We start from the raw sequence: 42,947 nt of genomic DNA, 5'->3' as shown, positions 1-42,947 counted from the left end.
GGCCCATTCCATTCCTCGTTTAGTGCGCGACGCCCCTCGCAATCTCACGCCACATAGCTCGCGATGACAAACCTAATTTAGACCGGGACGTAACAAGTAGGCCGTGGTGCTGACGTGCCCCGACTACGAGCAGATCTGCATGCCATTCGTTTGCAGCGTCGACCAGTGCGTTCCCCGTGTAGCCACCGTGGCGGGATAGGTCGATTACGTCCAGCTGGACGGGAAGTTTGCTGCCGGCGAAAACGCTTTTCGCGCTCTGGAGCGCGTCAGCGGCATCTCGATGGATCTCATCTCTCGCGTTCTGGAGTTCTGCGTCGGTCAGTGCACCGAGCGGCACAATGTTTCGCGGGTTCTCTGCCACGCAGACGAGGCGAACTTCCGCCCCGGATACAGCCATGAAGCGCACGTACTGCGCTGCTCGTGTCGACGACGCAGACGAGTCGATCGCGATGAGGAGGCGTTTGACAGCGCCGTGTGCAACGACATCTGTACTGGACCCGGTCATGATCTGATCTCCCGGCTGCTCAGATTTCCGGCAGCGCCGAGATTCATTCTCTCGCTTTTTTGCTTTGATGGGTTGATGTGCATCAAGCCGGCGATATCGAAGCTGCCCCTGTGCGGGGCGAGCGCCGTGACGATGAGCGGCAAAGCGGCTCCCACCGAAAAACTGCTGGCCGACGCCAGCGCGGCCTGCAATGGAGTTGCCGCGGTCGTCTCCGAAATACCCAATTCGTCGCGGGCATGTGCGCCAAGTGCGTCGTGGGGCAAGCGCCATATCGAGACCGCGCCGCACGTAAATCGCGGCCAACTCTCGATGCTCGCGCGCGCCATCCGCATCGAGCTCCGCCTGTTCTTCGGCGAGCGCTGCTGTTTCGGGATCCGCCTGCGACGAGACGGATACGTACTCGCCTGTCGCCATCGACATCGCGCCGGCTACCAATCCCGCCAGGCCGGTCAGCGCCAGGTGGCCGTGCTCGGCGTGCGCGGACGCGACGCCGATTATCAGACTTGCCGTCGAAATGATGCCGTCGTTTGCGCCAGGCACCGCGGCGCGCAGCCAGCCACCCGCCTTGTGCGATGCGGTTCTTTGTGAGCCTTGGGCATTGGCAGACCTTAGCGGTCTCGAACCTGATCGCGCGACGGCCCTGCGTGGGGCAGCATCCGCTGCAGCACGTGGTCTTTCAGAACAATGTGGTGGAACAGCGCTGCGACGACATGCAGACCAATCAATGCGATGAGCACCCATGCGAGGATGCCGTGCACGTCCCCCATCTCGTGGCCCAATGCCGAGCCCGGTTCGCTCAGTGCCGGATAAGGCACGACGCCCAGCAAGCGGACCGTCCAGCCGCGTGAGGACGCGTTGATCCAGCCGAGCAGCGGCACCAGCACCAGGGCGGCGTAGAGCAGAACATGCGTTATGCGCGAGGCGGCGCTGAGTAGCGGCGGCAGCTGGTCTGGCGTGGGCCAATGCGTCAATCGCCAGATCACCCGGATTGCCATCACGGCGACGAGCGTCGCGCCCACGCCAAGATGCCAGGCGATCAGATTAACGGGCTGCGTGTCCTTGTGGACATCCGGCATCGTCCAGCCGATCACAAACTGCATAGCGACCAACAGGACGGTCAGCCAGTGCAGCGTGCGCGCGACTGCATCGTATGCCGGACGCGTCATTCCGTAAGCGTTAGCCATTCCTGCTCCCTCAAGTTGTCGCGAGTTGATGAATTGATGAGGCGGGCATCCTGCGAATTCAGCCCGAAAAAGTACTGCAAAAATCCGGCAGATGCTAGCGACCTTACCTTAAGGAAACCTGACGCTCGGCAGGGACGATCCGGATGCTCGACTCCACTGCTGTTTCCGCATAGCCGCCAACGTTGCGTCAGCAAGACCGGGAAGCCGGGAGGCTGAGGGCTTCCGCGTGAATCACGGAGCAGTTTGCGCCTTAGCGAGCAACGTCACGGGCCGGCTTCTTGCTATTCCTCTTTTTGCATCATCAATCAACGCTCATCGTTCGGAACCCACATGCGCCTGTTAAATCGTCTGGCTGTTTCAATGGTTTTGCCGCTGGCCTCCTGCGCGATCGGACCATCAAGTTCAGGCGATGCGGGCTTCGGCGCGTCGCCCGCCATGCCGGCTCCGGCTTCGTCGTTGTTGCCGATGGTCAACATCGCGCCCGTTCAGGCGCGCCCCGATGGTTTCATGCCCACCGCTCCCGACGGCTTTTTCGTCACCGAGTTTGCCGGTGGCCTCGCGCACCCGCGCTGGCTTTACACGCTACCCAACGGTGACGTACTGGTAGCGGAAAGCGACGCGCCAAAAGAACATGATGAAGGCAGCGGCCTGTTCGGCTGGGTCAGAAAGCAGGTCATGAAGCGCGCAGGCGCCGGTGTGCCGAGCCCCGATCGCATTGTGCTGTTGCGCGACGTGGACGGCAGCGGCGTCGCGAGAACCCGGACCGTGTTTCTGCGCCGCCTGCACTCTCCGTTCGGGATGGCGCTCATTGGCAATCAACTCTACGTTGCCGATACGGACGCTCTGCTGCGTTTCGACTATGTGACGGGCGCCACCCAGGTTACAAGCCCCGGCGTCAAGGTTGCCGACTTGCCGTCCGGCCCGATCAACCATCACTGGACCAAAAATATCCTGGCCGATCGCTCCGGCAAGCATCTGTACATCACGGTGGGATCGAACAGCAACGCAGGGGAAAATGGAGTCGACGCCGAAGAAGGCCGAGCGCGAATCCTTGAGTTCGACGTGGACAATAAGAGCTTGCGGCCCTACGCGACAGGCTTGCGTAACCCCAATGGGCTCTCGTGGCAACCGGACAGCGGCGCGTTGTGGACAGCAGTCAACGAGCGGGACGATCTCGGAAACAATCTTGTCCCGGATTACATGACAGCCGTAAAAGACGGGGCGTTCTACGGTTTTCCATACAGCTATTACGGCCAGCACATCGACACCCGCGTCAAACCGCAACGCCCCGATATGGTTGCAAAGGCCATCGCGCCTGACTATGCGCTCGGCAATCACACGGCTTCGCTAGGCCTGGTGTTTTACGACCGGACGCTGTTCCCGCTTCATTATCGTGGAGGCGCATTTGTCGGCCAGCATGGTTCATGGAACCGTAAACCGCGGACCGGGTACAAAGTGGTGTTCGTGCCATTTGTCGATGGAAAACCTGCTGGCGTACCTGAGGATTTCCTGAGCGGCTTTCTGAGCGCAGACGGCTACGCCGTCGGTCGCCCGGTTGGCGTCGCACTGGACGCGCACGGAGCCTTGCTCGTGGCTGACGACGTCGGTAACGCTGTATGGCGAGTAGCGCCGCGAACAACGTCAAATCCGCTGACATCGCACCGGTAGAAAAATGACACAGCCCTGGCCGCTTTGCTCTGAAGCCGGGCGGACACAAGATTATCGTGCCGATTAGAACCGCTTCATCAGTCAAAGCAGCACGCCCGAGGCGTCGCCTCTGAAGCCGGGAGCCGCAACTCGATCACGTTGACACTCCGCCGGTAGAGCTAGCATTGCCGTGATTCGGCAGTCTGCGGAAATTGGTCGGAACATCTGCGCCGTGCTTTCGCCCGTGGTCGGCCAGAGGGCGATGCCCGCGTCTCTCATATGAATGACGGCTGAGTCCGTGAAACCGGCCCGTCGCGCCTCACGTTTGCAGTACCGCCGGAGGGCCGAGCGAACGGGCGTAGTTCGCAATGGGCGCTTTGAGCTGCTTCATGCAAAATAGCCGCATCCAAGATGTGGAGGATGACTCCGTGGGTATCAACTTCGACTTGAACGACTTGCAGGCATTTCGAGCAGTAGTGGAACTGGGAAGCTTCCGCAAGGCCGCCGAGGCGGTGAGCATTTCGCAGCCGGCCTTGAGCCGCCGGATCGACAAGCTCGAGGAAGCACTCGGCGTGCGTCTATTCGAGCGCACCACGCGCAGCGTCACGCTCACCACCGTCGGCCGGGTATTCGCGCCGAGCGCCGAGCAGCTGCTTGATGATCTCGACGTCGCGTTGCTCGGCATCCGCGATGTTTCTTCGAGCCGACTGGGACGTGTCACCATCGCCTGCGTGCCTTCGGTGGCCTACTACTTCCTGCCGAGCGCCGTCGCGAGCTATCATCGCCGCTTCCCGCGCATCAGGGTCAAGATGCTGGATATGAGCGCGAATGAGGTGCTGGGCGCCGTCATCAGCGGAGAGGCGGATTTCGGCGTGAGTTTTCTGGGCAGCCAGGAGTCAGAGGTCGAGTTCAAGGTTCTGCTGCAGGAGCGCTTCGTGGCCGCCTGCCGCCGTGATCACCCGCTCGCGCGCAAAAAACGCGTGACCTGGAACGAGCTTTACGAGCACGAGTACGTCTCGGTGGACAAAACTTCCGGCAACCGACTGCTGCTCGATCAGGCGCTGTCGGCCGTGGCGCCGCGTGCGCCGAGCGTCTGCGAGACGCGTCACGTAACGACCATGCTCGGTTTAATCGAAGCGGGGCTCGGTGTCGCCGCAGTGCCGTCGATGGCCATGCCCGGGCGCGATCACCCCATCCTCACGAGCGTGCCGCTCGTCGAACCGGTGGTGAAGCGGCGCGTGGGAATCGTGAGACGCCGTGGACGTCCACTTACACCGGCTGCGCAGGAGTTTCACAGAACGATTGTCGAGATGAAGCGCGGCGGCGTCGCATGCAGCGATGCCGTGGGCAATAACACGTCTCCAAAAGAGCGGCCAGGCAGGAAAACCGCATCATGAGGTTGGCAAGACCGCTTCGTTCGCTCTATCTGCAGGTTTTGCTGGGCATGATGCTCGGCATGACGCTCGGTCACTTCTTGCCGCAAGCGAGCCCGCTGCTCAAGCCCTTGAGCGACGGGTTCATCGGCCTCGTGAGGATGATGATTGCGCCGATCGTTTTCTGCACGATCGTCTCGGGGATCACGTCGCTTGCGAGCGGGAAGGCCATCGGGCGCACAATTTTTCAGGCGCTGGGATTCTTCTATTTTTTGACAGCCGTGGCGCTTGCGCTCGGACTCGTCACGGCCTTCGTGCTGCGGCCCGGCGCGGGCATGCACATCGACGCTAACCATCTGGACGCGAGCATCCTCGCGCAATATGCGAAGCACGCGCAGCCGGGCGGCCTTGTCGCATTCGCGCTGAGCGTCATCCCCGAGACGATGCTTGGCGCCTTCGACAAGGGCGAGGTGCTGCCAGTGCTGCTGCTCTCGCTGCTCTTCGGCTTTGCGCTAAATTCCTGTCCGGAGGCGGGCAGGCCGGTGCTCGCGCTCATCGACGGCATTGCCCAGGCCCTGTTCCGCATCCTCGCGATGATCATGCGACTCGCTCCGCTCGGGGCATTCGGCGCGATGGCTTTCACGGTGGGCCGCTTCGGCATCCGCTCGGTCGGCTCGCTCGGGATGTTGATGGTGTCCTTCTACGTGGCATGCCTGCTGTTCATTGCGCTGGTGCTCGCTCCGCTCGCGCGGCTGCACGGCTTCGCACTTTGGCGGCTCTTGCGCTACATGCGCGAGGAGTTGCTCATCGTTCTCGCGACATCGTCGACGGAGCCGGTACTGCCGCGCCTGATCGCGAAGCTTGAGGCGCTCGGCTGCGACAAGGGCGTTGTGGGGCTTGTGCTGCCCGCAGGCTACTCGTTCAATCTCGACGGCACCGCGATCTATCTGACGCTCGCCTCGATGTTCATCGCGCAGGCGTGCGACGTGCCGCTTTCCGCGCCGCAGATCGCGATGATGCTCGCCGTTATGTTGCTCACGTCCAAGGGGGCGGCGGGTGTGTCGGGCAGCGGATTGGTGGCGCTCGTCGCGACGCTGACGGTGATTCCCGATCTGCCCGTCGCCGGGGTGGCGCTACTGGTGGGCATCGACCGCTTCATGTCCGAGGCGCGCGCCCTGACGAGCGTGATCAGCAACGCCTGCGCGGTGATCTTCGTTTCGAAGTGGGAGGGTGCTTGCGATCGTACGCGTCTTGCGCGAATGCTCGGGGCGGCAGCGCCAGGCGGCGCGGACGGTGCGGGGGATCCCGCGAGAGATACCTCGACAGATACCTCGGGGATGTGACAGGAAGGCCGCCTGAGGCAAGCCTTCATTCAGGTTTGCGTCAATGAGCGGAGACGGTGTCTAGCCCTGTCGATTTGACGTCTGCCTGGACGCCAGGTGAAGCGAGGTAGTCGAGCAGGGCTTTCGCTTCCTTCGGATGCTGTGCGCTGACGGGAATGCCGGCGGCGAAACGCGTGACCGACTGCAGGGACTCAGGAATCTTTCCGACGAAGGTCGCCCCCTTGACGGGCAGCAACTCGCTCACCTGCTGGAAGCCGATTTCGTAGTCGCCGTTCGCCACCACCGAGGCTACTGGAATCCGCGGGATCATCTTCGCCTTCGGCTTGACCTGATCCTCGATGCCGAGCTTCCTGAACAACTCCCGCTCAATGTAGACACCGCTTGCGCTGTCCGAGTACGCGATCGACTTCGCATGCAGCAGGGTCTGCCGGAGGCCTTCTGCCGAACTGATATCGGGTTTCACCGCTCCTTCGCGCACGACCATGCCGATGCGCGAATCGGCTAGCTCGACCCGCGATCCGGGGATGACCTTGCCTTTCCGGATCAGTTCGTCAAGCGCATATCCGACCATGATAACGGCGTCGGCGGGCTCGCCACGCTCAAGCCTGTTGGGGATCGCTTCGGGCGATTTGCCCATCGACGGACCAAGCGCGGTGTCGAGCGTGTTGCCCGTCTCGGATGCGAACTTCGGGCCGAGCACCTTGTACGCTGCGGTAAAGCCACCCGAGCTCATGACGTGCAGGTCGGCGGCTTGCACGTTCGCCGCAACAGCCGAGGTTGCGACCAGTGCTGCGGCGCATAGTTTCAGAAACAGATTTCTCATGATCGGAGTCGTGTCAGATTGTGTGTTTAGCCGCATGCGGAGCGAGACGCGAATCAGTGCGCCGGAGTCAGTGTCGCTGCGCGGCGGCGATAGAGTGCAAACGTGGCCATCAGGGCGCACGCTGCCGCGAAGCTCATCCAGTAGCCGGGTGCGGCCTTGTCGCCAGTCATGTGAATGAGCGCCGTGGAGATCGCCGGTGTGAAACCTCCGAATACGGCGGTCGCGAGGCTATAGGCGAGCGAGAAGCCCGCGACGCGTACCTGCGCCGGCATCACTTCCGTCAGTGCGACGATCATCGCGCCGTTATAGATGCCGTACATGAACGAGAGCCAGAGGAGGGCGAGCAGCATGTTGACGAAGCTGGGCGCGTGAGCGAGCAGCGACAGGGTCGGGTGCGCGGTCGCGATGGCGAGGACCGTCATGGCGATGAGGAGCGGTCGGCGGCCGATCCTGTCGGAGAGGGCTCCGCCGATCGGCAGCCACACGAAGTTCGACACGGCCACACACAGCGTCACAAGCAAACTATCGGCGGTGCTGAGGTGCAGGACCGTCTTGCCGAAAGTCGGCGCGTAGACCGTGATGAGATAGAAGCTCGCGGTGGTCATCGCCACCAGCATCATGCCTGCGATCACGACGGTCCAGTTCTGGACCAGCGTCGTGAATACCTCCTTCATGCTCGGGCGATGCTGGCGAGCCTTGAACTCCTCGGTTTCCTGCAGATTACGACGCAGCACGAAGAGGAACGGCACGATCATGCAGCCGACGAAGAACGGCACGCGCCATCCCCACGCCGCGATGGTAGCGGCGTTCAGCGATTGGTTGAGCGCGAAGCCGAGGCCCGCGGCCACGACGATCGCCACCTGCTGGCTCGCGGACTGCCAGCTCGTGAAGAAGCCCTTGCGGCCGGGCGTGGCCATCTCGGCGAGATAAACCGACACGCCGCCCAGCTCCGCACCCGCGGAGAAGCCCTGCAACAGCCGCCCGAGCAGCACAAGCGCGGGCGCCACAAGGCCGATGGTCGCGTAGCCCGGCACGAACGCAATGAGGATGGTGCCGCTCGCCATGATGGAGAGCGTGACGATGAGCCCTTTGCGGCGGCCGACGTCGTCGATGTACGCGCCGAGCACGATGGCGCCGAGCGGGCGCATCAGAAAACCGGCACCGAAGACCGCGAACGTCATCATCAACGAGGCAAATTCGCTCCCGGCCGGAAAGAAGACGTTGGCGATCTGCGTTGCATAGAAGCCAAACAGAAAGAAGTCGAACTGCTCCAGAAAATTTCCGGCCGTCACGCGGAAAACCGCCGCGGCCTTTGAATGTCCCAGCGAAAGGGTAGAGGGTGAGGGGTGCATCAATGTGTCTCCTGAAATCCCGAGATATGCGGTGGTCCCGCTCTTTGTCGTTTCGGGAATTTTGGCCCGTGGCCAATCAAACGATAAGTGCAATCTTCTGAACGATTGATGTCCAATGGTTATCAATCGGCGCCCCCTTTTTCGCCGCCGCCGCGCGTTAGCTGTGCGCCAGCGCGTGGCGGCGACCATCAGAGGCCAGCGGTCAGGCCACGAAACGACACTGGGAAGCGGCCGTACGCGTGTCCATATTGCGTCCGCGGTTCAAATGATCGTCAATTTCCGCAGCGCAGCCCAGCATGCGCGGATAGAGGAAGATCGTGAACGCGGCCGTTTCAAGGTCCGCCTCGCTGAACTCCCCGCGCTTGAGCGGCTGCCACAGCATCTTCAACAGCAACGCGGCAATCACGGCATCGACATTGACGCAATAGACATTGCGCGAGACACCTGCGTCGAACAAAGCCTGCACCAGCACACGGTAAAACGCATGAAACGCGTTGTACTCGCCGCGGGCTTCATAAAGGTTGGCGATGAAGATTTCCCGCGGGTCGTGGTTCACCGGCTTGTCTTTGAAGACCGGATGATTAACACCCGGAAGTTTCGCAATATCGAGGCTCCCCAACTGCTTCTGGCGCGCCTTGTACTGCGCGTATCGCTCGACCGAGCGCCGGGCGAGCGCTTCGAGGTCCACGGTATGACGAGCATCGGTCGGATCTTCAAGGCCGCTGCTGCGGAACGCCTCGTTGAGGAACGCAATGCCTTCGTAGCCGTTGCCGCCGTGCGTATATCCAGTGTGCGTCAGGAACCCCGCCAGAGCCTTGTTTAGCTGCACCCGTTCGGGACTTTCCGGGCCATCGGCAGATACTGCGCCCTTTGCGCCTTGCGCCGAAATGGCGCCGGGTCCGTTCGTGAGCAGCAAACCGACAAGGGTCTTGAACGCGAAAAGATCGTCGACAGTCGGTTTCAGGTTTAGCAGCGCTGCGAAGGCGATTTCCGTCAGAGTGCGTTCGCCGAGTAATTCTTCGGTGGCGAAGCCGCAAAATCCGTCCGGGCCGTGCTGCGAGGCGTCCGCTGAGGCGCCGATCATGGTGCCGAAGAGCTTTGTCCACCACGGCAAGCTTTCTGCGGTCAGGCGGGAGATCCGCTTGCGCATGAGCGGGCCCCAGGCGAGTGTCGTCGTGATCGCCGCGAGTACAGCTTCCGGGCGCGGATGGCCCGGGCCACACGACAGCCATCGGATGATTGCGGAACTTACGCCGCGCGAGGCGAGCCCGCCCAGCATGGCTTGCGCCTCTGGATCGGGTTCATCGCAGAACAGCGCCGCAGCGTCCGCGGTGTGGACGGCATCGACATCAAAGTTCTCGTCGAACGCGTCCGTGAGTCTGGCTGTCGCGAAGCCGTCGATCATCAGTGCTGCCGCCTCGCGCGCAGCACGCTGGCGATTCGGCCCGACGATCGCCGCCGCGGCCGCGAGCACGGCATTGGGCGCATTGCCCGCCTCGCGCGAAGCCTGCGCGGCCGCCAGTTCCGGTGTCCCGTGCAGATTCACTGCAGCGCCAACAGCCACGTTGATGAGCTTTGTGTCGTTTGCCCCGCCGAACTCCCGCAACAGCGCGAGGCAGATGTTCTCCTCAAGCGAGCGCGTCGCTGCTTCGAGCATGGACACCCCGTGCAGGCTGCTCACCTGCGTTTTCGCGTCCATCTGCGAGGCGCCCGAAGCGTCCTTCAAGGGTTGGCGCGGCGGGATTGCGCCGATCTGGCTGTTCGCCCGCGTAATCTGTTCGTTGTACGGCGCGACTGCTTCCACGACCGGCAGGGCGAGGTCGTCTGGCAGTTCGATCCCCTGATCCGAGCCAAACCACGGTTTGAGCGAGAGGCTGCCTTCCGGCTCAAAGTCGGGCATCGTCGCGTTCGCGCGCATCACTGCGGTGAGCGCGGCGGGAATGTGCGCGATGTTTGCCACAACGGCGCCCTTCACCGAGCAGCATGGATCGTCCGGCGTAAAAAGACGCTCGACGCCGAACTTCTCCATGAACCAACGCTCCTTTGCAAGAGCATCGTCGGCGCCGCCCGCCATTGCGCCCGCATGCCCCACCGCGCGCGTCAGACGACTCTTCCAGCGGCCTACCACGCAGGCAATGACGGGTTTCGTAAATGTGGCGTCGGCCTCGTAGTAGCCGCCCGGCTCGCAGTACAGTACGGCAGCCTTGCTGCGCGCGTCGTTGGCGAGGGCAAAGGCGAACTCCGGCGCCGCATAGTGGATGTAGACGTCCTTGCCGCTCGATACGACGGTCGATGTACCCCAGCCGCTCATGCGCAGATATTGCGCAATGGTGGTGCTAAAACCGCCCGAGTTGGAAAAGATCGCGATCGAGCCCCGCCGCAAAGTTGCGCCGGGATCATCGCCGCCGAGCGCACCCCCGATGCGCACCCGCTGCCAGGAGTCCGCGACGCCCAGCCCGTTCGCGCCAAAAATGTCGATGCCTGCTTGCTGGCCCATCGCGCGAATTTCCCGAGCGTCGTGCACGGAGATCTTCTCCGTAATGATAAAAATCTTGCGCAGATCGGGATTGACGCGGATCAGTTCGGCCACCCCATCGCGCGCGGCCGACGGCGGCAGATAGACGACGCCGCAATTGAAACGATGCCCGGCTTCGAGGCCTTCGCGCACGTTGTTATAGACGGGGATGTCGCCGGCAGGCGTCACGAGCACCTGCCCGCGCTTGCCGGGCGCAGTGCCGAATACGATATTCCCACCGGAAAACGCGTGGCTCACCGGCGTCACGTCCGACGACTCGCCTCCCAGAATGTTGAGCACACAAACGCGGTCCTCGCGCGTGACTATTTGTGCAAGCGACTGGATGCCGACGAAATACCTGAAATCATTATTGCCTTGCTTGACCATGTCGATCTCCTTACGCCTTTGCCGTATCCGCTTGCGGTTGCGTCTGACGCGCGCCGATGCGCGCTGCGACCTGCGCGCGTCCTCCCGATTGCATCCACGCATCGGCCTTCCGTGCGTACTGGATCACTTCGCTGATGTCGGAGTCAAAGCCGAACAGGCGATAGGGAAGGCCGAGCGCATCACAGGTGTCGCGCAGTGCCGACATGCCACGAACAAGGTTTGGACCGCCGCGCCCAAGGACGACATAAAGCGGGGTGGGACCGTGCTCGCTGAAGTGCTCGCGTAGCGCATCGGCCATCGCGCGCAGTGTTTCGTAGATATCGGTGTTGTTGGACTTGCCGCCAATGATGAACAGTACGTTGGACTGCTTCAGCCAATGTCGGAAGCAGATGCGCGCCACTTCCTTCATTTTCTCGTAGGGAGGATTGCCGCCGAAATCCGAAGAGATGATGGCTGCGTCGCCCAACATCTCCGTGACGAGCGAGTTGGCCCCGCCGCCGAACGTGGGCGCGAGGATCGTTCCCTTGTCATTGATCACATAGACATCGCTTTGACCCTGGTGCGTGCGAAGCTGGTTGATCTCCTGCTCGAAGTCTGAGTAGTCGGCAGCGAACAGGTGAGCAGGCAGGCCGAGGCGCGAGAAGCGCGGGTCGTCACGGTCGAACCCGCACTTGAAGTCGCAGGCCACGGGTGTGAGCCGACCGTTCTTGTCCTCGCGCATGCGGATCGGATTCAGTTCGAGCGTCGTCATGCCGAAGTCGTGAAAGAGCTCCCAGAGCTTCGGCAATTGCTGCACGAGTGGGGAAATGATCTCGCGCGGCGCGCCGATCTCGCTCAACGCATTCGCGACGACGAACGCCTTCAGGCCGGTCAATGCATCAAAGGGCACCATTGCGACGTGCTTTGGATCGACCTCTTCGATGTCCATGCCACCCGCGTGCGACAGCGTCATGGTGGGAGCGCGAAAGCGGGTGGAATCGGTGATCGAGAAGTAGACTTCATGTTTGGCCGGTACGCCTGCTTCGAACGTGACGCCGTTCGCCTTGGCCCGCACATGACCCACGACGTGCTCGGCGAAGTACAGCCGCTCTTTCTCGGCGAGCGCCGTCTTGAGATCTGTCGCGCGCCCGAGCAACCCGGCCTTGCCCTTCTTGCCCACGCCGCCCTTGAATACCGGCTTGATAAAGACCTGCCCGTGGCGGTCGATCAGCGACTTTATCTCCTCTTCGCTGGCGCTCGGCCCCAGCACTTCGCTGGCCGGGAATCCGACGAATTGCAATAGGCGCGCGCCATGCAACATTCCGGTGATCTGCATATGAGTGTCTCCTGAAATTCAAGGCAATGACGAATGAAGCAGGTACTGAGTTCGCTTAGCTCGCTGCGGAAGGCGCGAAATGCTCATCTGCCGTGGACTCGCGTGAAAGCAGCGGCAGGATTCACAACGCGAGGTGGGTCATGCGAGATGGGCATCGGCTACCGTTGGCGGCACCCGTGACCGGGTTGCACTGGAATGCGGCGAAACGCTGTTCTGCGTTTCGCGCCTGTCTCCGATGCGTTCTCTGTCGACGCGTTTATGAACTTCTTGAGCATCGATATTTGCTCAAGACGCCCCGAACGAGAAGTGCAATTTTTTGAAGCATTGATGTTCAACGGTTATCAATACCGTCGAACGCCGTTACGTTGTGGCGACAAGTGCTGCTTTCATGGTGCGCCTCACGGCGATGTTCAGGATTGCGCAGGGAACCCGGCCGAGCTGAAGGAACAGGCCGAACCAGTCCTCCATGTGCCACGTGGTGGTCACGCGCTTGCCGTCCAGTGCGTGGAACGGCTTTCCTTCTTTGGGGCGACTTTATACGCGAGCGCCAGGAAGGCGAAATTTCGGCGAAAGCTCTAACCAGTCGACTTCGCAACTCAACTCAGTCGCACGCGGCCAGCTTTACCGTCGGCATCGTTGGGTGCAACTTTCTTGATGTCACTTCCGACCCAACGCTCTTCAGAAGATTTCAGATGCGATCGCATCGCCGCTTCTGCAGCAATAGGGTCTCCTGCTTGCAGTGCATGCAGAACATTTTCGTGCTCCTCAACCGCAGCCATCCACGTGGCCGTATTTTCGACGAGTTCGCTAATCCTCGCCCCGATCGGATCGCGCCTCGCGTCGAACAGATCGGCCACATACCGGCTCAACACCGTATTGCCGGCCGTTTCCGCGATGATCAGATGGAATTGCCGGTCCGGTTCCAGAGGAGATTTGCCGGCAGAGGCGAGGCGATGCATCGCATCCACGCTGCGCCGCAACCGGTCCAGAGAGCCGGCCGTAAGCCGCGTGCTGGCGAGCACGACGAGGCTGCCTTCGATGACGGCCCGGGCCTGCATGATTTCCGTCGGACTTTCGCCTAATACAGCCAGTGACCCTTCACGTTCGTTTGCGGTTTCGAGCACATAGACGCCCGAACCCATGCGGGTCTCGACGCTGCCGCCGATTTCCAGTGCGATCAACGCCTCGCGCAGAGACGGGCGCGAAACACCCAGTTGCTGCGACAACTCGCGCTCCGGCGGCAGTCTCGACCCCGGCGGGAAATCCCCTCCGTGGATGAGGCCGCGAATCTGGTCGGCGACCAATTGGTAAAGCCGCTTTGGCTCGGTCTGTTTCATTTTGCTGCCGGAAGGATAAATGGCCCGGGTCGTCCGTCGACCAGCGATCAAAGTCTACCACGCAAGCCTGACAAGGTTTTCAGCGCATTTCGCAGGAACAGTTCGGGTTTGCCCTTGGTAAGGCCAGAAGAAGTATCTTGCAAATTGGCTTGACCAAAATCGCCGTTTATTCTTTAATCTGCATCAGATTGGCCTGACCGACGGCAGCGCCTCTACACAAAAGAAGGAGACACGTGTGACAGATCTGAGCACTGACCTGGCCCCGCGCGTGGTGGACGGCTTCGCGTTAAAGGAATCCCCGGAGCTATTGAAACTGAGCGGACTGGGCAAGCGGTTTCCCGGTGTCGTTGCACTGGAGGACGTGCACTTCCAATTGCGCCGCGGCGAAGTGCACGCAATTTGTGGCGAAAACGGCGCTGGCAAGTCGACCCTGATGAAAATCGTCAGCGGGCAATACCAGCCGGATGCCGGCACGATCGTTTTTCGTGGCATGGAAAGGCGGTTCGCGTCCTCACTCGAGGCACAGGAAGCAGGCATTGCGATCATTCACCAGGAACTGAACCTGGTGCCGCACCTGTCGATTGCGGAAAACATCTACCTGGCACGCGAGCCCAAACGCGGGCCGTTCATCGATCGCGCACGACTGAATGGGAACGCCCGGCGCGCGCTCGCCCGCATTGGATTGTCGTTGCCGCCCACGAGGCTGGTGGGGACGCTGTCGATCGCCCAGCAACAAATGGTCGAAATCGCCAAGGCGCTCTCGCTCGACGCCCAGGTGCTGATCATGGACGAACCCACTTCGTCGCTCACGGAATCCGAAACCATGCACCTGTTCCGGATCATCAAGGAGTTGCGCGAGAGCGGGGTCGGCATTGTCTACATCTCTCATCGTCTCGATGAAATGAAGCAGATTGTCGACCGCGTGACGGTGCTGCGCGACGGGCACCACATTTCAACCGACGATTTCGCGGCGACCAGCATGGATGAAATCGTTGCGCGAATGGTCGGCCGGGCGCTGAACGATGCGTACCCGCCGCGCCGCTCGGTTCCGACTCAGGACGTGCTGCTGCGCGTCGACAATCTGTCGCGCGCACCGGCATTTGGGCCGGTTTCGTTCGAACTGAGGCGAGGCGAGATTCTCGGCTTCGCCGGTTTGATGGGCGCAGGCCGGACCGAAGTGGCACGGGCGATTTTCGGCGCTGACCAACCGGACGGCGGCGAGATTCATATCGGGAGCGAGCGCGTCTCGATCCGCTCGCCTATCGATGCGATTCGCCACGGTATCGCGTATCTGTCGGAAGACCGCAAGAGCGACGGCCTCGCGCTGAAGATGCCGGTCGCGACCAACATCACGCTGGCCAATATCGAGGCGGTGTCGGGTCGCGCCGGCTTCATTCGTTTCGCCGAAGAAACGGCCATCGCACAGCGTTACGTCAAAACGCTCGGCATCCGCACGCCGACGGTCCATCAACTCACGCGCAACCTGTCCGGCGGCAATCAGCAGAAGGTTGTCATCGGCAAATGGCTGTTTCGCGAATCGAAGATTCTGTTTTTCGACGAGCCCACGCGCGGCATCGATGTCGGCGCGAAATACGCGATCTACACGCTGATGGACCAGCTCGCCGCGCAGGGCATCGGCGTTGTGCTGATCAGTTCGGAATTGCCTGAAATTCTTGGCATGTCCGATCGCGTCGCGGTATTCCACGAAGGCCGGATCGCCACGATCCTGGAGACGCGCCACACCAATCAGGAAGAAATCATGCACTTCGCATCGGGACGAAATCATGCTTGAAATAACATCCGAACAGACCACTACTGTCGACACCAGCGCGAAGCTCCGGCGTCGCGACCTGATTCAGAAATTTGCCGCGCTCGGCAGTCTGATCATGCTGGTGGCCGTCTTTTCATTGACCAGTTCCGCTTTCTTCTCGGTCGACAATGGCATGACAGTGGCCTTGCAGGTGACGTCGATCGCCTATCTCGGCGTGGCGGCAACCTGCGTGATCATTACGGGCGGAATCGACCTGTCCGTGGGTTCCGTACTCGCGCTGTCAGGTGTGGTCGCCGCGTTGCTCGTCAAGGCTGGCGTGCCGATTCCTCTCGGCATGCTCGGCGGCGTCGTGGTGGGCGGCCTGTGCGGATTCGTGAATGGCCTGTGCGTCACGCGTATGGGTCTGCCGCCTTTTATCGCCACGCTCGGCATGATGCTGGTCGCGCGTGGTCTCGCGCTTCAGATCACTGGCGCGCGCCCGGTTTCGGGACTCGGCGACGCGTTCGGCGAACTCGGAAATGGCGCGTTGTTCCGCATCTCGCATATCGGGGCAGACGGGTTTCCCGATACGGTATTTCCGGGGATCCCGTATCCCGTGATCATCATGGTCGTGCTGGCGGTGGCCGTGTCGATCATGCTGACGCGCACCTCGCTTGGCCGCCACATCTACGCAGTCGGATCGAATGCCGAAGCCGCGCGGCTCTCCGGCGTCAATGTCCGCCGCGTCACCTTGTTTACCTATGTGCTGTCCGGCGTGCTCGCCGGTCTGACGGGTTGTGTGCTGATGTCGCGCCTCGTTACGGCGCAACCGAACGAAGGCGTCATGTACGAGCTCGATGCGATCGCCAGCGCCGTGATTGGCGGGACGTCCCTGATGGGCGGTGTCGGCACGATCTCCGGTACGGCCATCGGTGCGTTCGTCATCGGCGTGCTGCGCAATGGCCTGAACATGAACGGCGTATCGAGTTTCATCCAGCAAATCATCATCGGACTGGTCATTCTCGGCACGGTCTGGATCGACCAGGTCAGAAACCGTCGATGAAGCACATCGAATGAAGCCATTCGAGAAGTCCAACAAAGCAGTGCAATCACCAACCCAAGGAGTGAGACATGAGGAAGACGTATCTGGCATTGGCCGCCGCACTTTTGACCGCAGTGACGGCGCACGCGAATGCGGCGAGCGGAGAGATCGCCGTGATCGTCAAGACGGCCAACTCGAATTATTGGCAGAACGTGCAAAAGGGTGCAACGGAGGGCATGAAAGGGCTGAACGGCTACACGATGACGTTTCAGGGACCGGCGACCGAGTCGGCCGTGGCGGACGAGGTCAATATGGTCGAGAACGCGGTGAACCGGCATGTCGCGGCGATCGTGCTCGCGCCGTCCGATCCCGACGCACTGGTCCCGGCAATGAAGAAGGCCTGGGAGGCAAAAATTCCGGTCGTCCTGATCGATTCGCTCGTGTCCGATTCCGGCAAGCAGTATTACCAGTCGTTTCTCTCGACCGATAACGCCAAGGCCGGTGAGTTGTGCGCGAAAGCGATGATCGACCGTGTCGGACAGACGGGGAAAGTCGCTGTGATGTCGTACGTCGCCGGCGCCGGTTCCGAGATTGGCCGCGTGGGTGGGTTCCGGAAGTATCTCGCGCAGCACTCGAAGCTGCAGATTGTCGGACCGTTCTACTCGCAGTCGCAGATGGCGACCGCGCTCAATCAGACCACCGACGTGCTGTCGGCCAATCCGGATCTGAAGGGCATCTTCGGTGCAAATGAACCGACTGCTGTGGGAATGGGGCGCGCGTTGGCGCAGTCCGGGAAAGCCGGCAAGGTCGTCGCGATCGGCTTTGACGGCAACCAGGACCTCCAGGGCTTCATCAAGGACGGAACCATCCAGGCCATCGCTGTCCAGGGCTCGTATCAGATGGGCTACAAGGGTGTCAAAACGGCGGTGGATGTGATTGAACACAAGCCGGTTACGAAGCAACTGGATACCGGTGTCGTGATGGTCGAGAAGGACAACATCGATCAGCCCGCCGCGAAGAATGTCTTGTATTGAAGCGCGATGCGGACGACGCCAGACGGCGTTGTCCGCCCTTGAGCCCAGCGCTACTCAAGACGCGCTGTGAAGCGTTGAACATCCAGCAATGACTCCCTGGGAACGGAATTCCTGATGAAAGCAAGTGATCTGCGTGAGGTGTCGCGTGCCGGGGTGCAGCTGAGCGCACTGGGTATGGGATGTTCGCAACTTGGCGGCTTGTATCGCGCGATGCCGCCGGAACAGGCGCACGCGCTGATGGACGAAGCATGGTCGCTCGGTCTGCGCTATTTCGACACTGCGCCGTTCTACGGGTACACGCTTTCGGAACGCCGCGTGGGCAACGCGTTGTCAGCGCGGCCACGCGACGAGTTCGTGCTGAGTACGAAAGTCGGCAGACTTCTTCGGCCGGATCCGACCGTTCAATGCGGCGACGACGGCTGGGCTGAGCCGCTTCCTTTCCGGCCGCACTACGACTACAGCTTCGACGGCGTCATGCGGTCTTTCGAAGACAGCCAGCAGCGTCTCGGTATTGCGCAGATCGATCTGCTGTATGTGCATGACATCGGTCGAATGACACATGGGGATGCAAACGTCGAATTCTGGAAGCAGCTTACAGAAGGGGGCGGTTTCCGCGCGCTCGACACGCTGCGCAATGCGGGGGCGGTCAAAGCCATCGGCCTCGGCGTGAACGAGTGGCAGGTCGCGCATGAAGCCATGCAGGAATTACAGCTCGACGTGACGTTACTGGCGGGCCGCTATACCCTTCTCGAGCAGGATTGTCTCGCGCCGTTTCTCGACAATTGCGTACGGTATGGGAATTCGATCGTGGTCGGCGGTGTGTTCAATTCTGGCGTGCTGGCAGGTAACGGCAAGTTCAATTACGGGGACGCCCCCGCCGGTGTCGTGTCGCGCGTCAACCGGCTGGCTGAGGTTTGCCGCGAATTCGAGGTTCCGCTACCCGCCGCGGCACTGCAGTTTCCGCTTGCGCATCCTGCGGTTGTGTCGTGCGTGGTGGGCGCGCGCAGTGTCGAGCAACTCCAGCAGAACGTCGCGTGGTTTGAGCAGGCGCTGCCGGCCGGATTGTGGCAGGAACTGAAGTCGGACGGTCTGATCGCGGACACCGCACCTGTGCCCGAGGTGGTCGAGTGAGCCTGTGTATCGACGCACATCACCATTAATAGGGAGAGTGTAGTGCAACGAATGGGAATGGTCATCGGTATCGATCCGCAGCACATCGACGAATACAAACGCTTGCATGCGCAGGTGTGGCCGACGGTGCTCGATCGCCTGAAACGCTCGAATGTCACCCGCTACTCGATTTTCCTGCGGGAGCCCGAGAACCTGTTGTTTGGTTACTGGGAATACGTCGGAACTGACTATGAAAGCGATATGGCCGAGATTGCGAGCGACCCGGAAACACAACGTTGGTGGAGCCTGTGCGGCCCGTGCCAGAAACCGTTGGCGAGTCGTGCGCCGTCGGAACACTGGGCTCAGATGGAAGAGGTCTTTTACCTCGAATAGCGTTGTCTCGACACGGCACTCCTTTGACCTCGCCATGAAGAAACAAATTAACCGGGCTCGCATCGAAACCGCACTATGGCTTCGCGGGTTCTGTAGCTGAAAAAGGAAACCTCATGCTCACTATTATTTGTGAAACTCCCGGCTTACTACGCGCTGAGACGCGCTCACGGCCACCGCGCGATCGCGGCGAAGTGTTGCTACGCGTGCGACGCGTCGGCGTATGCGGCACCGACCTGCACATCTTTACCGGCAATCAGCCATTTCTCGCCTACCCCCGCGTGATGGGACACGAACTGTCAGGCACGGTCGAAGAAGCCGACACGGATTCCGGCCTGGACGCCGGCGACCCGGTCTACGTGATGCCCTACCTGTCATGCGGTCAGTGCATTGCCTGCAGGAACGGAAAAACGAACTGCTGCGTGAACATTCAGGTATTGGGCGTGCATCGTGATGGTGCATTGACGGAGTATCTGAGTTTGCCGCGTCAGTTCGTTCACAAGGCTGAAGGAATCACGCTCGATCAGGCGGCAATGATCGAGTTTCTCGCCATTGGCGCGCACGCCGTTCGTCGCGCGGACGTTCAGGCGGGACAGCGCGTGCTGGTGGTCGGTGCAGGTCCGATCGGTATGGCCGCAATGATCTTTTCACGTCTGCGCGGGGCCACGGTGACGGCGCTCGATACACGGCTCGATCGTCTCAACTTCTGCGCTGAGAAAATTGAAGTGGCGGCTACTGTGCAAATCGGTGATACCGACGTCGACGAGTTGGCGAAACTCACCGGCGGCGAATTCTTCGATGTGGTCTTCGATGCGACGGGTAATCCGGCTGCCATGGAGCGCGGCTTTGAGTTTATTGCGCACGGCGGGAAATACGTGTTGATTTCCGTGGTGAGAGACAAGATCACTTTCTCCGATCCGGAGTTCCACAAGCGCGAAGCCACCTTGATCGGAAGCCGCAATGCGACTGCGGAAGATTTCGAAACTGTGCTCAGGGCCATGCGTGCCGGTCAGGTGCCCGATGCGGCACTCAACACGCACCGGATGAAGCTTGCCGATGTTCCTGCCGAATTTTCGAAACTGCTCGAGCCGTCCGCAGGTGTAGTGAAAGCCATCATCGAATGCTGACTCTGACGCATATCGGATATTTGCCATGAGCCAGCCAATTCTCCAGTTCGGCACTAGCCGCTTTCTTCAGGCGCATGTCGACCTGTTTGTTTCGGAAGCCATGACGCGGGGTGCCGCGCTCGGTGGCATTACGGTCGTGCAGACCACCAGCAGCCAGTCCAGTCAGAAGCGTATTGCAGCGCTGGCAGAGGGCGGGCGATATCCGGTACGGGTTCGAGGCATGCGTCACGGCGTGCTGGTGGACGAGATGCTGAGCGGCAACGCGGTGCGCGCAGCATGGCACGCCGAGTCTCATTGGGCACAAGTGCGAGACGCCGTGGCAGAGCACGTCGAAGTGATTGTTTCCAATACGGGAGACCGGGGATTCCGGTTTGATGACCGAGATACCGAGACGCTCGTGAATCATCCGGAGCGCGTGCCGCAGAGCTTTCCGGCCAAGCTGCTGGTGTTGCTTCATGCCCGTTGGGAACGAAACCCTGATGCGCCGCTCTCCCTGTTTCCATGCGAACTCGTGGTCAATAACGGCGATACGTTGCGCGAACTTGTCGTGACTCTCGCGGTAAAGTGGCGGCTGCCGGAGCCGTTCACTACCTACCTTCGAACGCGTTGCATATGGGCCAATTCGCTCGTCGACCGCATCGTTTCGCAGGCGATCGAACCGGTGGGCGCCGTTGCCGAACCGTATGCGCTCTGGGCGATTGAGCAGCAGCCGGGGCTGGTTCTACCCTGCACTCATGAAAACATCGTTTTGACTGACGATCTGCAGCACTTCGAGCGCCTGAAGCTGTTCCTGCTCAATCTCGGTCACAGCTATCTGGCGGAGCGGTGGCTGGAGGACCGCAGGCCGGCTGACGAGACCGTATATCAGGCAATGAACGACCCAATCTTGCGCGCGAACCTGGAAACTGTCTGGGCGGAAGATGTGCTCCCGACATTTGCCGTCCTCGGTCAGCGCGAGCAGGCTCTCGCCTATCTCGTCGAGTTACGCGAGCGCCTACTCAATCCGTTTCTTGAGCACCGGATAGCGGACATCGCGCAGAATCACACAGAAAAATTGCAGCGGCGTTTTCTGCCGCTCGTGCAACTTGCCGACAAACTCGGCGTGAAGCCTGGACCGCTGCGAATACGAGCGATGCTGGAGCGCGTCGCATGTCGTTTGCCTTGACGTTCTTCACGTCCTGATAGACGTACGACGCGATTATCGACCGGTCCCGCGTTACATTTCCGACGTCGGCCCTCGTAACACGGCGTCCGACGGACTGGATGGTGTCGACTGCACGAAAGAGCTGAAGTCGTTCGACGAGTCGGCGGCGCTCGTCGGCAATCTCGATCTGGTCGTTACCGTATGCACGTCGGTTGCTCATCTGTCGGGCGCGCTCGGTGTGCCGACACGGCTGCTGCTCGACGTCAACCCGCATTGGAAGTGGATGCTCGGGCGCGACGACAGTCCGTAACACCACGGCACGCTTTTCAAAACCGATTCCCGGCGCAAATTCAGGAATAATCGGACGCCCAATAAAAAGCAAACGTTTGACTGATCATATTTAACATTTTAAACGCTTAACTTTGCTCTGAAATAGCCGATATTTAGATTGGAATTATTTGGGGCCACGCATTAAGTTCCGCTGTACAATACGCGCCGCTTACACGCTCGTACCGCAGCGGCGGGGGCCCTCGGTTGCCTTGGCTGAAAAATAAGACCCTGGGCGCGGCTCTCCTGAAGAGGTCTCTAAAGGGCGAGTGTATCAACGGTGCCGCCTCACGATTTGGGAATTATTATGGCGGACGCAATGATTTTTTTATTCCTAAGTAAAAATTACAGCAGATTGCCCGGCCGGTACGCGGTGCAGTCTGCAACAAACAATATGGCCAGTTCGACGGGGATGGCGTATGAGCAGTGCATCAGACATTTCGAATCTCTTCCAGATGTTGGGCGTGAGCCCGTCGCATTATCAAGAAATAGAAAGAATAGAGCAGGGGCAAGGTTCGCGTGGGCGTTGGTCCATGCAGACCACCTCGTCGCCAGAGGACACGACCCGGGACGACTCGGCTCGCGAGGCTGAAGCCGTTCTTCCCACCGATGTGACTGAAGTGGCCCCCGCCGCGCCGCCGCAACTGATTGCGCCAGCCGTCCCCGCTGCCGTGTCCGGATCTCTTTCGGTATTGCAAGCCGCCCCCGAACAGCCGGTCCTTCAGTTCAATCCCGAACCTGTCACCGCTCCTCAACAGCCAAACTCTCTGAGCGCCGTGTTTGCGCGCCTGCGGGAACGGAGTGAGCCTCAAGAAGGTGTTCCGCAACGTCAGACGTCATGAACTTAGTCACAGTCTTTTCCGTCAATGACGGCCTGGTCAAAACCACGGTGGCCGCGAACCAGCGCGTCGTGCCGAACCGGCTCACGCGCTAGAAGACCTTTCCATGGCACAGATCAAACGCAGGTTGAGCAAGACGGAGCAGCGGCGGCAAACGCGCAACACGGACCAGAGTGACGATGCCGGAAGTTGGGACGACAAACTTCTGGAAGCGGGGACACCGCTATGGGCGTCGAACTGGCTGCGGCTGGCAGTGACGCTATTGGCCGCGCTGTTGTTCACTTCTGCCATGACGGTCAATCTGGCCGTGTCGAAGCAATGGACGTTTGGCATCCTTTGCATGGTCGTCGCGGTTCTGCTGAACCGCATTCGCGGCAGGATCATCACGGTGTCCATGGTGGCATTGTCGGTGTTTATGTCCTTGCGCTACCTGTACTGGCGCCTGACGCAGACGCTGTCCTTTACCACCTCGCTCGACATGACCTTTGGCTACCTTCTGCTGCTGGCCGAAGGGTACGCGGTGCTCATGCTGTTGTGCAGCTACTTTCAGACGCTCTGGCCTCTGCATCGCCGGCCTGCGCGATTGCCGGCCGATAGCTCGGCATGGCCGACGGTGGATGTGTACATTCCCACGTTCAATGAGCCGCTGCAGGTCGTGCGGCAGTCGGTGCTGGCCGCCACGCTGCTCGACTGGCCTGCCGACAAGCTGCGCGTGTATGTGCTGGACGACGGCCGTCGTGACGAATTCCGGCAATTCTGCGAGCAGGCTGGCGTGGATTATCTGACCCGGCCGGACAACGCGCATGCCAAAGCAGGCAATCTCAACGCGGCACTCTCCAGGACGAGCGGCGAGTACATCGCAGTGTTCGACTGCGATCACGTCACCACGCGCTCGTTCCTGCAGGTCTGCATGGGTTGGTTCCTGAAAGATCCGAAGATGGCCATGGTGCAGACGCCGCACGTCTTCTACTCGCCCGATCCGTTCGAGCGCAACCTCGAAACCTTCCGCAAGGTGCCCAACGAGGGTGACCTGTTTTACGGCGTGCTGCAAAACGGCAACGACTTGTGGAATGCCGCTTTTTTCTGCGGTTCCTGCGCGGTGCTGCGGCGTTCGGCGCTGGAGGACGTAGGCGGCGTGGCGACGGAAAGTGTCACGGAAGATGCGCTCACCGCGCTCAAGATGAGCACGAGGGGCTACAACACGGCCTATCTCGCCATCCCTCAGGCAGCGGGTCTCGCCACCGAGAGTCTGGGGCGTCACGTCGGTCAGCGCATACGCTGGGCACGAGGCATGGCGGAAATATTCCGTCGCTTCAACCCGCTGTTGATCGCGGGGCTAACACTGCCTCAGCGTCTGTGTTACCTGAGCGCGATGATGCACTTTTTCTTCGGCTTGCCGCGCATCGTGTTTCTGATCACACCGATGGCGTATCTGTTCTTTGGCGCGCACGTCTTTCATGCTTCCGCGCTGATGGTGCTGGCCTATGTCGTGCCGCACCTCGTCATTTCGAGCCTCGGCGCCTCGCGCATTCAAGGGCGTTTCCGACATTCGTTCTGGAGTGAAGTCTACGAAACGGTACTGGCCTGGTACGTGATTCTGCCCGCGTTGCAAGCCGTACTCTTTCCAGGCAGCAAAGGCTTCAACGTGACGTCCAAGGGCGGGGTGATCCGTCAGTCCTTCCTGGACTGGGCGATGGCCCGGCCCTACATCGTTCTGCTGCTCGTCAATCTGAGCGGATTCATGGTGGGTGTCGCAGGTCTGATCCGCAGTCCGGGCTGGCCCGAAGCGACGAGCATTCTGTTCAACCTGGTATGGGTAACCTACAACATCATGAACCTCAGCGCGGCCGCGGGCGTAGCGAGCGAATCGAGACAGTTGCGTCTCGCTCCGCGGGTCCAGATCGAACTGCGGGCCGCCGTGATTCACGCCGACGGAACTCGCATCGACTGTCAGACCAGCGACTATTCGCACGGTGGTCTGGGGCTGGTGCTGCCTGAGGGCGCACCGTTGCCGGAGCACGGCGATCGCATCACGGTGGCGGTGTTGCGCGACGACTACGAGGACGTTTTCCCGGCCGAGGTGCAGGTGTGCCGCGGACGCACCATCGGCGTGAGTTTTCCGACCCTGACGATCGCTCAGGAGCGCGCCTGGATAGGGGCGACGTTTTCGCGCGCCGACAGCTGGATCGCCTCATGGGGCAGCTATCGTCCCGACAGGCCGCTGCGAAGCCTGTTCGAGGTGCTCGGCATCGGCATGCGCGGCTTCGGGGAGTTGTTCCGGCATCTGTTCCTGGGTGGGCGTGAGCGCCTTGGCCGTTCGTCCGCAGACCCGGCAAGCGACTTGGGAACAAAGCAATCGTGAGTGTCGGCTACCTGTCGCTTTTGCGCTCCTCGACGAGCGCGCGCCGGTTGGGCGCGGTGTTGTGTTCGGTCCTGTTGCTCGGAGCGGGCGACGTGCTGGCCGCGACGGTGCCCGCGTCGGCTGTCCCGGTCGATGCCGTGCGGCAAGGCCCGCACCCGGAACTCAGCGCGGCGGCGCCGGCCGACGCGTATACCTACCGGATCCCGCTGCTGCGGCAAAACGCGGAGCAGGGATTGACCTTGCTCGGCGAGGATGCCTATGCGGGCATGGACTTCGGTTTGCGCCGCGACGAGCGCGTGGTCAGCGCGCGGCTCGTGCTGGACTACAGTTACTCGTCCACATTGCTGCCTACGCTCTCGCATCTCAAGGTGTTGCTCAACAGCGTGGTGGGGGCGACCGTAGCGCTGCCCGAACCGGCGCCGCGGACGCCGGCGCATATCAGTGTGGATCTGCCGGTGTCGTTGCTGTCCGGGTTCAACCAGCTCACCCTCGAGTTGATCGCGCATAGCAAGGCGAGCGATCAGGGCAACAATCCGCTGAGTTCCGACCTGTGGCTGAAGCCCGGGCCGGACAGTGCGCTGGAACTGACCGTGGTTCCGGCGACCCTGTCCAGTGACCTGTCGCAACTGCCCGCGCCGTTCCTCGACGTGCGCGATGTGCGCAGGGTGGACCTGCCCGTCGTGCTGCCGCAAGCGCCTCGCGCGCAGCGCCTCGAATCGGCCGGTATCGTGACCTCGTGGCTGGGTGCGCAGGCGGGCTATCGCGGTGCGCACTTCTCCGCGAGCCTCGGTGCGATACCCGCCCATGGACATGCGGTGGTGCTCGCGCTGCCGGGCGAGGTGCCGGGCTTGACCCTGCCTGCGGTGGAAGGGCCGATGCTGGCGATCGTGCCCAACCCCAATGACGCTAACGGCAAGCTGCTGCTGGTCATGGGCCGCAACGACGCGCAGATCCGCGAGGCCGCGACCGCGCTGGTGCTTGGCGCGAAGACGCTGTCGGGCTCTCGGGTCAAGATCGACGCCCCGGTTTCCGTTGTGCCGCGCAAGCCTTATGACGCACCCAACTGGCTGCCGGGCGACCGCCCGGTGCAGTTGGGCGAGATGCTAGCGGCGGACCGCTTGACGGTGCAGGGCTTTCGCCCTGGGGCGATCAATGTGGACCTGCGTCTGCCGCCGGGTCTGTTCGGTTTTGACAACAGCGGCGCGGTGCTGAACCTGCATTACCGTTATACGGCCCGTCCGGAGTCAACGCGCTCGGAGCTCGGCGTGCTGGCCGGCAACACGCCCCTGCAGACCTTGCCGCTGAGAGGCGACGCGTCGGACGGTTATGCGGTGATACGGGTTCCGACCTATCTGCTGCCGCCGTTGACGACGCTGCAATTCGACTATCGCTACGAGTCCGTGGCGCCGCAAGACCACGTCGAGGATGTGCCCGGCGGCCCGCTCCTGAGCGCCATCGATCCGACTTCGACGATCGACATTTCCCAACTGCCGCGTTACGCAGCCATGCCGGATCTGCGCGCCTTCGCAGACGCAGGCTTTCCGTTCACACGGATGGCCGATCTGTCCGGGACGGCGGTGATCCTGCCCGCACAGCCGGTCGCTGGCGACTATTCCGCTTATCTGACGCTGATGGGCAGCATGGGTCAAACCACGGGTTATCCGGTGCTGGGCGTGACGGTGGGCGATCCAGCGCAGGTTGACGCGCTGCGTCGCAAGGACCTGCTCGTGCTGGCGTCGGGCGATAACCAGCCCTTGCTCAAAGCATGGCGTGATGATCTGCCGCGCGGCTTCTTCGCTCCGGTTGCTTCATCGGACCGCTGGATCGCCGCGTGGTGGGAAAAGCTGACGGGTGGGCATGCGCAGGCTGAACGCGAGGCCGCCATCGCCGCACTGTATAGCAGCGACGACCATGACGGCATGTTGGCGGGACTCGAGTCGCCGCTGGCTCGCGGCCGCAGCGCGGTGGTCGTATCGGGCAATACGCCGGACGGTCTCGACGCTGTCGTGGACGTGCTGCAAGCCAACCGCTACCTCATCAGCAAGCGTCCGGACGACAAGATCAGCGGCAGCCTCGTGGTCGTGCATGACGGCACGCTCACCACGCTGAGCAACGATCAAAGCTATTTCATCGGGTCCTTGCCGCCTGGGCTCGCGCTCGAATGGTTCTTCGCGAGCCACATCCTGCTGCTGCTCGTGGCGACGCTCGCCAGCGTCGTGCTCATAGGTTTGCTCGGCGGCGTGTTTCTGCACCGGCGTGCCCTGAATCGATTAGACCTGGATATTCCCCAGACATCGCAACGTGAAGAAGGACGAAGAGGTTCTCATGTTTAGAAGACGGCCTGACATCTCCCGGGCACGCCTTGCGCGTTGCATGACTGCGCAACCAGTATGGCCGGCACTGTTGCTCGGTTGTGTGTTTGTCACATCGACGGTAACCCAGGCCGCGCAACCAGCGGCGGCTGCCGCCGCTGCGCGGCAGGACGCGTCGGCTTCGGCCGGCGGCGCGGCCAACCCGTCCGCGCGGCCGGCAACGGCAGATAGCAACGCGGCGCCGCTGCAGTCCGCGCCGGACGCCGGAGCCGCTACCGCGGCTTCTTCGACGGTGACCTATTCGCTGCAGCAACTCGGCGCGCAATACGCGCTCAACCTGCGCGGCGTCGACGGCAGCAATACGCTGCCGGTCGGCGTGCGCGACGATCGGGTCGTCACAGGTGCGCGACTGAACCTGCGCTATGCCTATTCGCCGGCGCTGCTGCCCGATCTGTCGCACATCAATGTGCTGGTCAACGATCAGGTGGCGGCATCGATCGACGTGCCCAAAAACACGTCCGGCACCAACCTGCAGCGCACTATCACGCTGCCGCCGTATCTGTTCACCGCGAACAGCAAGCTGCGTCTGCAACTGATCGGCCACTACACCAACCAGTGCGAAGACCCGCTGCATTCGAGCCTGTGGGCCAACATCAGCAACGACAGTACGCTGAGCATCGACACCCAGCCGCTGGCGCAGGCAGGCGATCTGGCTCGCCTGCCGCGACCCTTCTTCGACGAGCACGATATTCGCCGGTTGAACCTGCCGTTCGTGTTCGCGGGCAATCCTGATACGGCCGCGCTGGAAGCGGCCGGCGCCGTGTCGTCGTGGTTCGGCGCATTGGCGAAATATCGCGGCGCGCAATTCCCGGTATCGATCTCTACCGTGCCCGCCAGGGGCAACGCGGTCGTCATCGTCGACAGCGCGGCGCAAGCGAGCCTGGCGGACTCGCCGCTGCAAGGTCCGACTCTCGCCGTCGTGACCAACCCCAACGATCCCAACGGCAAGCTGTTGCTGGTGATGGGCCGTGACGGCAAGGAACTCAAGCAGGCCGCCGACGCGCTGGTCACGGGCAGCCAGACGCTGTCGGGTTCGGGCGCGCTCATCACGCGGTTCGCCGACCTCGCGCCGCGCAAGCCGTACGATGCGCCGCGCTGGCTGCGCACCGACCGTCCGATGTCGTTGGGCGAACTCGTCGACGCCAAACAATTGCAGGTTTCGGGCTACAGCCCCGATCTGATCCGCATCAATATGCGCGTGCCGCCCGACCTGTTCGGCTGGCATGCGCCCAACGTGCCGATCGACCTGCATTACCGCTATACGCCGCAGCCTTATATGGTCAATTCGTCGCTGCTGTTCAGCGTCAGTGACCAGTTCATGAAGTCGATTCCGCTGCTCTCGCTCGAACGGCTCGAGGGCGGCAGCAAGCTGCGGGGTGAAGTTTTGCCTGACAGCAGCCTGCCGCGCCAGGCGAAACTTGAAGTGCCGCTGGAGGCGCTGTTGCAGCCGAATACCCAGTTGCAGTTCCGCTACATGTACGACTACATCAAGCAGGGCGAGTGCCGGGACATCATCATCGACAACGTGCGCGGCGCGGTCGATCCCGAATCGACGATCGATCTGTCGCAGTATCCGCACTACATCGCCATGCCGAACCTGGCCTCGTTCGCCCAGGCGGGCTTCCCGTTCACGCGCATGGCCGACCTGTCCGGAACGGACGTCGTATTGGGCCCCAACGCGGGCACACCGGAATACAGCACGTATCTGGCGGTGATGGGCCGCATGGGCGATTCGACCGGCTATCCGGCGCGCGGCGTTACCGTGCTGCGCGGTCAGCGCATCGACGCGATGCCGTCCGACAAGGATCTGCTCGTGATCGCCTCGGGTGCGGATCAAGCCTGGCTCAAGGACTGGGCGCGGACCATGCCCGCGGCGTATGACCACAGCGCGCAGTTCGCCGTATCGGATCTGCCGGGTCGCGTGCTGGGCTGGTTCCATGCCAACCCGCGGCTCGACGCCGAACCCCGCCGCCTGTCGCTGGCCTGGTCGGGGCCGGGCGTGAGCGCCGTGCTCGCAGGCTTCGAATCGCCGAAGCAACCGGGCCGCAGCGTGGTCATGCTGGCCAGCAATCAGCCCGACGGCCTGAAGGATGCGGTCTCCGCGTTGCTGGATGCGCCGAACTCGGGCAAGCAGCCCATCCAGGGAAGCCTCGTGTCTATCCGCGGCACGCAAGTCGATTCGCTCGTGAGCGAGCATACCTATTACGTCGGGCATCTCGGCATCTGGCGCGGCCTCGACTGGTGGCTGGCTTCATTCGGCCTGTCGCTCGCGTGGGTGCTGAAGGCGCTCGGCATCATCGCGCTCGTGCTGATCGCGGTCGGTCTGTTTTCGTTCTTGCGGCGCCGCCAGGCCCGGCGCGACGCTGAAGCCCGTGAGCGGCTGCGGGCATCGCGGCAGCAACAATCATAATCAAGGAAAGTCATGGTAGTCAGACGCAGCCGCAACCGGGCCTGGATTCTCGGACTGATGGTCGCCTCGGTCGGCCACCCGGGCTGGGCGCAGGATGCTACGTCCAACATGCTGCTGGAACAGGGCCGCTACTGGCAAACGCATGACAAGCCCGATCTGGCCGCGCAGTCCTGGTCGAAACTGCTGCTGAGCGACCCGAAGCAGCCCGAGGCGCTGTATGGGATGGGCACGATCGCCGTCGGCAAGCAGCAGTTCGCGGCGGCGAACGGGTATCTGGCCAGACTTCGTGCGGCCGCGCCGGGCAGCCGCTTCGTGCCGCTGCTCGAGCAGAGCTTGCGCCTCGCGGTCGAACCGGGTAAGTCCACCTTCGCCAAGGCGCGCCAGATGGCGCAAGACGCCGTCAACCAGAAGGATCAGGCCGCGTTGTTGGCGGCCATAGCCGAATACAACAAGGCCTTGGGCGGTAAAGCGCCGCAGGGCAGTGTGGCGCGAGAGTATTACAGCTACCTGGGCTATACGGATGGCGGTGTGGATCAGGCCATCCAGGGCCTCGAGCGCCTGAATGCCGAGACGCCGAACGATCCGAACACCATGTTGCCGCTGGCCCAGCATATGGTGCGCGACGAACAGGATCGCGCGGCGGGTGTCGCCCTTCTGGAAAAGCTTGCCGCTCGTCCGGACATCGGCGGCGAAGCGACGGAAGTCTGGCGCTCCGTGCTGACCTGGGTCACGCCCACGCCGAAAAACAGATCGTGGTTTGAAGACTATCTGAAGCTGCATCCGGACGACGACGAAATACGCCATCAGATGCTGGCGCCGCATCCGCTCGCACCGGCCGGTCCGGTCGTGGATGCACGATTGACACGCGGTTTCGCCGCGTTCAAGTCAGGCGACATCACCACGGCCGAGCAGTCCTTTTCCGCTGTGCTGCGTGACAAACCCGACAGCACGGATGCGCTGGGGGGACTGGGCCTCGTGCGCATGCAGCAAGGCGACCTGGCGCAGGCGCAGACGCTGCTGTCGCGGGCGGTGTCGCGTCCGGGCGCGGGTGCGAACTGGGCCAAGGCCCTCAATTCCGCGCGCTACTGGCTGCTGGTGAACCAGGCCGAGGGCGCGCAAAACGTGGGCGACTTCGCCGCCGCGCGACGCGAACTCGATCGGGCGCTGCGGCTGGATCCAGCCGAGCCGGGCGGGCGCAATGCGTCGGCCCGGTTGGATGCGGCGCAGGGCGATCTGACGCGTGCTGAAAAGGGCTACCGCGACGTGCTGGCGACAAGCCCCGATAACCGCGAGGCGGCGAGCGGCCTCATCGATATCCTGGCGCAGACGGGACGCGCCGATGAGGCCCAGAAGTTGATCGACGGCATGTCACCCGGGCAGAAGGCCGGCATCGGCGGACTAGATCGGCTGCGCGCCGCCGTCGCCGCCGCTCGGGCCGATGCAGCCGCGCAGCGTGGCGATCTGAGCGCGGCCCGGCACATTCTGGAAGACGCCCAGCGCAGCGCGCCCGACAACCCGTGGATTCGTCTGGAACTGGCGCGCTACGAGCTCGAACAGGGTCATGCCGACGAAGCGAAGCAACTCGTCGACGGCCTGCTCGTCACGAACCCGGACAATCCCGAAGCGCTCTATGCGAGCGCGCTGCTGGCCATGCAGATGGGCGACTGGACGCGCGCGCAGGACACGATGACGCGCATCTCCACCGCCTCGCGCACGCCGAACATGGTTGCGACGGCGCAGCAGATCGATTTTCAGATGGTCGTGGCGCAAGCCTCGCAAACGGCGCTCGAAGGCAATCTGGAGGATGCGCGCAGTATGCTGGCGCGGCTCGAACCCGCGGCGGGTCAAGACCCGGCCAAGGTGGGCGCGTTGGCGCAGGCGTATGTCGACGCGGGCAACACGCCGCGCGCCATGAGCCTGATGCACGGGCTGATGCCTAACGGTCTGAAGGGCAGCGGCCCGGATGTGCAACTGGCTTATCTGGGCCTGTTGCTCAAGACCGGCCAGTATGTCCAGGCCGGGCTCGCGATGCGCGAGTTGCACGGCCAGACGCTGACCGCGGACCAGCGCCGGCAACTGGACGAACTGAACTACCTCTACACCGTGCGACTGGCTGACCAGCAACGTCAGCAAGGCGACCTCGCGCAGGCCTACGACACGCTGGCGCCGATCCTCGCGAAGCGGCCCAACGACAGCCTCGCCACGGCCGCGCTCGCGCGCATGTACGCCGCCGATGACAAGTATGACCAGGCACTGTCGCTTTACCAGAAGGCGCTCGTCAACGACCCCAACAATCCGGGTTTGCAACTGGGCGTCGCGATGGCGGCAGTGCAGGCCGGCAAGAACAGCGTTGCCGATGCGGCATTGAAAGAGGCCGTTGCGAAGGCGCCCAACGATCCCGACGTGCTGGCCGGCGCCGCGCGCATTTATGTCATGCAGGGCAAAACCCGCGAAGCGCAGTCGCTGCTGGAATCCGCCATTGCCGCCAAGGAAAAGCGGCTCGGCGTGCAGGCGCAAGACGTCCACGTGGCGGGCAATCCCTTTGTCCACCACGACGACGCTCACCGTCGTCAGGTCCGCCACCGTCTCCTGCCCGCTGCCGAAACGTTCGCCCCGCAACCCGCGGCGCCGGATAGCGTGCCGGCGAACCAGAAGCCTGGTTTCGGGCCCGCCGCTGCTCCGGCTGCTCCGGCTGCTACCGCGGCGAGCGCGACTGCCTCGACCGTGACATCCACGGCTGTGCGCGAGCGCTCGTCCTCTGGCCCATCCGCTCTGCCAACCGTGGCGGGCACGCCGGTCGGCGGCCTGGCGCCGCAAGACACGGTCGCGGTGAGCGAGCCTCAGGACGGTTCGCCGTCGCTCGAGGAAATGCGTAATGAACTCAGCGACCTCCGAGCGCAGCGTTCACCGGAAGTCAGGGGTGGGCTGTTCGTCTCGTCGAACAACGCAGCACCCGGTACGGGTCAGTTGACGAGCGTGCAGCAAGCTCTGGAAGGGGTACTGCCGGTCGACAACGGCAAGCTTTCCATTCGCGTGACGCCGGTTGAACTCGAGGGCGGCACGTTGGGTACCGACGTCTTCAGCGCCAGTCAGTTCGGCGGCGGCCCGGCCGCCACCCGGGCGCAGCAGGCCGGCAAGGTCGCCGCACCGGGCAAACAGACCGCCTACGGCGTCGGTCTGGGTCTCGGTTACGAGACTGGGAACTGGATGGCCGACATCGGCACCACGCCTTTGGGTTTCAAGTACACCAATGTCGTTGGCGGCGTGATGTTCAGGAACTCCATCGATGCCGGGCAGGGCAGTTGGTTCAACGTGGGCGTATCGCGCCGCGCCGTGACGGACAGCATCACGTCTTTTGCCGGCTCGACCGATTCGCGATCGGGCTTGAGCTGGGGTGGCGTGACTGCCACCGGCGTGCATGGTGCGATCGGCCTCGACAATCAGGACTACGGCGTCTACGGCTACGGTTCCGCGAAATACCTGGACGGTCATAACGTCCAGTCCAACGTCGGCGCCGAGGTCGGCGCCGGGACGTACTGGTACCTGCTGCGCACGGAAAACAGCATGCTGAGCGCGGGCGTGAACCTGAGCGGCATGATCTACGACCACAACCAAAACAACTTCACCTACGGCAACGGCGGCTACTTCAGCCCGCAGCGGTTCTATGCGTTCAACCTGCCGCTCACGTGGGCGCAGCGTTCGGAGCGCTGGACCTACAAGCTGCAAGGGGCCGTCGGTGTGCAGTACTACCACCAGGCCGGCTCGGCGTATTTCCCGACCGACAGCGGGTTGCAGGCCGCAGCAGTGTCAGCGGCTTCGACGATTGGCCTCGCCGACGGCGCGATCCATCCCGACCAGTCCTCGACCGGCTTCGGCTACAACCTGCTGGCCACGGCCGAATACCGCTTCACCAATCATCTGACTGGCGGAGCCTCGGTGGGCGCCAACAACGCGTCCAGCTACCGGCAGTGGGCGGCGGGCCTGTATCTGCGCTATACCCTTGCGCCACAGACGAAGGCGCTCGATATGCCGGTCATCCCTTACCAGTCGCATTACAGCGATCAGTAGCCCGCCATACCGATCGATCGGACATTGATTATTTTTCAGGAGTCGAAGAGTCATGCTTGCTTCCGTACTTGCTGGTCTCAGCATTCTCATAGTCGGCGATAGCCATCTGAGCGAACCCGGTTATCTCATCGATACGTTGCAGGATCAGTTGATCGCCGCTGGCGCGCAGGTGCATACCTACAGCGTCTGCGGCAGTATTCCCGGCGATTGGGTGAAGTCCGTGCCCGGCACATGCGGTGGCGCCGAGCGTAACGGCAAGGCGCCCCTGGTCATCGACCACAACGCGAGGACCCAACCCGTCGATCAATTGATCGCCGCGAACAAGGCCAAGCTCGTCATCATCGTCCAGGGCGACACGATCGGCGGATACGCCAAGGACGATTTCCCGAAGGCCTGGGCCTGGCAGCAGGTCACGGCGCTGACGCAAGACCTGGCCGCCAACAAGACGGCTTGCGTCTGGGTAGGGCCGGTCTGGGGCACCGAGGGCGGCAAGTATCAGAAGAGCTTCGCCCGTGTGAAGCAGCTGTCGTCTTTCCTTGCCGCCAATGTCGCGCCGTGTCAGTACATCGACTCGCTCACGTTTTCCAGGCCGGGCGAATGGGCGACGGTCGATGGTCAGCATTTGACGACGACCGGCTACAAGTACTGGGGCACGGACATCATGAAGGCACTGGTCAAGCTGCCTGTTGTTCCGCAGAAATGACGCACCGGGCTTCGAGCCGCGCCTGCCCAGGTTTCCCATTTGAGAAAAGAATGAAAAATTTCCTCTCCTCCCTGTTGTTGTCCGGCTTTGCTCTGTCCGGTCTCGGTTTGTCCGTGCAGCCGGCCATGGCCGCAGAAATTCCGCTATACCCGACCGGTCCCGCGGAGGACTCGTCGTTCGTGCGTTTTGTCGATGGCGGTTCGGGTCCGGTCGACGTGAGCGCGGTGGGGTCGAAAGCGCGTCTGACGCTCGACGCCGCGAACCCGGCCACTCACTTCCTTCCGATCGCCGCCGGCAAACCGGTGGCCGGCACACTGAGAGCCGGTAGCGCGCACCAGGACGTATCGGCGACGGTGCAGCCTGGCGAGTTCGTCAGCATCGTTGCGCTCGATGGCGCGGATAAAGCGGGTGGCCTGCATACGGTGACGGTCCGTGAAAAACCCGACGACTTCAATGCGCTCAAAGCTTCGGTGGCTTTCTACAACCTCGACGCCGGCTGCGCGACACCCACGCTGAAAGTGCCGGGTCGCGACATCGTGCTGCTCGACGGCGTGGCTGTGGGACAAGCCAGGCGGCGCCAGGTAAACCCGGTCGCCCTCTCGGTGCAGCTGGTCTGCGGCGGCCAGCCTGTGGGGCAGCCGCTCAGCCTGGGTACGCTCGCGGCGGGGCAGCGTTATACGGTGTTGCTCGTGCCGGGCGGGGCGCATTCGCGCATCTTCATGGCGAACGACGCGCTGAGCCACTGATCGCATTTGCGGCTCCTCCTTGAAAGCGACGCCGCTCATCGCCGATTTCCGGCTGTTCCCCGTTTGTCATCCGGTTACGACGGGCAGAGCGGGGTTCGGTGTGTTTCGCGATGGCGCGTCGGTCCAGATATCTTTTTCGATTGAGAACGATGCATGGTTTTCGCGTCCCTCGAATTCCTGACGCTGTTTCTGCCGGCCTTTCTGGCGATCTACGTCGCGTTGCCCGCGCGTTGGCGCAATGGCGTGCTGCTGTTTTGCAGCTGGCTTTTCTACGGCTGGTGGAGCCCGGTCTTTCTGCTGCTGTTCATCGCGCTGACCTTCTGGGGCTGGTTCGGCGGCATGGTCATAGACAGGGCGCCGAGCCAGCGGGCACGCGGTGGCTGGCTGGCCGTGTTCATCGTCGTCAACGTCCTGATATTGGGCTGGTACAAGTACGCCAACATCGTGGTCGATAGTCTCGACAGTGTGCTGGGGGCAGGCCATGCAGGGTCCATCCCCTGGCGACACGTCGTGCTGCCCATCGGGCTTTCGTTCATCGTGCTGCAATCCATCTCCTATCTGATCGACGTGCAGCGCGGCACGGTGGCGGCCGATCGCAGCATGATCCGTTACGGCGCCTATCAGGGGATGTTCGTGCATCTGATCGCGGGGCCGATCATTCGCTATGCGTGGGTGAGGCGCGAGCTGGTGTCGCGCGAGGTCGACTGGGACGGTTTTGCAGCCGGCGCAAGGCGGCTCATGGTGGGCATGAGCATGAAGGTGCTGGTGGCCGACACACTCTCGCCGATGGTCGACGCGATCTTCTCGTTGCACGCGCCCACGCTGGCCGACGCCTGGCTGGGCTGCGGTTTCTACACGCTGCAGTTGTTCTTCGATTTCGCGGGCTACAGTGCCATGGCCATCGGCTTGGGGCAGATGCTGGGCTTTCGCTTTCCCGAGAACTTCAACCACCCGTACCTTGCCAGCAGCATTCAGGATTTCTGGCGCCGTTGGCACCTGTCGTTGTCGAGCTGGATACGCGATTACCTGTACATCCCGCTAGGCGGCAACCGCCACGGTGAGTGGCAAGCCTGCCGCAATCTGTTGCTGACCATGGCGATCGCCGGCCTGTGGCACGGCGGCGATAGCTGGAACTTCCTGCTGTGGGGCCTCGCTCATGGCATCGCCCTGATGGTCGCGCGCCTCTGGCGCCGGTTCGATATGCCGACCATGCCGTCCTGGTTATCGCACGTGCTGACGCTGGTTTTCGTCATGCTCGCGTGGACACTGTTTCGCGCGGCGGGTTCCCATGCCGCGCTCGCCATGTATCGCGGCCAGTTCGGTTTGAATGGCATCGGCCTGAGCGACGCGACGCTCGTGCTGCTGCGGCCCGTGCACGCTCTGGCTGCCGGGTTGGGCATCGTGTGCGTGCTGCTGCCGCTCTGGCAACAGCGTTGGGATCGCCTTCCCGACACGGCGCTGCGGCAGCTATGGCAGGCGGGGTGGCCGCTCGCGGGTTTTCTGTTGTCGTTCGGTCTGATCGTCGCGCGCGGCGCGGTGCCTTTCCTCTACTTCCAGTTCTGACGCCATGGAAGATCCCAAGCCGCTACCTCAATTACCCGCCTCGCGCGCCAGCAAGATCGCTGCCGTCATCCTGATGATCTTCCTGTTCGCGGGCCTGCTTTCCAATCTCAGGTTCGCGTCGACGACCGAATCGGTGTTGCCTCATGCCGTGACCCGGGCCGGCATTCTGGACGGTGCGGTATCGAAAGAACTCGCCAATCGCATGGCCGATACGCCGATCGCCGCCGACGCGGCGCGCGCGCAGCGTGCGCTGGGCTGGCTGACGCTGCACGATCTGGGGCCGCGCGTGCGGCAGGGCTGCCCGGGCTGGTTGTTCCTGCGCGACGAACTCAGCGTGTATGCCGATAGCGACAGTCATCTCGCCACGCGCGCGGACACGGTGGCCGCCGTGCGGCGCGAGCTGGCGAGGCACGGTATCGCGTTGCTGGTCGTCGTGGTGCCCGACAAGTCGCGTATCGAGCCGCAGCATCTGTGCAGTCTGTATCGTCCGGTTTCGTTGGGTGCGCGTCTCGCTGACTGGACCTCGCGTCTGACCGCTGACGGCGTGCAGGTGCTGGATCTCAGTGCGGCGCTGCGTGGCGCGCCGGGCGGCGCTTTTTTTCGGACTGACACACACTGGACCGAGGACGGCGCGGGAGCAGCGGCGCAGGCCGTGGCGCAGCGCATCCGTGCGATGGGGGTTCCGCTGGGTTCGAGTAAGCCCGACTATCGCGTCACAGACAAGCCTCCCGGCCGGCGGCCCGGCGATCTCGTGCGTCTGGCCGGCCTGGATGATTTGCCGCCGTCCTGGCAGCCGAGGCCTGAGATGGCGGCCAGCCGTGACTACATTCCTCAGGCTCAGGCGGCCGCGTCAGCCGACGATCTGTTCGGCGATGCCGATCTGCCTGGCATCGCCGTGATCGGCACTTCTTATTCGACGACGTCCGATTTCGTGCCTCAGCTCGCTTTGGCACTCGGAACAGGCGTGGGTAATTTCGCACGCGAGGGCGGCAAGTTCGGCGGCTCGGCGCGCGCCTATTTCGCGAGTCCGGCTTATGCTCAGACACCGCCCAGGCTCGTCGTTTGGGAATTGGACGAACGGGATCTGCAGTCGCCGCTCGAAGCGGAAGATACGGTCGTCGTGCCGAAATCCAGCGCCATAGACTCACGGACTCCGCATGTCGAAGCCAGCACACTTTAACTGCCATAGCTTGATGGCGATGATGCTAGGGGCGGGCGCGCTGCTCTACGCCGATCTGCCCATGGCTGCGCCGCTGCCGGTGATCATTACGGTGGATGCCGCGGCCAACCGGCACCCAATCAGCCCGCTCATCTATGGCTTGAACTTCGGGACGGCGGAAATCCTGCGGGATCTGCGCGTGCCGATCAACCGCTCGGGCGGCAACACCGCTTCGGCTTACAACTGGCGGCTCGACGCTCACAACACGGGCCAGGACTGGTTTTTCGAAAGCCTGCCGACCGATCCAAAAGACATCTACCAATATAACGACCGTTTCGCGGCGCTTACCCGTGACGGACACGCTTTACCGATGCTGACCATCCCGATGATGGGCAGGGTAGCGCGACTCGATAAGGACGGTAAGCCGCTCGTCAGTTTTTCGGTCAACAGGTACGGCAAGCAGCAGAGTGTCGACGCTCACGGTTTGTCTGACGCGGGCAACGGCATCGCACCCGACGGCACCCCTATCAGGAACGACCCGGACGATGCTTCGTTGCTGGACGATCCGCAGAGCCAGCAGGAGCGCGTCAGGCAACTCATGCGTGGATCCGGTAGTGCCGGCTCGGACGGTGTGCATTACTACCTGATGGACAATGAGCCGAGTCTGTGGCAACTCAACCATCGCGACATGCATCCCATCGGCGCCCATGCCAGCGAGGTAGCGAACAAGGTGATCGCCTATTCGCACGCCGTGAAGGCGGCAGACCCAGGCGCGCGGGTCGTGGCACCGGAAGAGTGGGGTTGGACCGGGTATCGCTTTAGCGGCTTCGATCAGCAGTACTTCGCCGCGCACGGTCAGGGCAATCCGCCGGACAGGGAAAACGAAACGCGAGGCATGGATTACGTCCCATGGCTGCTCACGCAATGGAAGCAGGCCGGCCGCCCTGTCGACGTTTTCAGCCTGCACTTTTACCCGCAGGGCGGAGAATTCAAGGAAAACCAGAATGCGGCCACGGCTGAAACGCCTGCCATTGAACTCGCCCGTAACCGCTCCACGCGCGACCTGTGGGATACGAGCTACAAGGATCCGACCTGGATCAACAGCGTGGTGGCCCTGATTCCGTTGATGCGGCGGTGGGTCGACAGCTATTACTACGCGGGTACGCCGATCGCGCTGACGGAATACAGTTGGGGCGGCGATACGACCATGAACGGCGCCACGGCCCAGGCCGACGTGCTGGGCATCTTTGGCCGGGAAGGGTTGGACATTGCCACGCGCTGGGGCACATTGAATCGGGACATGCCGGTCTACAAGGCGATCAAGCTCTATCGCAACTACGATGGCCAGGGCTCGGGCTTTGGCACCACCAGCATCGCCGACACGCAGCCCGACCCGGATCGGGTCTCGTCTTTTGCCGCCGTGCGTGATCACGACCGCGTCATGACCATCGTGGTGATCAACAAGCAGCTTGATCAACCGGCTGACGCCACAATTGCGATCAACAACTTTGATGTGACTCAAGGCAAAGCCCAGACCTGGCAACTCATGGACAATGCCATATCCCGTCTGCACGACACCGACTATGCGAGCGGCCAATTGCACCTTACTCTGCCGCCGAAAACCGTAACCTTGCTGGTTTTGCACGGCGCGGGCCGGCAATGACTCCGTTGCTCGCATGCTGAATTCTGCGTGTTCGGCAAACGCTCAATGATCGTCCGCGACGCGGCACGCGTGATCGAGCAGCCCTTCGGCCGTGCCGCTGCCGCCTTCGATGTCGATGCCGCTGTTGACGATCAGCCAGCCATCGCGAGCCGCGGACGGTCCCGCGCCGGTAACCAGGATGGTTTGGGTGGCCATCGTCGCCGGATCAGGATTGTCGCGGGCGACGATCCGGAACGGGTTGTCGGCGCCGCTCAGCGAGTTCACCCGCATGATCCTGTAGCGCTCGCCATCGAGCGTCTGCCAACGCCACTCGCCGGGCGTGTCGTGAGCGTGATCGGCGAGCGCGGCGCTGACTTCACGCCGCATGCAGTCGATGTGGATATGCAGCTGGTTTTGCGAGCGACGAGATTCGGAGTTGATTTCGAGGCCGAGCTGATCGTCGGGCAACTCGCGTTTGACCGCTTGCTGCACGTAATGACGCGAATCCCACGCGTCACGCCAGTAGTCCTTCGCATCGGGCGCGAGGATCAGCGGACTTTCGATGCCGGTGATGCGATTGGTCGGCATCAGCAGAAACTGCGAGCGGCCGAGAATGTCCTTCAGGACGACGTAGCGTTTGTCGAGATCGACGAGCGTGCATTGACCCGGTGTGCCCGTGGCCTGCTGCGACGGCACGCAGCGGATGTCGACGATCTTCCACAGCGCGTTGGAATCGACCGTCGCGAGGCGCGCGCAGGCGCTGGCGGCGAAAGCGACCGCGAGCACCGCGCTCAAGTGAACGACGCGGCGTACGAGGCCGCGAAATGAGAGGGCGGTGGCGGGGTTCGTCATCGTCGCTTAGGGGGAGGTTCGGGCGGGCAAAGCGTCGGAATGCGGGCTGCAACGCGCAGGCATTGAAGCACAAATCTGATGGCGCGCATGTGAAACACGGGCTTCAAAGCACCGGCGCGGGCAACGTTCCCAGTACCTGTTCGAACGCGACACCGATGGCCAGCAGGCGCCTGTCCGAGCCGAGCGGTCCATCGAGTTCGAGGCCGACCGGCAGCCCGCTCGCGCTGATACCCGCCGGCAGCGACAGCCCCGGAATGCCGGATGTGCTGGCCGGGTCGGTATTACGCAGGAACGCTTCCATCGTATCGATCGGTGGACCGCCGTCGATCGTGACCGTCGACGAGCCGTTCAGATCGTCGATCGGTACCGCGACGAGCCGCGTCGTCGGAAACAGCAACGCGTCGAGACCGTCGTTCGCGAACGTCGCGGCGACGTAGTTCCGCAGCCGCGGTCGCCAGTAGTTGAGCGCCGCCGAGTAGTGCGAGCCGAGCACGTCGGCGAGCACGTCGTCGTAGATCGCGCGCACATCCGGGCTCGCGATGCGCACGGCCAGTGCGGCGACGGTTTGCACCGGCGCCCGATTCGCGACCAACCACGCGAGCACGTCGTCGCGCGCTTCGTGAATGGCGAGCGGAGCGCCGACCATCCCGTTCAGATACTCCAACTCACTCATCGCGACCGGCACGAACGTGACGCCCGCCGCTTCGAGCTTTTGCAGTGCGGCGCGCGCGACGTCCTCGACCTGTCGCTCGAGAGCATCCCACAGCGGCGCGGGCAAGCCGATGCGCAAGCCATCGAGCGCAATCGCAGGCAGCGCGCCGTCGCCGGTGATCACGCCGTCGAGCAGCGCCAGGTCGGCGACGCTGCGTGCCATCGGCCCGACGGTATCGCGCGTATGGCTGATCGGCACCACCGCGTTGGGGTCGTGATAGCGCCGCTCGGCACCGCCATTGCCGACCGATGGACGCAAGCCCGCGGTGCCGGTCAGCGCGGCCGGGATGCGGGTCGAGCCGCCGGTGTCGGTGCCGAGTCCGGCGGGCGCGATGCGCGCGGCGATCGCCACCGCGGTGCCGCCCGACGAGCCGCCCGGTATCAGCGACGGATCGTACGGATTGCGCACCGGCCCCGCGTGCGCGGACAGGTTGGTACTCGTGATGCCGAACGCGAGTTCGTGCATGTTGGCCTTGCCGAGCACGATCGCGCCCGCGTCGACGAGGCGTTGCACCGATGGGGCGTTGGTATTCGGCACGAAGCCCGCGAGCGCGGGCGTGCCGGCCGTCGTCGGTAGACCTGCGGTGTTGATGTTGTCCTTGACGACGATCGGCAAACCGGCGAGCGGCAGACGTGCCCGCTCGGCCGGCGGCAATGCGTCGATGCGCTGCGCCGCGGCGAGCGCGCCGTCGAAGTCGAGCGTGGTGAGCGCATTCAGGTGCGTGAGCGCGGCGGCGCGCGCGAGCAGGGTGGCGACGTAGTCGGCGGCTTTGAGGCGGCCCGATTGCAGCGCCTCGACCGCTTGTGTCGCGCTGAGCGCGAGCTGTGCGTCGACGGTCCATGTCATGACCGGCGTCTCCGTATCGATGGGTGCGTCGCGGGCGGCGCGAGTTTCGACTGCATCCGTCGAAGTAGCGGACAGGTCACGCGGGCAGACAGCGAACGCAAGGGTTCACCTATTCTGGCACATCCGCCTCAAACCCGATGCCGGGCGATGCGCAATGCTTGCCGTGCTCGCTGTCATCGACCTCGATGCGCTCCGGGATCGCCTTATTGGTGATTATCGATCCACCTACGCCCCCAGTCCGACGCGTAGGCGAGCGCATGCTCTTCGTCGAAGAAGTAGTCGAGCGCGTCGAACGAATAAGCCTTGCGCGTATTCTCGTCGCGCTGCTCGATCGTCAGATTGGCGGCGAATAATCCGTTGGGGAGCAGTTGCGTTGCCGCTTCGACCTCGTAGCCCTTGTAGCGGATGTGTGAGTTCATGATCTTGACTTGTCTGTGTGCCCGCGAATGTCGTGCGGAATACCAATGCGTGCGGCGCGGCCCTGTCGTTGCCGTAGGTGAGTGAAGCGGCGGGCAGGTCAAGCGTAGGGCGCGCTGCGCAGCGGTTGAACCAATCTTTCGTCGAAAGCAAATCAGCGCGGGGCCGCAGTGGCAATCAGAAGCCCGGATTGGATCGAAGTCGCTGTGTCCGGTGACTCTATTCGCGTGGAGGCACGGTGTCTGTTATGTGGCGCACGGTCGCTCGGCGCAAAGCGTGGCGCCGCGCGCGATTGCGGCGGCGTCACGTGCCCGGGGAGTATTCAGACCGCGTGCAGGACGCGCGCGGGACGACCGTCAGCGGCGATGGAGGCGGCGGGGCTCGGTGTCCTTAGGCATGGGACTCGGCCTCGCTACGCAAGTGGTGGGGCCTTTTCTTCGTGGGCCGTTGGAGGACGATCTGCCGCCGTGCCATCGCGGCAATGCCGGCATGCGCGTGCTTGCGCGGAGGCCGGGTCACGATGACACCGCTTTTAGCATGCTACGATGCCC

Annotated in this window: 31 protein-coding genes and 2 pseudogenes; 22 read left to right on the top strand and 11 right to left on the bottom strand. The window is 62.8% G+C overall.

Annotation, left to right across the window (positions count from 1 at the left end):
• Window positions 1-19: 19 nt before the first annotated feature.
• From HDG37_RS31930 to HDG37_RS31920, 3 genes and pseudogenes are all read right to left on the bottom strand, one after another.
• Complete coding sequence (locus tag HDG37_RS31930; RefSeq protein ID WP_260335173.1) at window positions 20-505, bottom strand: universal stress protein; 486 nt, start codon at window positions 503-505, stop codon at window positions 20-22.
• A 113-nt stretch (window positions 506-618) separates the two neighbouring features.
• Window positions 619-1,104, bottom strand: a pseudogene (locus tag HDG37_RS31925) (VIT1/CCC1 transporter family protein); the annotation flags it as partial.
• 9 nt (window positions 1,105-1,113) lie between these two features.
• Complete coding sequence (locus HDG37_RS31920; RefSeq protein WP_184054626.1) at window positions 1,114-1,689, bottom strand: cytochrome b; 576 nt, start codon at window positions 1,687-1,689, stop codon at window positions 1,114-1,116.
• Window positions 1,690-2,019: 330 nt separating this feature from the next.
• On the opposite strand from HDG37_RS31920, the gene HDG37_RS31915 reads away from it, so the two are divergent.
• The 3 genes from HDG37_RS31915 to dctA all read left to right on the top strand — a co-directional run bounded on the left by HDG37_RS31915 (window position 2,020) and on the right by dctA (window position 6,052).
• The gene (locus tag HDG37_RS31915; RefSeq protein WP_184054624.1) at window positions 2,020-3,357 is read left to right on the top strand and encodes a sorbosone dehydrogenase family protein; all 1,338 of its coding nucleotides are present in this window, start codon (window positions 2,020-2,022) and stop codon (window positions 3,355-3,357) included.
• Window positions 3,358-3,764: 407 nt separating this feature from the next.
• Window positions 3,765-4,733 carry a LysR family transcriptional regulator gene (locus HDG37_RS31910; RefSeq protein ID WP_090806635.1) on the top strand — a complete coding sequence of 323 codons (969 nt, stop codon included), beginning with the start codon at window positions 3,765-3,767 and terminating at the stop codon, window positions 4,731-4,733.
• Window positions 4,730-6,052 (top strand): C4-dicarboxylate transporter DctA, encoded by a 1,323-nt coding sequence (gene dctA / locus HDG37_RS31905; protein WP_184054622.1) that lies wholly within the window; start codon window positions 4,730-4,732, stop codon window positions 6,050-6,052. The genes HDG37_RS31910 and dctA overlap by 4 nt, the downstream gene beginning before the upstream one ends.
• A 40-nt stretch (window positions 6,053-6,092) precedes the next feature.
• Here the strand turns inward: dctA and HDG37_RS31900 are convergent, their stop codons facing one another.
• From HDG37_RS31900 to HDG37_RS31885, 4 genes are all read right to left on the bottom strand, one after another.
• Window positions 6,093-6,875, bottom strand: a complete 783-nt coding sequence (locus tag HDG37_RS31900) for a substrate-binding domain-containing protein (RefSeq protein ID WP_184054620.1) — start codon at window positions 6,873-6,875, stop codon at window positions 6,093-6,095.
• 53 nt (window positions 6,876-6,928) lie between these two features.
• On the bottom strand, window positions 6,929-8,227 hold the full coding sequence (locus HDG37_RS31895) for an MFS transporter (protein ID WP_184054638.1): 1,299 nt from the start codon (window positions 8,225-8,227) through the stop codon (window positions 6,929-6,931).
• Between the two features lie 202 nt (window positions 8,228-8,429).
• Complete coding sequence (locus HDG37_RS31890) at window positions 8,430-11,129, bottom strand: CoA-binding protein (RefSeq protein ID WP_184054618.1); 2,700 nt, start codon at window positions 11,127-11,129, stop codon at window positions 8,430-8,432.
• Window positions 11,130-11,139: 10 nt separating this feature from the next.
• Window positions 11,140-12,444 (bottom strand): ATP-grasp domain-containing protein, encoded by a 1,305-nt coding sequence (locus tag HDG37_RS31885; RefSeq protein WP_184054616.1) that lies wholly within the window; start codon window positions 12,442-12,444, stop codon window positions 11,140-11,142.
• Window positions 12,445-12,702: 258 nt separating this feature from the next.
• Between HDG37_RS31885 and HDG37_RS31880 the strand changes: the two genes are divergently transcribed.
• Window positions 12,703-13,023 carry a hypothetical protein gene (locus HDG37_RS31880; protein ID WP_184054614.1) on the top strand — a complete coding sequence of 107 codons (321 nt, stop codon included), beginning with the start codon at window positions 12,703-12,705 and terminating at the stop codon, window positions 13,021-13,023.
• A gap of 17 nt (window positions 13,024-13,040) precedes the next feature.
• Here HDG37_RS31880 and HDG37_RS31875 read toward each other — a convergent pair whose 3' ends face one another.
• Complete coding sequence (locus HDG37_RS31875) at window positions 13,041-13,781, bottom strand: FadR/GntR family transcriptional regulator (protein ID WP_184054612.1); 741 nt, start codon at window positions 13,779-13,781, stop codon at window positions 13,041-13,043.
• Between the two features lie 244 nt (window positions 13,782-14,025).
• Here HDG37_RS31875 and HDG37_RS31870 point away from each other — a divergent pair, with 244 nt between their 5' ends.
• The 18 genes and pseudogenes from HDG37_RS31870 (at window position 14,026) to HDG37_RS31790 (ending at window position 39,590) form a co-directional block, all read left to right on the top strand.
• The gene (locus HDG37_RS31870; protein ID WP_184054636.1) at window positions 14,026-15,573 is read left to right on the top strand and encodes a sugar ABC transporter ATP-binding protein; all 1,548 of its coding nucleotides are present in this window, start codon (window positions 14,026-14,028) and stop codon (window positions 15,571-15,573) included.
• Window positions 15,566-16,594, top strand: a complete 1,029-nt coding sequence (locus tag HDG37_RS31865; protein WP_184031637.1) for an ABC transporter permease — start codon at window positions 15,566-15,568, stop codon at window positions 16,592-16,594. The genes HDG37_RS31870 and HDG37_RS31865 overlap by 8 nt, the downstream gene beginning before the upstream one ends.
• Before the next feature lie 68 nt (window positions 16,595-16,662).
• Complete coding sequence (locus tag HDG37_RS31860) at window positions 16,663-17,607, top strand: ABC transporter substrate-binding protein (protein ID WP_184054610.1); 945 nt, start codon at window positions 16,663-16,665, stop codon at window positions 17,605-17,607.
• Window positions 17,608-17,721: 114 nt separating this feature from the next.
• Window positions 17,722-18,738, top strand: coding sequence for an aldo/keto reductase (locus HDG37_RS31855; protein ID WP_184054608.1), 1,017 nt, complete (start codon window positions 17,722-17,724; stop codon window positions 18,736-18,738).
• 57 nt (window positions 18,739-18,795) lie between these two features.
• A complete protein-coding gene (locus HDG37_RS31850) occupies window positions 18,796-19,110 on the top strand; it encodes an L-rhamnose mutarotase (RefSeq protein WP_221312202.1) in 315 nt (104 codons plus the stop codon).
• Window positions 19,111-19,223: 113 nt separating this feature from the next.
• Window positions 19,224-20,234 carry a zinc-binding alcohol dehydrogenase family protein gene (locus HDG37_RS31845; RefSeq protein ID WP_184054604.1) on the top strand — a complete coding sequence of 337 codons (1,011 nt, stop codon included), beginning with the start codon at window positions 19,224-19,226 and terminating at the stop codon, window positions 20,232-20,234.
• A 25-nt stretch (window positions 20,235-20,259) separates the two neighbouring features.
• Window positions 20,260-21,399: a mannitol dehydrogenase family protein gene (locus tag HDG37_RS31840; protein WP_184054602.1), complete on the top strand. Its 1,140-nt coding sequence runs from the start codon at window positions 20,260-20,262 to the stop codon at window positions 21,397-21,399.
• Window positions 21,400-21,490: 91 nt separating this feature from the next.
• Window positions 21,491-21,685: pseudogene (locus HDG37_RS39720) on the top strand (hypothetical protein); the annotation flags it as partial.
• Between the two features lie 439 nt (window positions 21,686-22,124).
• Window positions 22,125-22,547 carry a BcsR/BcsP family cellulose biosynthesis protein gene (gene bcsR, locus HDG37_RS31835; RefSeq protein WP_184054600.1) on the top strand — a complete coding sequence of 141 codons (423 nt, stop codon included), beginning with the start codon at window positions 22,125-22,127 and terminating at the stop codon, window positions 22,545-22,547.
• Window positions 22,548-22,650: 103 nt separating this feature from the next.
• Complete coding sequence (gene bcsA, locus HDG37_RS31830; protein WP_184054599.1) at window positions 22,651-24,906, top strand: UDP-forming cellulose synthase catalytic subunit; 2,256 nt, start codon at window positions 22,651-22,653, stop codon at window positions 24,904-24,906.
• Entirely contained in the window at window positions 24,903-27,239 is a 2,337-nt protein-coding gene (gene bcsB / locus HDG37_RS31825) for a cellulose biosynthesis cyclic di-GMP-binding regulatory protein BcsB (protein WP_184054597.1), read from the top strand. Before bcsA ends, bcsB (HDG37_RS31825) begins: the two co-directional genes overlap by 4 nt.
• A gap of 40 nt (window positions 27,240-27,279) precedes the next feature.
• On the top strand, window positions 27,280-29,688 hold the full coding sequence (gene bcsB / locus HDG37_RS31820; RefSeq protein ID WP_184054595.1) for a cellulose biosynthesis cyclic di-GMP-binding regulatory protein BcsB: 2,409 nt from the start codon (window positions 27,280-27,282) through the stop codon (window positions 29,686-29,688).
• Between the two features lie 57 nt (window positions 29,689-29,745).
• A complete protein-coding gene (locus tag HDG37_RS31815; RefSeq protein ID WP_184054593.1) occupies window positions 29,746-33,756 on the top strand; it encodes a cellulose biosynthesis protein BcsC in 4,011 nt (1,336 codons plus the stop codon).
• Window positions 33,757-33,808: 52 nt separating this feature from the next.
• On the top strand, window positions 33,809-34,459 hold the full coding sequence (locus HDG37_RS31810) for an SGNH/GDSL hydrolase family protein (protein ID WP_184054591.1): 651 nt from the start codon (window positions 33,809-33,811) through the stop codon (window positions 34,457-34,459).
• 50 nt (window positions 34,460-34,509) lie between these two features.
• Entirely contained in the window at window positions 34,510-35,205 is a 696-nt protein-coding gene (locus HDG37_RS31805) for an alginate O-acetyltransferase AlgF (RefSeq protein WP_184054589.1), read from the top strand.
• Window positions 35,206-35,358: 153 nt separating this feature from the next.
• Entirely contained in the window at window positions 35,359-36,768 is a 1,410-nt protein-coding gene (locus HDG37_RS31800) for an MBOAT family protein (protein WP_184054586.1), read from the top strand.
• A gap of 4 nt (window positions 36,769-36,772) precedes the next feature.
• Window positions 36,773-37,948 carry an alginate O-acetyltransferase AlgX-related protein gene (locus HDG37_RS31795; RefSeq protein ID WP_184054584.1) on the top strand — a complete coding sequence of 392 codons (1,176 nt, stop codon included), beginning with the start codon at window positions 36,773-36,775 and terminating at the stop codon, window positions 37,946-37,948.
• Window positions 37,926-39,590 (top strand): glycoside hydrolase family 44 protein, encoded by a 1,665-nt coding sequence (locus tag HDG37_RS31790; protein ID WP_184054582.1) that lies wholly within the window; start codon window positions 37,926-37,928, stop codon window positions 39,588-39,590. Before HDG37_RS31795 ends, HDG37_RS31790 begins: the two co-directional genes overlap by 23 nt.
• 42 nt (window positions 39,591-39,632) lie before the next feature.
• Here HDG37_RS31790 and HDG37_RS31785 read toward each other — a convergent pair whose 3' ends face one another.
• The 3 genes from HDG37_RS31785 to HDG37_RS31775 form a co-directional block, all read right to left on the bottom strand.
• A complete protein-coding gene (locus HDG37_RS31785) occupies window positions 39,633-40,421 on the bottom strand; it encodes a CDP-diacylglycerol diphosphatase (RefSeq protein ID WP_184054580.1) in 789 nt (262 codons plus the stop codon).
• A gap of 103 nt (window positions 40,422-40,524) precedes the next feature.
• Window positions 40,525-41,979, bottom strand: a complete 1,455-nt coding sequence (gene iaaH, locus HDG37_RS31780) for an indoleacetamide hydrolase (RefSeq protein ID WP_184054578.1) — start codon at window positions 41,977-41,979, stop codon at window positions 40,525-40,527.
• 203 nt (window positions 41,980-42,182) lie between these two features.
• The gene (locus HDG37_RS31775; RefSeq protein WP_184054576.1) at window positions 42,183-42,398 is read right to left on the bottom strand and encodes a transcriptional regulator; all 216 of its coding nucleotides are present in this window, start codon (window positions 42,396-42,398) and stop codon (window positions 42,183-42,185) included.
• Window positions 42,399-42,947 lie beyond the last annotated feature (549 nt).

Source organism: Paraburkholderia sp. MM5384-R2 (genome assembly GCF_014201025.1).
In the GTDB taxonomy this organism is placed as follows: Bacteria; Pseudomonadota; Gammaproteobacteria; order Burkholderiales; family Burkholderiaceae; genus Paraburkholderia; species Paraburkholderia tuberum.
Note: the sequence above shows the minus strand (reverse complement) of the source record. Positions and strands in the feature narration are given on the sequence as shown.

Bases quoted from the DNA above. Each gene is read 5' to 3' on its own strand.
- HDG37_RS31860 (WP_184054610.1), top strand. From the start codon at position 16,663: ATGAGGAAGACGTATCTGGCATTGGCCGCCGCACTTTTGACCGCAGTG.
- HDG37_RS31920 (WP_184054626.1), bottom strand. From the start codon at position 1,689: ATGGCTAACGCTTACGGAATGACGCGTCCGGCATACGATGCAGTCGCG.
- HDG37_RS31795 (WP_184054584.1), top strand. From the start codon at position 36,773: ATGGAAGATCCCAAGCCGCTACCTCAATTACCCGCCTCGCGCGCCAGC.
- HDG37_RS31845 (WP_184054604.1), top strand. From the start codon at position 19,224: ATGCTCACTATTATTTGTGAAACTCCCGGCTTACTACGCGCTGAGACG.
- HDG37_RS31885 (WP_184054616.1), bottom strand. From the start codon at position 12,444: ATGCAGATCACCGGAATGTTGCATGGCGCGCGCCTATTGCAATTCGTC.
- HDG37_RS31895 (WP_184054638.1), bottom strand. From the start codon at position 8,227: ATGCACCCCTCACCCTCTACCCTTTCGCTGGGACATTCAAAGGCCGCG.
- HDG37_RS31800 (WP_184054586.1), top strand. From the start codon at position 35,359: ATGGTTTTCGCGTCCCTCGAATTCCTGACGCTGTTTCTGCCGGCCTTT.
- HDG37_RS31880 (WP_184054614.1), top strand. From the start codon at position 12,703: ATGAACTTCTTGAGCATCGATATTTGCTCAAGACGCCCCGAACGAGAA.
- bcsA (WP_184054599.1), top strand. From the start codon at position 22,651: ATGGCACAGATCAAACGCAGGTTGAGCAAGACGGAGCAGCGGCGGCAA.
- HDG37_RS31840 (WP_184054602.1), top strand. From the start codon at position 20,260: ATGAGCCAGCCAATTCTCCAGTTCGGCACTAGCCGCTTTCTTCAGGCG.
- iaaH (WP_184054578.1), bottom strand. From the start codon at position 41,979: ATGACATGGACCGTCGACGCACAGCTCGCGCTCAGCGCGACACAAGCG.
- bcsR (WP_184054600.1), top strand. From the start codon at position 22,125: ATGAGCAGTGCATCAGACATTTCGAATCTCTTCCAGATGTTGGGCGTG.
- HDG37_RS31785 (WP_184054580.1), bottom strand. From the start codon at position 40,421: ATGACGAACCCCGCCACCGCCCTCTCATTTCGCGGCCTCGTACGCCGC.
- HDG37_RS31900 (WP_184054620.1), bottom strand. From the start codon at position 6,875: ATGAGAAATCTGTTTCTGAAACTATGCGCCGCAGCACTGGTCGCAACC.
- dctA (WP_184054622.1), top strand. From the start codon at position 4,730: ATGAGGTTGGCAAGACCGCTTCGTTCGCTCTATCTGCAGGTTTTGCTG.
- HDG37_RS31810 (WP_184054591.1), top strand. From the start codon at position 33,809: ATGCTTGCTTCCGTACTTGCTGGTCTCAGCATTCTCATAGTCGGCGAT.
- HDG37_RS31915 (WP_184054624.1), top strand. From the start codon at position 2,020: ATGCGCCTGTTAAATCGTCTGGCTGTTTCAATGGTTTTGCCGCTGGCC.
- HDG37_RS31865 (WP_184031637.1), top strand. From the start codon at position 15,566: ATGCTTGAAATAACATCCGAACAGACCACTACTGTCGACACCAGCGCG.
- HDG37_RS31815 (WP_184054593.1), top strand. From the start codon at position 29,746: ATGGTCGCCTCGGTCGGCCACCCGGGCTGGGCGCAGGATGCTACGTCC.
- HDG37_RS31790 (WP_184054582.1), top strand. From the start codon at position 37,926: ATGTCGAAGCCAGCACACTTTAACTGCCATAGCTTGATGGCGATGATG.
- HDG37_RS31775 (WP_184054576.1), bottom strand. From the start codon at position 42,398: ATGAACTCACACATCCGCTACAAGGGCTACGAGGTCGAAGCGGCAACG.
- bcsB (WP_184054595.1), top strand. From the start codon at position 27,280: ATGACTGCGCAACCAGTATGGCCGGCACTGTTGCTCGGTTGTGTGTTT.
- HDG37_RS31805 (WP_184054589.1), top strand. From the start codon at position 34,510: ATGAAAAATTTCCTCTCCTCCCTGTTGTTGTCCGGCTTTGCTCTGTCC.
- HDG37_RS31890 (WP_184054618.1), bottom strand. From the start codon at position 11,129: ATGGTCAAGCAAGGCAATAATGATTTCAGGTATTTCGTCGGCATCCAG.
- HDG37_RS31855 (WP_184054608.1), top strand. From the start codon at position 17,722: ATGAAAGCAAGTGATCTGCGTGAGGTGTCGCGTGCCGGGGTGCAGCTG.
- HDG37_RS31930 (WP_260335173.1), bottom strand. From the start codon at position 505: ATGACCGGGTCCAGTACAGATGTCGTTGCACACGGCGCTGTCAAACGC.
- HDG37_RS31850 (WP_221312202.1), top strand. From the start codon at position 18,796: ATGGTCATCGGTATCGATCCGCAGCACATCGACGAATACAAACGCTTG.
- HDG37_RS31875 (WP_184054612.1), bottom strand. From the start codon at position 13,781: ATGAAACAGACCGAGCCAAAGCGGCTTTACCAATTGGTCGCCGACCAG.